Origin of the sequence: Nocardia sp. NPDC051030, assembly GCF_040683015.1 — a bacterium.
Taxonomy (GTDB): Bacteria; Actinomycetota; Actinomycetes; order Mycobacteriales; family Mycobacteriaceae; genus Nocardia.
This window is the reverse complement of record NZ_JBFBCD010000009.1, coordinates 285,415-341,590: the sequence shown is the minus strand read 5'-3', so window position 1 is coordinate 341,590 and position 56,176 is coordinate 285,415. Positions and strand designations below refer to the sequence as shown.

General features: G+C 66.5%; 57 protein-coding genes (2 of these 57 running past the window's edge). 26 read left to right on the top strand and 31 right to left on the bottom strand.

Going from position 1 to position 56,176, the window contains the following annotated elements; genetic code table 11:
• Positions 1-18, top strand: the 3' portion of a protein-coding gene (locus AB0N05_RS29550; protein WP_364699778.1) for a steroid 3-ketoacyl-CoA thiolase. The gene continues 1,149 nt to the left of window position 1, outside the view; the window shows 18 of its 1,167 coding nt (coding positions 1,150-1,167); its start codon lies off the left edge, out of view; it ends in the stop codon at positions 16-18.
• A gap of 360 nt (positions 19-378) precedes the next feature.
• A complete protein-coding gene (locus tag AB0N05_RS29545) occupies positions 379-795 on the top strand; it encodes a helix-turn-helix domain-containing protein (RefSeq protein ID WP_011207048.1) in 417 nt (138 codons plus the stop codon).
• 539 nt (positions 796-1,334) lie between these two features.
• Here AB0N05_RS29545 and AB0N05_RS29540 read toward each other — a convergent pair.
• The 5 genes from AB0N05_RS29540 to AB0N05_RS29520 form a co-directional block, all read right to left on the bottom strand.
• Positions 1,335-2,390, bottom strand: coding sequence for a hypothetical protein (locus AB0N05_RS29540; protein WP_364699776.1), 1,056 nt, complete (start codon positions 2,388-2,390; stop codon positions 1,335-1,337).
• A 73-nt stretch (positions 2,391-2,463) separates the two neighbouring features.
• On the bottom strand, positions 2,464-2,976 hold the full coding sequence (locus AB0N05_RS29535) for an ImmA/IrrE family metallo-endopeptidase (RefSeq protein WP_364699774.1): 513 nt from the start codon (positions 2,974-2,976) through the stop codon (positions 2,464-2,466).
• A 10-nt stretch (positions 2,977-2,986) separates the two neighbouring features.
• A complete protein-coding gene (locus AB0N05_RS29530; protein WP_364699772.1) occupies positions 2,987-4,210 on the bottom strand; it encodes a hypothetical protein in 1,224 nt (407 codons plus the stop codon).
• Between the two features lie 562 nt (positions 4,211-4,772).
• Complete coding sequence (locus AB0N05_RS29525) at positions 4,773-5,687, bottom strand: SDR family oxidoreductase (RefSeq protein WP_364699770.1); 915 nt, start codon at positions 5,685-5,687, stop codon at positions 4,773-4,775.
• A 27-nt stretch (positions 5,688-5,714) separates the two neighbouring features.
• Positions 5,715-6,503 (bottom strand): SDR family oxidoreductase, encoded by a 789-nt coding sequence (locus tag AB0N05_RS29520; RefSeq protein WP_364700117.1) that lies wholly within the window; start codon positions 6,501-6,503, stop codon positions 5,715-5,717.
• 73 nt (positions 6,504-6,576) lie between these two features.
• Between AB0N05_RS29520 and AB0N05_RS29515 the strand changes: the two genes are divergently transcribed.
• Genes AB0N05_RS29515 through AB0N05_RS29500 form a run of 4 tightly spaced genes read left to right on the top strand, consistent with a single transcriptional unit; the run spans position 6,577 to position 10,077 of the window.
• On the top strand, positions 6,577-7,341 hold the full coding sequence (locus tag AB0N05_RS29515; protein ID WP_364699767.1) for an enoyl-CoA hydratase family protein: 765 nt from the start codon (positions 6,577-6,579) through the stop codon (positions 7,339-7,341).
• Between the two features lie 5 nt (positions 7,342-7,346).
• A complete protein-coding gene (locus tag AB0N05_RS29510; RefSeq protein ID WP_364699765.1) occupies positions 7,347-8,225 on the top strand; it encodes a CoA-transferase in 879 nt (292 codons plus the stop codon).
• The gene (locus AB0N05_RS29505) at positions 8,225-8,998 is read left to right on the top strand and encodes a CoA-transferase (protein ID WP_364699763.1); all 774 of its coding nucleotides are present in this window, start codon (positions 8,225-8,227) and stop codon (positions 8,996-8,998) included. Before AB0N05_RS29510 ends, AB0N05_RS29505 begins: the two co-directional genes overlap by 1 nt.
• Entirely contained in the window at positions 8,995-10,077 is a 1,083-nt protein-coding gene (locus AB0N05_RS29500; protein ID WP_364699761.1) for a nitronate monooxygenase, read from the top strand. Before AB0N05_RS29505 ends, AB0N05_RS29500 begins: the two co-directional genes overlap by 4 nt.
• 191 nt (positions 10,078-10,268) lie before the next feature.
• Here AB0N05_RS29500 and AB0N05_RS29495 read toward each other — a convergent pair whose 3' ends face one another.
• Positions 10,269-11,102, bottom strand: a complete 834-nt coding sequence (locus tag AB0N05_RS29495) for an SDR family oxidoreductase (protein ID WP_364699758.1) — start codon at positions 11,100-11,102, stop codon at positions 10,269-10,271.
• 84 nt (positions 11,103-11,186) lie between these two features.
• On the opposite strand from AB0N05_RS29495, the gene AB0N05_RS29490 reads away from it, so the two are divergent.
• Entirely contained in the window at positions 11,187-12,053 is an 867-nt protein-coding gene (locus AB0N05_RS29490; RefSeq protein ID WP_364699756.1) for a metallophosphoesterase, read from the top strand.
• On the opposite strand, the gene AB0N05_RS29485 is transcribed toward AB0N05_RS29490, so the two are convergent.
• Positions 12,050-13,435: a solute carrier family 23 protein gene (locus AB0N05_RS29485; protein WP_364699753.1), complete on the bottom strand. Its 1,386-nt coding sequence runs from the start codon at positions 13,433-13,435 to the stop codon at positions 12,050-12,052. The genes AB0N05_RS29490 and AB0N05_RS29485 overlap by 4 nt on opposite strands.
• A gap of 146 nt (positions 13,436-13,581) precedes the next feature.
• On the opposite strand from AB0N05_RS29485, the gene AB0N05_RS29480 reads away from it, so the two are divergent.
• Positions 13,582-14,451 (top strand): putative PEP-binding protein, encoded by an 870-nt coding sequence (locus tag AB0N05_RS29480; RefSeq protein WP_364699750.1) that lies wholly within the window; start codon positions 13,582-13,584, stop codon positions 14,449-14,451.
• 6 nt (positions 14,452-14,457) lie between these two features.
• Here AB0N05_RS29480 and AB0N05_RS29475 read toward each other — a convergent pair whose 3' ends face one another.
• The 6 genes from AB0N05_RS29475 to AB0N05_RS29450 form a co-directional block, all read right to left on the bottom strand.
• Positions 14,458-16,290 (bottom strand): multicopper oxidase domain-containing protein, encoded by a 1,833-nt coding sequence (locus AB0N05_RS29475; RefSeq protein WP_364699747.1) that lies wholly within the window; start codon positions 16,288-16,290, stop codon positions 14,458-14,460.
• Positions 16,291-16,514: 224 nt separating this feature from the next.
• Entirely contained in the window at positions 16,515-17,666 is a 1,152-nt protein-coding gene (locus tag AB0N05_RS29470) for an acetyl-CoA C-acetyltransferase (RefSeq protein ID WP_364700115.1), read from the bottom strand.
• Positions 17,667-17,823: 157 nt separating this feature from the next.
• A complete protein-coding gene (locus tag AB0N05_RS29465) occupies positions 17,824-18,435 on the bottom strand; it encodes a TetR/AcrR family transcriptional regulator (RefSeq protein WP_364699745.1) in 612 nt (203 codons plus the stop codon).
• Between the two features lie 33 nt (positions 18,436-18,468).
• Positions 18,469-19,224: a hypothetical protein gene (locus tag AB0N05_RS29460; protein WP_364699743.1), complete on the bottom strand. Its 756-nt coding sequence runs from the start codon at positions 19,222-19,224 to the stop codon at positions 18,469-18,471.
• 284 nt (positions 19,225-19,508) lie between these two features.
• Positions 19,509-20,303, bottom strand: coding sequence for an SDR family oxidoreductase (locus AB0N05_RS29455; protein WP_364699740.1), 795 nt, complete (start codon positions 20,301-20,303; stop codon positions 19,509-19,511).
• Positions 20,300-21,568, bottom strand: coding sequence for an acyl-CoA dehydrogenase family protein (locus AB0N05_RS29450; protein WP_364700112.1), 1,269 nt, complete (start codon positions 21,566-21,568; stop codon positions 20,300-20,302). Before AB0N05_RS29450 ends, AB0N05_RS29455 begins: the two co-directional genes overlap by 4 nt.
• A gap of 71 nt (positions 21,569-21,639) precedes the next feature.
• Between AB0N05_RS29450 and AB0N05_RS29445 the strand changes: the two genes are divergently transcribed.
• The 5 genes from AB0N05_RS29445 to AB0N05_RS29425 are packed head-to-tail and all read left to right on the top strand — an operon-like array spanning position 21,640 to position 27,363.
• The gene (locus AB0N05_RS29445) at positions 21,640-23,187 is read left to right on the top strand and encodes a FadD3 family acyl-CoA ligase (protein WP_364699737.1); all 1,548 of its coding nucleotides are present in this window, start codon (positions 21,640-21,642) and stop codon (positions 23,185-23,187) included.
• Positions 23,184-24,134, top strand: coding sequence for an enoyl-CoA hydratase (locus AB0N05_RS29440; RefSeq protein WP_364699734.1), 951 nt, complete (start codon positions 23,184-23,186; stop codon positions 24,132-24,134). The genes AB0N05_RS29445 and AB0N05_RS29440 overlap by 4 nt, the downstream gene beginning before the upstream one ends.
• Positions 24,135-25,265, top strand: a complete 1,131-nt coding sequence (locus AB0N05_RS29435; protein WP_364699732.1) for an acyl-CoA dehydrogenase family protein — start codon at positions 24,135-24,137, stop codon at positions 25,263-25,265.
• Between the two features lie 17 nt (positions 25,266-25,282).
• Positions 25,283-26,326, top strand: a complete 1,044-nt coding sequence (locus AB0N05_RS29430; protein WP_364699730.1) for an acyl-CoA dehydrogenase family protein — start codon at positions 25,283-25,285, stop codon at positions 26,324-26,326.
• A complete protein-coding gene (locus AB0N05_RS29425; RefSeq protein ID WP_364699727.1) occupies positions 26,323-27,363 on the top strand; it encodes an acyl-CoA dehydrogenase family protein in 1,041 nt (346 codons plus the stop codon). The genes AB0N05_RS29430 and AB0N05_RS29425 overlap by 4 nt, the downstream gene beginning before the upstream one ends.
• A 351-nt stretch (positions 27,364-27,714) precedes the next feature.
• Here the strand turns inward: AB0N05_RS29425 and AB0N05_RS29420 are convergent, their stop codons facing one another.
• Positions 27,715-29,133, bottom strand: a complete 1,419-nt coding sequence (locus tag AB0N05_RS29420; protein WP_364699725.1) for an amino acid permease — start codon at positions 29,131-29,133, stop codon at positions 27,715-27,717.
• A gap of 161 nt (positions 29,134-29,294) precedes the next feature.
• On the opposite strand from AB0N05_RS29420, the gene AB0N05_RS29415 reads away from it, so the two are divergent.
• A complete protein-coding gene (locus AB0N05_RS29415) occupies positions 29,295-30,047 on the top strand; it encodes a DUF427 domain-containing protein (RefSeq protein WP_364699722.1) in 753 nt (250 codons plus the stop codon).
• Between the two features lie 5 nt (positions 30,048-30,052).
• Here the strand turns inward: AB0N05_RS29415 and AB0N05_RS29410 are convergent, their stop codons facing one another.
• Together AB0N05_RS29410 and AB0N05_RS29405 are read right to left on the bottom strand one after the other, a co-directional pair.
• Positions 30,053-30,790, bottom strand: a complete 738-nt coding sequence (locus AB0N05_RS29410; RefSeq protein ID WP_364699720.1) for a Sir2 family NAD-dependent protein deacetylase — start codon at positions 30,788-30,790, stop codon at positions 30,053-30,055.
• A 93-nt stretch (positions 30,791-30,883) separates the two neighbouring features.
• Positions 30,884-31,798 carry an AraC family transcriptional regulator gene (locus tag AB0N05_RS29405; RefSeq protein WP_364699718.1) on the bottom strand — a complete coding sequence of 305 codons (915 nt, stop codon included), beginning with the start codon at positions 31,796-31,798 and terminating at the stop codon, positions 30,884-30,886.
• Between the two features lie 122 nt (positions 31,799-31,920).
• On the opposite strand from AB0N05_RS29405, the gene AB0N05_RS29400 reads away from it, so the two are divergent.
• Entirely contained in the window at positions 31,921-32,331 is a 411-nt protein-coding gene (locus AB0N05_RS29400; RefSeq protein ID WP_364699716.1) for a cupin domain-containing protein, read from the top strand.
• A 7-nt stretch (positions 32,332-32,338) separates the two neighbouring features.
• Here AB0N05_RS29400 and AB0N05_RS29395 read toward each other — a convergent pair whose 3' ends face one another.
• The gene (locus tag AB0N05_RS29395; protein WP_364699714.1) at positions 32,339-32,668 is read right to left on the bottom strand and encodes a hypothetical protein; all 330 of its coding nucleotides are present in this window, start codon (positions 32,666-32,668) and stop codon (positions 32,339-32,341) included.
• The gene (locus AB0N05_RS29390; RefSeq protein ID WP_364699712.1) at positions 32,668-33,891 is read right to left on the bottom strand and encodes a Rieske 2Fe-2S domain-containing protein; all 1,224 of its coding nucleotides are present in this window, start codon (positions 33,889-33,891) and stop codon (positions 32,668-32,670) included. Before AB0N05_RS29390 ends, AB0N05_RS29395 begins: the two co-directional genes overlap by 1 nt.
• 210 nt (positions 33,892-34,101) lie before the next feature.
• On the opposite strand from AB0N05_RS29390, the gene hsaA reads away from it, so the two are divergent.
• The 4 genes from hsaA to hsaB are packed head-to-tail and all read left to right on the top strand — an operon-like array spanning position 34,102 to position 37,673.
• Positions 34,102-35,271, top strand: coding sequence for a 3-hydroxy-9,10-secoandrosta-1,3,5(10)-triene-9,17-dione monooxygenase oxygenase subunit (gene hsaA / locus AB0N05_RS29385; RefSeq protein ID WP_364699710.1), 1,170 nt, complete (start codon positions 34,102-34,104; stop codon positions 35,269-35,271).
• Between the two features lie 2 nt (positions 35,272-35,273).
• Positions 35,274-36,176 carry a 4,5:9,10-diseco-3-hydroxy-5,9,17-trioxoandrosta-1(10),2-diene-4-oate hydrolase gene (gene hsaD / locus AB0N05_RS29380; RefSeq protein WP_364699707.1) on the top strand — a complete coding sequence of 301 codons (903 nt, stop codon included), beginning with the start codon at positions 35,274-35,276 and terminating at the stop codon, positions 36,174-36,176.
• A gap of 2 nt (positions 36,177-36,178) precedes the next feature.
• Complete coding sequence (gene hsaC / locus AB0N05_RS29375; protein ID WP_364699704.1) at positions 36,179-37,078, top strand: iron-dependent extradiol dioxygenase HsaC; 900 nt, start codon at positions 36,179-36,181, stop codon at positions 37,076-37,078.
• A gap of 22 nt (positions 37,079-37,100) precedes the next feature.
• Positions 37,101-37,673: a 3-hydroxy-9,10-secoandrosta-1,3,5(10)-triene-9,17-dione monooxygenase reductase subunit gene (hsaB, locus tag AB0N05_RS29370; protein WP_364699701.1), complete on the top strand. Its 573-nt coding sequence runs from the start codon at positions 37,101-37,103 to the stop codon at positions 37,671-37,673.
• 58 nt (positions 37,674-37,731) lie between these two features.
• Here hsaB and AB0N05_RS29365 read toward each other — a convergent pair whose 3' ends face one another.
• Positions 37,732-38,565 carry a DUF559 domain-containing protein gene (locus AB0N05_RS29365; protein ID WP_364699698.1) on the bottom strand — a complete coding sequence of 278 codons (834 nt, stop codon included), beginning with the start codon at positions 38,563-38,565 and terminating at the stop codon, positions 37,732-37,734.
• Positions 38,566-38,763: 198 nt separating this feature from the next.
• Here AB0N05_RS29365 and AB0N05_RS29360 point away from each other — a divergent pair, with 198 nt between their 5' ends.
• Positions 38,764-39,309 (top strand): RNA 2'-phosphotransferase, encoded by a 546-nt coding sequence (locus tag AB0N05_RS29360; RefSeq protein WP_364699695.1) that lies wholly within the window; start codon positions 38,764-38,766, stop codon positions 39,307-39,309.
• A 42-nt stretch (positions 39,310-39,351) separates the two neighbouring features.
• On the opposite strand, the gene AB0N05_RS29355 is transcribed toward AB0N05_RS29360, so the two are convergent.
• Positions 39,352-39,699, bottom strand: a complete 348-nt coding sequence (locus AB0N05_RS29355) for a hypothetical protein (protein ID WP_364699692.1) — start codon at positions 39,697-39,699, stop codon at positions 39,352-39,354.
• A gap of 175 nt (positions 39,700-39,874) precedes the next feature.
• Here AB0N05_RS29355 and AB0N05_RS29350 point away from each other — a divergent pair, with 175 nt between their 5' ends.
• Positions 39,875-40,909 carry an AraC family transcriptional regulator ligand-binding domain-containing protein gene (locus tag AB0N05_RS29350; protein WP_364699689.1) on the top strand — a complete coding sequence of 345 codons (1,035 nt, stop codon included), beginning with the start codon at positions 39,875-39,877 and terminating at the stop codon, positions 40,907-40,909.
• Between the two features lie 71 nt (positions 40,910-40,980).
• On the opposite strand, the gene dmpG is transcribed toward AB0N05_RS29350, so the two are convergent.
• The 3 genes from dmpG to AB0N05_RS29335 are packed head-to-tail and all read right to left on the bottom strand — an operon-like array spanning position 40,981 to position 43,765.
• A complete protein-coding gene (gene dmpG / locus AB0N05_RS29345; RefSeq protein ID WP_364699686.1) occupies positions 40,981-42,033 on the bottom strand; it encodes a 4-hydroxy-2-oxovalerate aldolase in 1,053 nt (350 codons plus the stop codon).
• A gap of 12 nt (positions 42,034-42,045) precedes the next feature.
• On the bottom strand, positions 42,046-42,954 hold the full coding sequence (locus AB0N05_RS29340; protein ID WP_364699683.1) for an acetaldehyde dehydrogenase (acetylating): 909 nt from the start codon (positions 42,952-42,954) through the stop codon (positions 42,046-42,048).
• 25 nt (positions 42,955-42,979) lie between these two features.
• Positions 42,980-43,765 (bottom strand): 2-keto-4-pentenoate hydratase, encoded by a 786-nt coding sequence (locus tag AB0N05_RS29335; RefSeq protein ID WP_364699680.1) that lies wholly within the window; start codon positions 43,763-43,765, stop codon positions 42,980-42,982.
• A gap of 142 nt (positions 43,766-43,907) precedes the next feature.
• On the opposite strand from AB0N05_RS29335, the gene kstD reads away from it, so the two are divergent.
• The gene (kstD, locus tag AB0N05_RS29330; RefSeq protein ID WP_364699677.1) at positions 43,908-45,626 is read left to right on the top strand and encodes a 3-oxosteroid 1-dehydrogenase; all 1,719 of its coding nucleotides are present in this window, start codon (positions 43,908-43,910) and stop codon (positions 45,624-45,626) included.
• A gap of 385 nt (positions 45,627-46,011) precedes the next feature.
• Positions 46,012-46,872 (top strand): MaoC/PaaZ C-terminal domain-containing protein, encoded by an 861-nt coding sequence (locus AB0N05_RS29325; protein ID WP_364699674.1) that lies wholly within the window; start codon positions 46,012-46,014, stop codon positions 46,870-46,872.
• Positions 46,873-47,001: 129 nt separating this feature from the next.
• On the opposite strand, the gene AB0N05_RS29320 is transcribed toward AB0N05_RS29325, so the two are convergent.
• The gene (locus AB0N05_RS29320; RefSeq protein ID WP_364699672.1) at positions 47,002-47,232 is read right to left on the bottom strand and encodes a DUF433 domain-containing protein; all 231 of its coding nucleotides are present in this window, start codon (positions 47,230-47,232) and stop codon (positions 47,002-47,004) included.
• Between the two features lie 94 nt (positions 47,233-47,326).
• On the opposite strand from AB0N05_RS29320, the gene AB0N05_RS29315 reads away from it, so the two are divergent.
• The 3 genes from AB0N05_RS29315 (at position 47,327) to AB0N05_RS29305 (ending at position 49,599) form a co-directional block, all read left to right on the top strand.
• Positions 47,327-47,566, top strand: a complete 240-nt coding sequence (locus AB0N05_RS29315) for a glutaredoxin family protein (RefSeq protein ID WP_364699670.1) — start codon at positions 47,327-47,329, stop codon at positions 47,564-47,566.
• A gap of 154 nt (positions 47,567-47,720) precedes the next feature.
• Complete coding sequence (locus tag AB0N05_RS29310; RefSeq protein WP_364699667.1) at positions 47,721-48,656, top strand: NADP-dependent oxidoreductase; 936 nt, start codon at positions 47,721-47,723, stop codon at positions 48,654-48,656.
• Between the two features lie 10 nt (positions 48,657-48,666).
• Positions 48,667-49,599: an AraC family transcriptional regulator gene (locus AB0N05_RS29305; RefSeq protein WP_364699664.1), complete on the top strand. Its 933-nt coding sequence runs from the start codon at positions 48,667-48,669 to the stop codon at positions 49,597-49,599.
• A gap of 81 nt (positions 49,600-49,680) precedes the next feature.
• On the opposite strand, the gene AB0N05_RS29300 is transcribed toward AB0N05_RS29305, so the two are convergent.
• The 7 genes from AB0N05_RS29300 to AB0N05_RS29270 all read right to left on the bottom strand — a co-directional run.
• Complete coding sequence (locus AB0N05_RS29300; protein WP_364699661.1) at positions 49,681-50,112, bottom strand: hypothetical protein; 432 nt, start codon at positions 50,110-50,112, stop codon at positions 49,681-49,683.
• Complete coding sequence (locus tag AB0N05_RS29295; RefSeq protein ID WP_364699658.1) at positions 50,109-51,383, bottom strand: DUF58 domain-containing protein; 1,275 nt, start codon at positions 51,381-51,383, stop codon at positions 50,109-50,111. Before AB0N05_RS29295 ends, AB0N05_RS29300 begins: the two co-directional genes overlap by 4 nt.
• Before the next feature lie 7 nt (positions 51,384-51,390).
• Complete coding sequence (locus tag AB0N05_RS29290) at positions 51,391-52,353, bottom strand: MoxR family ATPase (protein ID WP_364699655.1); 963 nt, start codon at positions 52,351-52,353, stop codon at positions 51,391-51,393.
• Positions 52,354-52,374: 21 nt separating this feature from the next.
• Positions 52,375-52,878 carry a hypothetical protein gene (locus AB0N05_RS29285; protein ID WP_364699653.1) on the bottom strand — a complete coding sequence of 168 codons (504 nt, stop codon included), beginning with the start codon at positions 52,876-52,878 and terminating at the stop codon, positions 52,375-52,377.
• Positions 52,879-52,927: 49 nt separating this feature from the next.
• Entirely contained in the window at positions 52,928-53,869 is a 942-nt protein-coding gene (locus tag AB0N05_RS29280) for a DUF4129 domain-containing protein (protein ID WP_364699650.1), read from the bottom strand.
• 169 nt (positions 53,870-54,038) lie between these two features.
• Positions 54,039-55,511: a UDP-glucose/GDP-mannose dehydrogenase family protein gene (locus AB0N05_RS29275; RefSeq protein WP_364699648.1), complete on the bottom strand. Its 1,473-nt coding sequence runs from the start codon at positions 55,509-55,511 to the stop codon at positions 54,039-54,041.
• Positions 55,511-56,176, bottom strand: the 3' portion of a protein-coding gene (locus AB0N05_RS29270; protein WP_364699646.1) for a glycosyltransferase family 1 protein. Its footprint extends 543 nt past the window's final position; 666 of the gene's 1,209 nt are visible here — the last part of the coding sequence; its start codon lies off the right edge, out of view; it ends in the stop codon at positions 55,511-55,513. Before AB0N05_RS29270 ends, AB0N05_RS29275 begins: the two co-directional genes overlap by 1 nt.

The window sequence follows — 56,176 nt, the reverse complement described above, 5'->3', positions numbered from 1 at the left end:
ATCATCGAGAGGATCTAGTCCCCACAATGATTTTCGGCCTAGGTTGAACGTTCATCCGACTTGTCGCGAAACGTGGCGTACGCCACACAATCTGCGGTACAGACAAGAAGATGAGACGTCAGCTATCTTGGAGCTACCGGCGGCCCGTCAAGGAAGACCTTCGCGACGGGCCAGAACCGGGACTCTTAAGCCCTCGGCAAGAACCGTGGGGGTGGCCCGCAAACGCCCAAGCCACGGCCGGTTCACCGGATCACCGCCTAGAAGCTTCAAGGAAATCACGAATCAGGCGTAGGTTTTCAGTTACTGAGCCGCTAATATCAATGATACGTATCCGAGATAACGACTGTTAGTACAGCGAAGGGAATTGGGCGGCTCACAATGGCTGATTTCGCGGCGCGGCTGAACAAGCTGTTCGAAACCGTGCATCCCCCGGGGCGTAAGCCGCACACGAACGCAGAGGTGGCGGCTGCCTTGACGGCATCCGGACATCCGATCTCGAAACCGTATCTCTCGCAGTTGCGGTCGGGACAGCGCACCAACCCGTCCGATGAGACGGTGGCCGCACTGGCGAAGTTCTTCAAGGTCAAACCGGACTACTTCTTCAACGACATCTACGCAGCGAAGATCGATCATGATCTCGAGCTGTTGTCCCAGCTGCAGGGCTATGGACTTCGTCGCTTGTCGAGCAGGGCGTTCGACCTCTCCGAAGAATCACAGAACCTCCTCACCTCCATGGCGGAGAAATTGCGGGCCAGCGAAGGGCTGCCCGAGATTCCTCCCGACGGCACGGAATAAGCCCTGCCACAGAGCAATACAGTGCGACTGGCTCGGAGGCCGCACCGTGTTGGTTTGTTACAGAGCTTCTCCAGGCCGGACCACGGCTGACCGGACGGCGCTGCTTGCAGGGCAGCGCCATCCTCCGTTCGGCCATACGGTGCGCGTGAAGAGTGTTGCACCGGTCTCAGTCCGCTGAGGCCATGTGGCGCAGACCCCTGCGCTGGTGCATTATGCACAATCCTGGCATACGCCGCCTGGGTCACCCCGGCAGCGCAAGCCGGTTGTTTTGTGCACTATGTCGTTTTGTGCGCTGTGAGTGTTTCGCCCCCAATGCACCGAGTGCGACGATCAAAGTCCCGTGCTGTCCATTGCACGGGACTTTGCGCATTTGCGACAAGATCGCAATTACGCCAAACATGATCTTCAAAGGCATTCACAAACATCACAAAAGTGATAGATGAACGCATGGAAGATCGCGCGTGAACAGTGTCGGTAACGACTCTCGTTGCCAATTGGTGATCTGCGCAGAGCCCCTCCGGAGTTGATCCGGAGTTGATCTAGCGGGGTGCGGAACCCTGAATCGCGGCCGCCTTGGCGGCCGGCGCACCGGCATCGAAGGCGCGGGCAATCGCCTGTACCCAGCGGCGCGGACCGACACCCGGCGGCGGAGCGATCCACCTCGGGTCGATCACCACATCACCGAACGGATTCCGGGCCCACTCGGCCACCCGCGTCGCGCGTTCGGGCACCGAATCCGGTGGCGGGGCGATGGTGTCCAGGTCCACGCCCAATGCCGACAGGTCCGCGCCACCACCCGATTGCAGGTAGAGCGCGTCCATGATCTGGGCGACCTGATCCGAGGCCTTGAGTTGGGTGCCCGTTCCGGTCTGATCCTTGGCCACCACCTCGGGGAACCGGCCGATCAGCACCCGATGCAGCAGGCGAACCTGCCTCAGCAGCATGCGCGCCCGGCCCCAGAGTTCGATCACGATCCACACCGCGCCCACCGCGATGAGCAGGCTCGCCACCTGCCAGATCGGCCAGAACCAGTCCCCGGCCTCAGGTTTCGCCATCACCTCATGCTTCAACTCGCGCCGCACCGACAGCGCGGCCAGCACGCCGACGACCATGGTGCCCGTGGTGTAGAGCGCGATGCCGCGGCCGAGGGTGGTCCAATCCAGGTTCCGCAGACCGGTGATCGCGATGAAGACGCATTCCAGCGTCACGATGACCCAGCCGAAGGTGACCGACCACAACAGAGTCAGCAGCATGGCGATCAGGCCACCGGCGTAGATCATCCAGGCGATCTGGCGGAGGTTCCGGCGCGACACCACCGGCCAGGCGGCGGCCGCCACCACCGAAGTGGCCGTCGCGAACAGAATCCAGGCCGCCGTGGTGAGGCGATCGGAGAACCAGGAGCCGTGCACCCCATTGGGCAGCAGATGATCCACTGCCACACCGACTTCCGGGATCGAAATTGTCGCTGCGAAGGCGACCGACGCCACCGCGACAACAATCGCGACGCGGGCCGTCGTCGCGGGCTTCACCAGCACCCGGCCTACTCGAGCACCGGCTGCCATCCAGACCAGCATGGCCGTCAACCAGAAGGTCATGCGGCGTCCTTTCCCGGATGCCCGAGGGGCACTACGTGGTTACGCAAGCTGCCGCCTCCGTGCCCTGACTCGGTCATCCGAGTGCCTCATCGAATCGAAGGACCGAGACGCCTGCGCCCCGGCTTTTGAATACGCGCAGGCGAGTCATGAGCATGCTGGCGAAGGTTTCCGCCTCCCACTCCGCCTGCTCGTCCTCGCCGAGATCCACCACCTTCTGATGCGAGCGCTGGCTCAGCATGTACGCGATGAGATCGTCGCTGGCCTCGAGGGTGACCTCCGCGGCCGCCTCGCCCGGATGATCGAAGACGATGTGCCCCAACTCGTGTGCGAGGGTGTGCTCGCGGGTGGGCAGGGCGGACGCCAGCACGATCACGTCCTTGTCCGGGTAGCTGCGGCGCTGACCGCAGACGCCCGGACCCAATTGCGCGCTCGCGATCTCGATCGGCCGCCGCCGCTCCGCGGAGATCGCCAGCACCACCTCGTCGAGGGTGGTGGCGTCGAAATCCGCGGCCACGGCGCAGACCGCGTCCACCGCCGCGGCCACCCGCCGGTAGGACCCGATGCTATGAGCTTTGCTCTCGGTCATCGTGGTCCCCTTACACCCGTGGTCCGAAGAACGCGGCCCGCGCGGCGTCGATGCGCCCCTGTGCCGCCGAAGCGCTCTGGAAGCTCACCGCACCCGAGCCCGCACCCGCGAGCGTCATGGCGATCAGCCCGCCGATCACCGACAGCACCTTGATCGGCGGCAGCGGACTGTTGTCGGAGGTCGGCTTGAACTCCGGATTCGGTTGTGCGAGAACCGGAGCCGGGGCCGGTTTCGGCGGTGGCACCGGCGCGGGCTCCGCCTCGGGCGCGGGGATCGCGGGCGCGACCACCGGAGCGATCACGGCGGGCAGCGGCGGAATGACCGGCGACTGCGGAATTTCCAGCGGAATCGCGGGCGACTCGGGACTCGGCAGGGGAATCAGCAGAAGCAGCAGCGGGGACGCGCAAATCGCCGCCGACCCGACCGCCGCGGACCCGACCGCCGCCGAACCCACTGCGGCGGAACCGACTCCGGCCGAACCGACGCCCGCGGAACCCAGACCGGAGCCCGTTGCCGCAGAACCGCCGACCGAACCGGTACCCGCCGAACCCACGCCGGAGCCCGCACCGGCGGAACCGACTCCCGCCGAGCCGACTGCGGCGGAACCGGTGCACAACGCGCCGAGTCCCGCTGAACCGACTGCCGCCGAACCCACTGCGGCAGAACCGACTCCGGCCGAACCGGTGCCGAACAACAAACCCAACAGCGCCGAACCGGTGCCGACGCCCGCGGAACCCACTCCGGCCGAACCGAGGCCAAGGACGGATCCGGTACCCACACCAGCGGAACCGACTGCCGCGGAACCTGTTCCGAGCACTCCGGAACCGGTCGCGAGTCCGGCCGATCCGGTGCCGACGGCCGCCGAACCCACACCGGCTCCGGCGGAGCCGACGGCGGCGGAACCGAGGCCCAGCACGCCGGATCCGGTGCCGCCCAGCACCGTGCCCAGCCCTGCCGAACCGACTCCCGCGGAACCCACACCGGCCGAGCCGACGCCCGCGGAACCGACCGCCGCGGACCCGGTGCCTACACCCAGAATGGCCGCCAGCAGGTCACCAGGACCGGCAACGGGATTCACGGGTACGCCGACCACCTGCGCGGACTGACCGGGAAGTGCGGGGTCCTGCCCCGAGGGAACGGGCTCGAGGTCGATGCCGCTGGGCTGCGCCTCGGCAGTGCCGGGCCCGAGCAGCGCCGACCCGGCGACAGCCGCGATCACTGCCACCAAGCGCATTGCACGACCAAAGATCATGCGAAGGCCATCCCCTCATCGATACCGCGCAGTTCGGCTTCCTTCCCGCACCCCTGGGTGCGGGATTCCACTCGCACCATTCAGGTTGGAGCGGTATCAAGCGGCCCAGGCAACCCCGATTGCCAAGCCGTTGCGGAACGCGGTCATCGTAACGGCCACCGCGCCACCCCGCACAACTCCCGATCGCATTAGGGGTACCCGCAAACCGTACGCCTGCCCTACCCCCGATGTACTCAATATCAACTAGCGCTGCAGCACAATTGGCAAACCTCGCAAGCACACAATCCCCACATCAACCCCACCGGCAACCCCCTCCCACCCCAGATTCACCACCAAAACAGACAATCCCCACCAACCAGACAGCAACCTCCCTGCTCACCGCGCATCCGCTCACATACTCGAACCAAAGTGGGCTACATCACATTACAAACCATCCGGCTACCGCTCCCCGCAACCCAGCCGCGCCCCTTCGCAACCCGCGCAAACAAACGTCGCCGGTGCCCCATGGGGCACCGGCGACGAAAGTGACTGGTGTGACCGAAGATCAGGCTCCGTAGACAGGCTCCGGAGTGGTTGCCTTCGCGAGCAGATCGCGAACCACCGGTCCCAGCTCGGCAGGCTCCCAGCGCGCGCCACGGTCGATGGAGACGCCGTGCCGCCAGCCGTCGGCGACGGTCACCTTGCCTGCCTCGACCTCGAACATGCGGCCGGTGACACCGGCGGAATCGGTGCTGCCCAGCCAGACCACGATCGGCGAAACGTTCTCCGGAGCCATGGCGTCGAAGCCACCGTCCTCCGGGGCCGCCATGGTGTCGGCGAAGACGGTCTCGGTCATGCGGGTGCGGGCGGACGGGGCAATCGCGTTCACGGTGATGCCGTAGCGCGCGAATTCGGCGGCGGCAGTGATGGTCAGGCCAGCGATACCGGCCTTGGCGGCGGAGTAGTTGCCCTGACCGATCGAGCCGAGCAGACCCGCGCCCGAGCTGGTGTTGATGACACGAGCCTCGGGCTGGCGACCGGCCTTGGACTCAGTGCGCCAGTATTCGGCGGCATGACGCATCGGGGCGAAGTGGCCCTTGAGGTGCACCTTGATGACGGCGTCCCATTCGTCCTCGCCGAGGTTGACGAGCATGCGGTCACGAACGATACCGGCATTGTTGACCAGCACATCGAGCCGTCCGAAGGTCTCCACGGCGGTGGCGATCAGGCGGCGGGCGCCCTCCCAGTCGGAGACGTCGTCGCCATTCACGACGGCTTCGCCACCGGCGGCACGGATCTCCTCGACCACGCGTGCGGCACCGGAGTCGGGGCTGGGCGCACCGTCGAGCTCGGCACCCAGGTCGTTCACCACGACCTTGGCCCCGGCGGCCGCGAACGCCAGCGCGTGCGCGCGGCCGAGGCCCTGCCCCGCACCGGTCACGATGACCACGCGGCCGTCGCAGATCTTCTTGTCCGTCATATCGATTACCTCTTCGTGTCGAGTGAGCTAGTGCCCGGAGACCGCGGGAACGTCCGCGGTGGAGGCATTGAGGAAGGCGGGCTTCTCACCGCCGCCGTGCACCAGAAGCGCACTGCCGGTGACGTATCCGGCCAGGGGTGAGGCCAGGAAGGCGGCGGTGCGGCCGATGTCCTCGGGACTTGCCATGCGTTGCATGGGGACGGTGCCGCTCACCGCGGCGATGCCGTCCTCGTCGCCGTAGTGCAGGTGCGAGGACTCGGTATTGACCAGGCCGCAGATGACCGAATTCATGCGGACCTTCGGGGCCCATTCGACCGCGAGCGAGGAAACCAGGCTGTCCACACCGGCTTTCGCGGCACCGTAGGCGGCCGTGCCCGGCGACGGACGATGGCCGGAGACGCTGGAGATCATGACGATGGAGCCGCCGGTCTCCTGCTTCTGCATCACGCCATTGGCGACCTGCGAAACCAGCAGTGGCGCCAGCAAATTCAGCTGAATGATCTTGGAGTGGAAGTTCGGGCTGGCGTCGGCGGCCAGGGCGAACGGCGCACCGCCCGCATTGTTGACGACGGTATCGAGCCGCCCGTATTTCGCCACGATCGCGTCGACGAGTTCGCGGACCGAATCCGGATCGCGCACATCGCACGGCAGGAAGTCGATGCCCCGCCCATTGCTCTCGACGGGGGTGTCGGCGGGGCGGCGGGCGCAGGCGACGACGGTCGCGCCCGCGTCCAGGAATACGCGGCTGATACCGGCCCCGACTCCCCGGACGCCGCCGGTGACCAAGACGACCGAGCCGGAGAGGTTCACTTCGATTGACACCGTGCTAACCTACCAAGCACTTGCTTGTTTTGCCAACGATGGGCAGCTACACCTCTAAGGAGGCGCGATGGGGATCATCCGTCACACCGAAACCGAGGGCGTCGAAGTCGTCACTGTCGACTACCCGCCGGTCAACGCCCTACCTTCCGACGGCTGGTTCGCCCTTGCCGACGCCGTCACAGCCGCCGGCCGCAATCCGGAAACCCGGGTCGTCGTACTGCGCGCCGAGGGCCGCGGCTTCAATGCGGGCGTCGATATCAAGGAGATGAACGCGGACACCGGGCACACCGCCCTCATTCGCGCCAACCACGGCTGCTTCGCGGCCTTCGCCGCCGTCTACGACTGTGAAGTACCGGTCGTCACCGCGGTCAATGGATTCTGCCTCGGCGGCGGCATCGGCCTGGTCGGCAATTCCGATGTCATCGTCGCCTCCGACGACGCGACCTTCGGCCTCCCCGAGGTCGACCGCGGCGCGCTCGGTGCGGCCACCCACCTGTCGCGACTGGTCCCCCAGCACCTCATGCGGACCATGTTCTACACCGCGGGCACCCTCACCGCGCAGCAGCTGCACCACTACGGCTCGGTGTTCAAGGTGGTGCCGCGCGCCGAACTCGACGCCGCCGCAATGGAAGTCGCCAAGAACATCGCCAATAAGGACGGCCGCGTCATTCGCGCCGCCAAGAAGGCGCTCAACGGCATCGACGTGCAGGATGTGCACCGCTCGTACCGGTTCGAGCAGGGCTTCACCATGGAGCTCAACCTCGCCGGAGTGGCCGATGAGATCCGCGCGCGCTTCGACGATGACCTCGCGGCGCAGAAGAAGGAGAAGTAAATCCCATGCGCGACAAGAGGATGAGCCTCGACGAGGTCGTCGGCGAGCTCCGCAGCGGCATGACCATCGGCATCGGCGGCTGGGGTTCCCGGCGCAAGCCGCTGGCGTTCGTGCGCGCGATTCTGCGTTCGGACATCAAGGATCTGACGGTCGTCACCTACGGCGGGCCCGATCTGGGTCTGCTGTGCTCGGCGGGCAAGGTACGAAAGGCCTACTACGGCTTCGTATCCCTGGACTCCGCGCCGTTCTACGATCCGTGGTTCGCCAAGGCGCGCACCGGTGGCGAGATCACCGTGCGTGAAATGGACGAAGGCATGGTGAAGTGCGGGCTGCAGGCCGCGGCCGCACGACTGCCGTTCCTGCCGATTCGTGCCGGATTGGGTTCCGCCGTAGTCGATTTCTGGGAGGGCGAGCTGAAGACCGTTCAGTCCCCCTACACGGATGCCGACGGCCGCAGCGAGACCCTCATCGCCATGCCCGCCCTGAATCTGGATGCCTCCTTCGTGCATCTGGATCTGGGTGACAAGCACGGCAATGCCGCCTACACCGGAGTCGATCCCTACTTCGACGACCTGTACTCACTGGCCGCCGAGAAGCGCTACCTGTCGGTGGACAAGCTGGTCGAGACCGAGGAACTGGTGAAAGCCGTTCCGCACCAGTCGATCATCCTCAACCGCATGATGGTCGACGGCGTGGTCGAGGCCCCGGGCGGCGCGCACTTCACCTTCTCCGGCAGCTACGGCCGCGACGAGAAGTTCCAGCGCCACTATGTCGAGGCCGCCAAGACGCCCGAATCGTGGGCCGAGTTCAAGGCGCGTTACCTGGATGTGTCCGAGGACGAATACCAGGCCGCCGTCCGCGCTTTCGCCGAGGAGCAGAAGTAATGAGCGCTGAAACATTGAACGATGCCACCACCATCACTCGGGCCGAGATCTGCGTGGTCGCGGCTGCCGAAATCTTCCGTGGCGCGGGCGAGATCATGGCCAGCCCGATGTCGACCGTCACCACCATCGGCGCGCGACTGGCGCGGCTGACCTTCGAGCCGGACCTGCTGCTGTCCGACGGTGAGGCGCTGTTCTTCGCCGAGGTTCCGCCGATCGGCGGCAAGGCTCCCGTCGAGGGCTGGATTCCGTTCTCGAAGGTGTTCGATGTGGTTGCCTCCGGGCGTCGCCACGTGGTCATGGGCGCGAACCAGATCGACAAGTTCGGCAATCAGAATCTGTCGGCTTTCGGTCCGCTGCAACAGCCTTCGCGGCAGATGTTCGGTGTGCGCGGCGCGCCGGGCAACACCATCAACCACGCCACCAGCTACTTCGTGCCCAAGCACAATAAGCGGGTATTCGTGGATCAGGTCGATATCGTCTCCGGAATCGGTTACGACAAGATCGATCCCGAGAACCCGGCCTACCGGTTCCACCACCTGCACCGCGTGGTGTCGAACCTGGGCGTGTTCGACTTCAGCGGTCCGGACCACACCCTGCGCGCGCTGTCGCTGCACCCGGGCGTGACCGCTGACGAGGTCGCCGAGAACACCACATTCGAGATCGCGGGCTTGGCCGAGGCGGGCGAAACCCGGCTTCCCACCGAGGAAGAGCTGACGATCATCCGGACCGTGCTGGACCCCAAGGGCTTCCGTGAGAAGGAAGTAACGGCATGACCGCTCGGCTGAAGACGCCGCTGACCGAACTGGTCGGCATCGAGCATCCGATCGTGCAGACCGGCATGGGCTGGGTCGCCGGTCCGGGACTGGTCGCGGCCACCGCGAATGCGGGCGGCCTCGGCATCCTGGCCTCGGCCACCATGAATCTCGACGAGCTCGAGGTGGCCATCGCCAAAACGAAGGCCAAGACCGACAAGCCTTTCGGCGTGAATATTCGCGCCGACCTGTCGGACGCGCCGGATCGCGTCGAGCTGATGATCCGCGAGGGCGTGAAGGTCGCCTCCTTCGCGCTGGCTCCCAAGAAGGAGCTCATCGCGCGGCTGAAGGACAATGGCGTGGTGGTCATGCCGTCCATCGGCGCGGCCAAGCATGCGGTGAAGGTCGCCTCCTGGGGCGCGGACGCCGTGATCGTGCAGGGCGGTGAGGGCGGTGGCCACACCGGCTCCGTCGCCACCACGCTGCTGCTGCCGTCCGTCCTTGACGCCGTGGACATTCCGGTCGTGGCCGGCGGCGGTTTCTTCGACGGTCGCGGCCTGGCCGCCGCCCTCTCCTACGGTGCGGCCGGTGTCGCCATGGGCACCCGCTTCCTGCTCACCCAGGACAGCAGCGTCCCGGATTCCGTGAAGCAGGAGTACCTGTCCCGCGGCCTCCAGGACACCATCGTCTCCACCAAGGTCGACGGCATGCCGCATCGCGTGCTGAATACCGAATTGGTCGACAAGCTGGAGCATTCCGGCCGGTACCGCGGTCTCACCGCCGCCGTCGCCAATGCCTTCAAGTTCAAGGGCATGACCGGCATGAAGTGGTCGACCATGGTCAAGGACGGCATCGGCATGCGCAAGCAGAAGGACCTCACCTGGTCCCAGGTCGTCATGGCCGCCAACACCCCCATGCTTCTCAAAGCCGGTCTGGTGGAAGGCAATACCCACGCGGGCGTCCTCGCCTCGGGTCAGGTGGCAGGCATCATCGACGACCTCCCCACCGTCGAAGACCTGATCGACCGCATCATCATCGACGCCATCGCCCGCATCGACAGTCTCGCCGCCTACCGCGTGACCGACACCGCCACGGCGTAACCGTCCCTCCCCAACGCTGCGGACCCCGAACCCGCAGCCCCTCCCACGTGCGCGGCCCGACACAATCGTCCGCGCACTCCAACGGATCGGGCACCACCGATCCGTTGCGCGCGCCGCCTTCGCGGCCGCACACGAGCCGTCCCCGGAACCTCTCGCCCGGGGGCGGCTTCGTGCGTTTCGGCGTCGACTCGCTACTTGCGGCGGATGCCGGAGGAGAGGGCGAAGACGGTGTCGAGGATGAAGGTGGGGGTTAGTTGGGTGGCGAAGATTTGGATCTTGCCGGGGAGGCCGGGGACGTAGCGGGCCCTGGGGTGTTTGGCGGTGAGGGCTTTTTCGACTTCGGTGACGACCGTGGCGACGGGGGCGGCGATCTTGGGGACGAACTCGGACATTTTGCGGAGTCCGGCCAGGTGGGCGCTGTAGAGGTCGCGCTGGGCGTCGGTGAGGTGGGCGGTGGTGGTGTCGACCATGTCGGTCGCGCCGAACCAGAGGTCGGTGGCGATCGGGCCGGGCTCGATGAGGGCGGTGTGGATCTTCCAGGGGCGCAACTCCACTCGGAGGGCATCGACCAGGCCCTCGAGGGCGAACTTGGAGGAGTTGTACGCGCCGGTGCCGGGGGTCGAGATGCGGCCGCTGAGGGAGGAGATGAAGACGATGCGGCCCTGGGTGGTGCGCAGGCGCGGGAGGACGGCCTGGGTGACCGCCAGCGCACCGAAGACATTGACTTCGAACTGGTTTCGGAGGGTGTCGAGGTCGAGGAGTTCGACGGGGCCGTCGGCGACGATTCCGGCATTGTTGACCACCGCGGTCAGGTCGGCGGGCAGGACCTCGTCGAGGGCGGCGATGTGGTCAGGGTTGGCGACATCAAGGAGGACGGGGGTGATGTTCGAGGCCTCGGTGACCAGGGCGTCACCGTCGGACAGCTTGCGGACACCGGCGTAGACGTGCCAGCCCTGCTGCGCCAGCCGCAGGCTGATGGCCTTGCCGATCCCCCGCGCCGCGCCGGTAACCAGAACAGATCTCATGGCCGCCAGCATAATTACGGCTCTCGATTCGGGGCAGGTCGAATTGTGCGTGCCATCCGCGCGAGCGGGTGCCACCATGTGGCGATGGGGAATGTCTTGATTGTCGGGGATCTACACGGGAACACCGGCCACGCGCTGGCGTCGGTGCAGGTCGCGGCGCGTAATGACTGCGCGAAGATGTTCGTGGTGGGGGATTTCGGGGCCTGGGAGCACATGCTCTCGGGGCGGCGGTACTTCGATGTGGTGAGCAAGGCCGCCAAGCGGGCCGGGGTGATCGTGTACTTCCTCGACGGGAATCACGACAAGTCGTCGCTGCTGCACGAGATGTACGACGGCAAGCGGGACGACGAGGGGTTCCTGATCTGCCGCAAGTTCCTGCGGTACGCGCCGCGGGGGCACCGATGGACTTGGGAGGGAACCACTTTCGCGGCCTTCGGCGGGGCGCGCTCGACCGATAAGGGGTGGCGGCTGGCGCGGGAGTCACGCAAGGAGGAGCAGGCCGAGCGGCGTCGCCGGTACGGGTCCCTGCGGCAATCCGACGCCTCCGGCACGCTGTGGTTCCCGGAGGAGGAGATGACCGACGACGAACTGGACGCACTGCTCGAGGCGGACAGCTCACCCGTGGATGTGCTGCTCACGCACGACAAACCGCGCGCCTCGAGGCCGAAGTTCAATCGCAAGGACCGGCCCGAATGCTTCCCGAACCAGGACCGCATCCAACGGGTCGTGCAGACGCTGCGACCCGGGCTGCACGTGCACGGGCACCTGCACTTCCGGTACACCGAGAGCATTTCGTGCGGCGGCGACCGGTGGACCCGCGTCGAGGGACTCGGCGCGGATCCGGACGCCTCGCAGTATCCCGGCTATGACAATGAGGACTCCTGGATGGTGCTCCAGTTGCCCTATGCCACCGAACTACTCGCGGACGCCGCCTCCGGGAAAGCGGGCTAGCGTTCGCTCGGTTCGTCGTAGGACGAGGTGCCCTCGTCCAGCAGCGGCTCCTCCGCCTTGAAGTGGGCGGGCGCGAACAGGCGCAGCGCGTGATAGCCGGTAATGACCACCACCGTGCCCAGGGCGATACCGCTGAGCGTGAAGGTGTCGGTGAACTTCATGCTCACATTGCCGATGCCGATGATCAGGCCCGCGGCGGCGGGAACCAGGTTCAGTGGATTGCGCAGATCGACCTTGGCATTGGTCCAGATCTGCGCGCCGAGCAGCCCGATCATGCCGTAGAGGATGACGGTGATGCCGCCGAGCACGCCGCCGGGAATGGCCGCGACGACCGCACCGAATTTCGGGCACAGGCCGAACAGCAGCGCGAAACCGGCTGCGGCCCAATAGGCGGCGGTCGAGTAGACGCGGGTGGCCGCCATGACGCCGATATTCTCGGAGTAGGTGGTGTTGGGCGGGCCGCCGACCGCGGTGGAGAGCATGGAGGCCGCGCCGTCGGCCGCGATGGCCGTGCCGAGCTTGTCGTCGAGGGAGCGGCCGGTGATCTCGCCGACCGCCTTCACATGTCCGGCGTTCTCGGCGACCAGCGCGATCACCACGGGCAGCGCGACGAGCACCGCGGACCATTCGAACGAGGGCGCGTGCAGCGTGGGCAGGCCGATCCAATCCGCCTTGCCGACACCGGAGAGGTCCAGTCGCCAATGATCGGTGACCGCGCCGCTGCCGTCGGCCGAATGGATTTTGCCGAAGACCCGGTCCAGCACCCACGAGAAGGTGTAACCGAAGACCAGACCCAGGAAAATCGCGATGCGCGACCAGAATCCGCGCAGGCCGACCACCGCCAGACCGGTGAACAGCATGACCAGCAGTGCGGTCCACTGATCCTGCGGCCAGTACACCGAGGCCGTGACCGGAGCCAGATTGAAGCCGATCAGCATGACCACGGCACCGGTCACCACCGGCGGCATGGCGACGTGAATGATTCGCGCACCGAACTTCTGCACCGCCAGGCCGATCAGGAACAGCACCAAGCCGACCGCCAGGCAGGCCCCGGTAACCGTCGCGCTACTGCCGCCCTGCGCCCGGATCACCGCGGCCACACCGACGAAGGACAGTGAGCAGCCGAGGTAACTCGGCACCCTGCCACGCGTGGCGAGCAGGAAGATGATGGTCGCGACGCCCGACATCATGATCGCGAGATTGGGGTCCAGGCCCATCAGCACGGGTGCGACGAAACTGGCTCCGAACATGGCCACCACGTGCTGTGCGCCCAGCCCCATGGTCCTGGGCCACGTCAGCCGCTCATCGGGCGCAACCACCGCTCCGGGCGCGGGCGTGCGCCCATCGCCGCCGTGCAGTTTCCAGCGGACACCGAGATCCATGTGCAGCCCGCTTTCTCGTGAGGTCGGGACAATCCCGGCAATCGTAGTGGCAGCAAACCCGTGGAATCGCACACCCGAGGACGGTCGAAAGGATCCGGCGGCGTTTTATAGGCGGAGGTGAGGGCGGGCGGCCCTAGCATCAGGCGGTGCGGATCAGCGTGGCATTGAGCGGGGAGCAGCTGGAGTCGCGAGTGGCGGCCAAGTTTCCGGGGGTGGGGCTACTCCGAGGGGAGTACGTATTCCGGCGGGCGGGGCGGTATCCGACTACGGAATCGGTCGAGGAGTACCTGGTCCCCTATCTGCGGGACGTCGCCGAGCAGGCGGGCGGGCAGCCCGTGTGGTACCGATTCCTCGAAGTGACGACCGTAGAGGCGAATGTGCTTGCGGGAGTGGAGGAGTATATCGAGGGCGAGGCGCATCCCCTGCTCGGGATGCGCGGCATTCGGCGAGCCCGGCGATTTCCGGCCCACTTCCGAGCGGAGATCGCCGGGGTGGCCGCGGTGGCGAATGCGGTGCCGGGCAATGGAATCGGAGTGGTGCTGCCCTTCGTGACCGATCCGGAGGAGGTCGAATGGGCGGCGGCCGAGATTCAGCGGCACGCACCCGGGGTGGCGATCGGGTCGATGATCGAGACCCCTTCGGCGCTACTGCAATTGGATCGGTTGATCGACGCCGGGGTCGAGCGGGCATTGATCGGGGTCAATGACTTGTCGTCGCTGGTCGAGGCGCGGACGCGGGCCCGGGGCGTGCCACCGTCCGGTGGGCTCATGGCCGCGATCGCGCTCGCCCGGGAGGTGACCGCTCGGCGCGGCATCGAACTCGCGGTGGCCGGATATCTGTCCGCCGAGCTGATCGATGCCTGCCGCGCGGCCGGGGTGGATGAATGCGTGGTGCACTATCACGATCTCCCAAGGCTTTTCGGCAGTGAGTGGGACGACCTGCCCGAGCTGGGATTGCTCACGGAGATCAAGGAGAAGACGCTGCGCGATATCGCCGCGCGAACGGCTCGCGGGTAGCACCGCTCAGGGCATGACGCGAATGCGCTGCATCATGTCGTGATCGGCGTGGTCGAGATTGTGGCAGTGCCAGACGTAGCCGCGGATGTCTTCCTCGCCGGATGTCATGGCCATGCCGTGCATGGCGGCGGACGGCGAGATGGCTTCCGCACCAGCCGGAATGGGCACGGCCGCGTCGGGGTCGAAACCCAGTTCCTCGATGGACGGCCAGCGCACCAGGACCCGCGTAATGGTGTCGGTCGGGCATTCGACGGTGTCCTTCCACCCGAGTTCCCAGGGCGGAGGCGATTGCTGCCCGCCGAGAGCGAACGCGTCCGCCGAGGGTGCCCAGCGTGTCCCGAACTTGGGCGGATAGTTGGCCACCCAATACGCCGAGGTGAGGATGGGCTGGCGGGCGATCACCCGCATGCGTGCCAGATGAATGTGAATGGGATGGTCGAAAGGGGTGGTATTGACGATGTCCCACTGTTCGGTGACACCGGCGGTGGCCATATCGATGTCGTCGCTCAGGAAGGCGAGATTATTGAGCGACATCATGGTCGGGAAGACGGCGGCCGCACGGGAGTCGTCGTTCAGGCCGATCAGGGTCATGGTGCGCACCGACTCCGGCTGGTAGACCGGCTCGAGCAGGTCGGGTAGGCCGGGGCCGCCGCGCAGGCGCTCCGGTACCGCGGCCGCCGGGCCATCCCCCGCCACCGTGAACCGCATGATCTGCCGCAGCGCCGGGGCCATGAACACGGTATTGCCGAGATCGTTGTAGGCGGTATTGAACAGTTCCACCTGGTCGCCGTCGCGTAGCCCGCTGAAGTCGACCAGGAGGTCGACGCGTTCGCCGGGACTCACTCGAATGGACGGTGTCGGCACCGGGGCGTCGAGCAGTCCGAGATCCGTGCCGATCGCCCAGCACAGTCCGCCATTGGAGAACTCGAAAATGTATGGGCGCGAATTGGATCCGTTCAGTACCCGGAAGCGGTAGAGCGTGCGCTTCACCTGGAGCTGCGGCCAGGCCACGCCATTGACGCAGGCGACGTCGCCGAACTGCCCGGACTGGTTGTAGCCCTCCGGAATGTAGGTCGCCAGCATCGGTTGCAGGCTGCCGTCGGCATTGAAGGTGCGGTCCTGCACGATCAGCGGTATCTCGAACTCGCCGCTGGGCAATCCGAGCGGGTTGCCCTCGCGCCCGGTGTCGAATTCGTCTCGCACGTAATACAGTCCGGCCAGCCCCGCCTGAATATTGAGGCGGGTGATGCCCATGGCGTGATCGTGATACCAGAGGGTGGCCGCCTCCTGGCGATTGCCGTAGCGGAAGTTGGGCCCGCCGCCATTGCGCCAGCCGATCAGCGGATGCCCGTCCGCCGCAGGCTCATTCGCGCCGCCATGCAGGTGGACGGTGAAACGGGGATCGGTGCGGTCCAGCTCGGTCACGCCGTGCATGGTCAGATCGACGTGCGGTGCGAGCACGTGTGTGCCGAGGTCATTGCGGAAGGCTATGTGCGCCATGCGATCCCGCCGTGCCTCTAGCGTCGGCCCCAGTACCGGCTGCGAAAAGCCCCAGCTGCGCGTCTCCGGCAGATCCCGGTGATAGCGATGGAGTCCGGATGTCGCGGTCAATTCGCCTGCGGCCTGGCGTGTTTCGATCATCGGCAGCTCGTCCACATAGGGCTGCAGCGGCGGCGAATGATAGTTCAGCGGGGTGATCGTCGGCGGCGGAATGGGCGGCACGGGCAGCGGCGGTGGCGGCAGCGGCACGGGATCGGCCGCCGCGGTGGCGGCGAAACCCAGCGCTGTAATGCCGAGAGTCCCCAGGAGGAACCCCCTTCTCGGCAGATTCTCGCTCATATCCAACTCGATCCGGCCCGTCATGGGGCCTTGTCGCCGTTGATCTACTCCGATTCTGCGCCAGGATTCCGTATCCGTCCCAGACGCGCAGCGTTTTCGTTATACAACTGGTCCATCGAACCGGCCAGGCCCGGCATTACGGGCATCGGGCCGGGTGGCAGACGACGGGAGCCGCACACCGAAACGGTGCGCGGCTCCCGAAAAACCCACCAGCTCAGGCTATTTCAGCCCAAACGCTCGATGATCGTGACATTGGCGGTGCCGCCGCCCTCGCAGATGGTGAGCAGGCCGTAGCGGCCGTTCACCCGCTCCAGCTCATTGAGCAGCGAGGCGAACAGCTTCGCGCCGGTCGCGCCGAGCGGGTGGCCGAGCGCGATCGCGCCGCCATTGACGTTCACCTTCTCCGGATCCGCGCCGGTGTCCTTGATCCAGGCCAGGACCACCGAGGCGAAGGCCTCATTGATCTCGATGACGTCCATGTCCTCGATGGTGAGGCCGGTCTTCTCCAGGGCCCACTTGGTGGCCGGAATCGGCGCGGTGAGCATCATGATCGGGTCGGCACCGCGGGCGCTCACGTGATGGATGCGGGCGCGCGGGGTGAGGCCGTATTCCTGGACCGCCCAGTCGGAGGCGAGCAGGGTGGCGGCGGAGCCGTCGGAGATCTGGCTGGCGACCGCGGCGGTGATGCGGCTGCCCTCGGCCAGGGGCTTGAGACCGGCCATTTTCTCCATGCTGGTCTCGCGCGGGCATTCGTCGATGAAGAAGTCGCCGACACCGACGATCTCCCGGTCGAACTTGCCCTCGACGATCGCCTTGCGGGCGCGCTCATTGCTGCGCAGCGCCCACTGCTCCATATCGACCCGGCTGATGTCCCACTTCTCGGCGATCATGTTCGCCGAATTGAACTGCGACACTTCGCCGGTGCCGTAGCGGTGATCCCAGCCGTGCGCGCCGACGAAGGGGGCTTCGAAGCCGTACTGCTGCCCGGCCAGCATGGCCGCGGAGATCGGGATGGCGCTCATGTTCTGCACGCCGCCCGCCACGATCACCTCGGCGGTGCCGGACATGATGGCCTGCGCGCCGAAGCTGATGGCCTGCTGCGAGGAGCCGCACTGCCGGTCCACGGTCACGCCCGCCACCGACTCCGGGTACCCCGCGGCCAGCCACGAGGTGCGGGCGATATTGCCTGCCTGCGGGCCGATGGTGTCGCAGCAACCGAACACCACATCGTCCACGAAGCGCGGGTCGATCTGGTTGCGGCCCAGCAGGCCGTTCAGCGCCGCCGCGCCGAGGTCGGCCGGGTGCACGCCCGCGAGCGATCCCCCGCGCTTACCGACCGGGGTGCGGACGCTGTCGATGACGAACGCCTCCCGCATCGGCGAGTACTGGCGACGAGACGGTGCTGACATTGGAACTCCTACTGCTGACTGCGGGTTGAGCTGTCGCTATTCGGCTGTGGGGTTTCGGGGCCGAGCCCCGAATGTCCCGAGTGGGGTTTCAGGGGCAAAGCCCCTGAGAGTCCCGAGAGTTGGGTCAACCGCGCTTTTCGGGGTTGGTGAGCCCGTCGAGCACGATGGTGAGGTACTGCTTGGCGAGGCTGTCGACGGTGATCCGGCCGCCGGGCTGATACCACCGCACCGACACCCACACGGTGTCGCGCAGGAATCGGTAGGCGAGCTCGATATCCATTTCCGGCCGGAAGCTGCCGTCTTCGACACCGGTGGCGAGCACCCGATGCCACAGCTCGCGGAACTCTTTGTTGTATTCGTCGATATAGCCGAATCGCGGTGTGCCGCTGAGGCGTTTGGCTTCGGCCTGGTAGATGGCGACGGCCGCGTGGGATCGGTCGAAGGATTCGTAGGACGCGATCACCAGGGCTTCGAGCGTGTCGCGCGCGGGCAGGCCCGCGCCGACGATCTCCCGGTAGTGTCCGAAGAGGTCGTCGAGGAAGCCGCGCAGAATTTCGTCCACCATCGCTTCCTTGGAATCGAAGTGGTGGTAGAGACTCCCCGATAGAATTCCCGCGGCGTCGGCAATGTCGCGGACCGTGGTGGCGCGCAGCCCGCGGTCGGCGAACAGTCCGGCGGCGAGGCCGAGCAGTTCATTGCGACGGGCCGATTTGGACGGCTCTGTTGGTGGGGTCACCGCCCCAATATACAACCAAGCATTTGCTTGGTGTCAACGGACCGAGTATCTCAGCGGCGACGATACCGACAGATCCGCCAGCAGACGGTCGCAGATCACCACCGGGGAGATTCCGGCCCGGGCCATGCGGGCCACCAGGGCCAAACGCCGCTCCTGACTGTCCCATTCAACGGTCATCGGGCCGAGCCCCGGCCCGGCATCCACCGTGGCCATGACACGCGGCGGACCGCCGTCGGGGGTGGGTTCCTCGATTATTTTCAAAATCATTCCGCGCTGCCAGGCCTGATATGTCTCCATATCCGCGCCGACCACCAATTTGTCTGTGGCCGCGCATAATCCCTGCGCTATGACATCGGTGAAAGCCACATGGTCGAAGCGCAGTCGAGCGCAATCGCGCACCACTTCCAAGAGGTCCGAGCGCACCTCGCGCAGTAGCGCCGTCTGTCTTCGACGGCGCTGTTCCGGCTCGGAATCCCCGTGCCCGGCCTCGCGGGCGAGACCGATGCGATAGGCGCGCTGCCGATCGCGAACCATGTCCCGGCGCAGCGCGGCGCGGGGATCGCGAGCGACATCGCTCTCGTCCACGGCGTGCTGCTCCAGGATCTGCGCCGCCCGCATGGCGGTGGCGCGTTCGGAGTCGTGATCGAGTAATTCCGCGCCCAAAGTCAATGCGGCGAGAACAACGTTGTCGAGCCTGCGACGCGCCAGAACGACCTCGCGCACCAGCTCGAGTTCCAATTCCTCGGGGGGATGTTCGTGGGCTGCTTGTTGTCTGCGTTCCGGACCCATGGGTCGTGCCCTTCGACTATGCGGAACCGGCGTAATCAAGGATTGCACAAGGACACCAGTGGCGCGCCAGCCATTTTCCGCTGTTAATTATTTGGGCAGGTTCGCGACCCCCTCCGAGCAGGCAGACTGAGAAAAACTGCGACCAGTGGACACGGCTTTCCACATCTCGCGATCGCACGAATTCAACTGCGCCGCGAGGGAATCGGCAGCAGGGTGAAATACGTGTGGCCCCGTCCGGAACTCCGGACGAGGCCACACGACATTCCGGATGAACCGGACAAGAATCAGGCGCGCTGACTCGAGATCGAGACCACCTCACCGGTCAGGTAGGTGGTGTAATCGCTCGCCAGCATGGCAATCGTCGCGGCCACCTCCCACGGCTCGGCCGCGCGGCCGAACGCCTCACCGGCGGCCAGGCGGTCCAGCAGATCACCCGAGGTGACCTTGTCGAGGAACGCGTGCCGGGCGATGCTCGGCGCGACCGCATTGATGCGGACGCCGTACTCCGCCGCCTCGACGGCACTGCACCGGGTCAGGGCCATGACACCGGCCTTGGCAGCCGCGTAATGCGCCTGACCGTGCTGCGCGCGCCAGCCCAGCACGCTGGCATTGTTGACCACCACGCCGCCGTGACCGGCATCGCGGAAGTACTTGAGCACCGCGCGGGTGCAGCGGAAGGTGCCGTTCAGGGTGATGTCGAGGACCTTGTCCCACTGCTCGTCGGTCATGTCCACGACCGGCGTCTCACCGCCCAGGCCCGCATTGTTGACCATGATGTCGATCCGGCCCAGCGCCCGCACGGCCGCCGCGACCAGCTGATCGACCTGCTCGGTGCTGCTCACGTCGCACACCACGGAAGCGATTCGGCGATCCGGGAATTCGGCCTTCAGCGCCTCTTCGGTCTCCTTCAGGCGACGCTCGTGCCAGTCCGAGACGACGACATCGGCACCCTCGGAGAGCAACCGGCGCGCGGTGGCCGAACCGATGCCGGTGCCCGCGGCGGCGGTCACGACCGCGGTCTTGCCCGCGAGCAGGTTGTGCCCGGTGACGATTTCGGGGGCGATGGACAGATCACTCACGGACGAGCCTCTCGAGGAAGTCCGAGCACCCGCTCGGAGATGATATTGCGCTGCACTTCGTTCGACCCGCCGTAAATGGTGTCGGCCCGAGTGAAGAGGAACATGCGCTGCCAGGCATTGAGGTCATCGCCTTCGGCATCGGCGATCAGGCCCGGTGCGCCGAGCACATCCATGGCCAGTTCGCCGAGACCGCGATGCCAATTGGCCCACAGCAGTTTGGTGACCGACGCCTGCCCGGCGGCCGTGCGGGCATCCACCGACGCGCCGTCATGACCGGACTCGAGAGTGCGCAGGACATGGGCGCGCAGCACGCGCAGGCCCACCCACGCCTTGTCGAAACGATCCGCGATCACCGGGTTCTCGGCGGCACCGTTCTTGCGGGCCACCGCTTCCAGGTCGGCGAGTTCGCGCGCATAGCGGATCTGCTGGCCGACGGTGGAGATGCCGCGCTCGAAGGTGAGCGTGCCCATCGCCACCTTCCACCCGTCGCCGGGCTGGCCGACCACGAGATCGGCCGCGGTGCGGGCATTGTCGAAGTAGACCTCGTTGAATTCCGCGGTCCCGGTGAGCTGGATGATCGGGCGCACCTCGACACCGGGCTGCTTCATCGGCACCAGGAGATAGGAGAGCCCGTGGTGACGGCTCGAACCTTTCTCGGTGCGCGCGACCACGAAGCACCAGTCGGACAGGTGCGCGAGCGAGGTCCAGACCTTCTGGCCGGTGATCGACCACTCGTCGCCGTCCAGGTACGCGGACGTGCTGACGGCGGCCAGATCCGAGCCCGCGCCGGGTTCGGAATAGCCCTGGCACCAGAGTTCGGTGACATTGCGAATGCCGGGGAGGAACCGCTTCTTCTGTTCCTCGGTGCCGAAGGCCAGCACGGTCGGGCCGAGCAGTTCCTCACCGAGGTGCGAGACGCGGCTGGGCGCATCGGCCTTCGCGTATTCCTCGTGGAAGATGACCTGCTGGCGCAGCGTGGCGTCGCGGCCGCCCCATTCCTTGGGCCAGCCGAGGCAGGTCAAGCCCGCCGCCGCGAGGGCGCGGTCCCATTCGAGACGCTCCTCGAAGGCTTCGTGCTCGCGGCCGGGACCACCGAGTCCGCGCAGTTCGCGGAACTGTCCATTCAGGGCCTCGGCCAGCCATTCCCGCACCTCGGAGCGGAAGGCCGAGTCCTCCGCAGCGAGCTGCGAATTTGGCCCGGCAGCGAGCTGCGAATTTGGCCCAGCGGCCGTAATCCCGCTGGCCGGTTCGGGGGTCTGGATCATGCTCACCTCCGTAGAGTAACCTACCAAGCACTTGCTTTGTTAGACCGATTCCCAGACGCCGGAGGACCCCTGTGACAGCCCCGCCACAGACCACACCGCTCGCCCTGCACGAGGCGGCGAGCGCATTCGGCTCAGCACCTGCCATCTCCGACGGTGCCGTGCGACTGAGCTGGACACAACTGCTCGACTCGGTCCGTGAGACTGCCCGCGCGCTCATCGCGCGCGGCGTGCAGCGCGGCGACCGGATCGGCATCTGGGCTCCCAATACCCATCACTGGGTCACCGCGGTGCTCGCCACCCACTATGTGGGCGCGGCCATCGTTCCTTTGAATACGCGGTATGTCGCCGACGAGGCCGCCGATGTCCTGGATCGGGTGAATGCCAAGGCGCTGTTCATCGCGGGCACCTTCCTCGGGCGGGACCGGCTGGCCGAACTGCGGGCCGCCGCACCGGAATTGGCGCTCGACACCGTCATCGTGATTCCGTCCGAGCGGGAAGAGCCGGTCGCCGACGCCATCATCTGGTCGGAGCTGGCCAAACTGGCCGAGGCGGTCAGCCTGGAAGACGTGATCGCGCGGGCCGAATCCGTGTCACCGGACGACCTTTCCGACATTCTCTTCACCTCCGGCACTACCGGGCGCAGCAAGGGCACGCTCATCGCGCATCGGCAGGCGCTGGCGGGCGCGCGGGCGTGGACCGACTGCGCGACGCTGAACAGCTCGGACCGGTACCTGGTGGTGCCGCCGTTCTTTCACAACTTCGGTTACAAGGCGGGCATTCTCGCCTGCCTGGTCACCGGTGCGGTCATCGTGCCGCAGGCCGTCTTCGACGTGCCCGAGACCATGCGGCTCATTCACGACGAGCGCATCACCGTACTCACCGGGCCGCCGACCATCTACCAGACCATTCTCGAGCATCCGGCCCGGCATGAAGCCGATCTGTCGACGCTGCGGGTCGCGGTCACCGGTGCGGCGACCGTGCCGGTCGTGCTCATCGAAAGAATGCGCGGCGAACTGCAATTCGATGTGGTGCTGACCGCCTACGGGCTTTCCGAATCCGGCGGGTTCGGGACCATGTGCCGCGCCGAGGATTCGGCGGAGACCATTGCCAATACCTGCGGCGGCCCCATCGGCGATTTCGAGATCAAGCTGGCCGACAATGGCGAGCTGCTGATCCGCGGCTCGCAGGTGATGCTCGGATACCTCGACGATCCGCAGGCCACCGCCGACACCATCGACCGGGACGGCTGGCTGCACACCGGTGACGTCGCCGTCATCGATGAGCGCGGGTACCTGAAGATCACCGACCGGCTCAAGGACATGTACATCTCCGGCGGGTTCAATGTGTACCCGGCCGAGGTGGAGCAGGCCCTGGCACGGCTCGACGGTGTCGCCGAGACCGCGGTCATCGGAGTCCTGGACGAACGCATGGGCGAGGTCGGCAAGGCCTTCGTGGTGCGCAAGCCGGGATCGGAACTGTCCGTCGAAGACGTTGTGGCGCATGCCAAGACGCTGCTCGCCAACTTCAAGGTGCCGCGATTCGTGGAGTTCCGCGATCAGCTGCCCTACAGCGCCGCCGGGAAGGTTCTCAAGCGGCAACTACGTGAGGAGAAGGCGTGACCGCGCACGATAGCGAGAATTCGGCACCGGGAGCCATCCCCGATGAGGGCGAGGTCGTTCTCTATGAGAAGCGCGGGCCGATCGCCCTTGTCACGCTGAACCGACCGGACTACCGCAATGCGCAGAACTCGGTCATGACCTACGCGCTCGATGCCGCCTTCGTGAAGGCCGTCGAGGACGCCGAGGTCAAGGTGATCGTCCTGGCCGGTGCGGGAAGGCATTTCAGTGCCGGGCACGATATCGGCACGCCGGGCCGCGACCATCACATCAGCTATGAGAACCAGGCCGCACTGTGGTGGGACCACGTCGACCGGCCGGGCGGCGATCAGCGCTTCGCGCGCGAGTCCGAGGTGTACCTGGGGATGTGCCGGCGCTGGCGGGAAATCCCCAAGCCGACCATTGCGATGGTGCAGGGGGCGTGCATCGCGGGCGCACTCATGCTGGCCTGGTCGTGCGACATGATCGTGGCTTCCGAGGATGCGTTCTTCTCCGATCCCGTGGTGCGCATGGGCATCCCGGGCGTCGAATACTTCGCGCACCCGTGGGTGCTCGGGCCGCGGCGCGCCAAGGAGATCCTGTTCACCGGTGAACGGTTCACCGCCGCACAGGCTTACGAGTGGGGCATGCTCAATCGAGTTGTGCCGCGCGAGAACCTGGAGTCCGAGACCTTCGCGCTGGCCGAGAAGATTTCGGAGATGCCGCAATTCGGGTTGGCGCTGACCAAGAAGGCCGTCAATCAGTGCGAGGACCTCATGGGTATGCGCGCGGGCATGGATTCGGTGTTCGGGCTGCATCACTTCGCACACGCACACAATGCCGAGGTCGGCGCGGACTCACTGGGCGGCATGAACGCCAAGTCGATGAAGGCAGCCGCGGCGAGCCGCGACATGGGTACTGCGGCGAGCCGCGAAATGGGCGCCGCGACCGATAAGAACGGGGTGAAATAGGTGGATCTCGAATTCGACGCCAAGACCGAGGAATTCCGGCGGGAGGTCCGGGAATTCCTGGCCGCCAATGTGCCCGCCACTCCCCTGCCGTCCATGGACACCGAGGAAGGGTTCGAGGCGCATCGGGCGTGGGAGGCGAAGCTCGCCGAGGCCCGCTTGTCTTGTGTCGCTTGGCCTGCCGAGTACGGCGGGCGGGACGCCTCACTGACCGAATGGGTCATCTTCGAGGAGGAGTACTACGCCTCCGGCGCGCCCGGGCGCGTCTCGCAGAACGGCATCTTCCTGCTCGCGCCGACGCTCTTCGAGCACGGCTCGCCCGAGCAGCTGGCCCGGATTCTGCCGAGAATGGCTCGCGCCGACGATATTTGGGCGCAGGCCTGGTCGGAACCGGAGGCGGGCAGCGATCTGGCCGGTATCCGCTCCACGGCCAAACGCGGCGAGGGCGGCTGGATTCTGAACGGTCAGAAGACCTGGAGTTCCCGTGCCTCGTACGCGGATTGGGGTTTCGGCCTGTTCCGTAGCGATCCGGAGGCCGAGCGGCATCGCGGGCTCACCTATCTGATGTTCCCGCTCACCGCGGAGGGCGTCACCGTGCGTCCCATTCCGCAACTGGATGGTGAGCCCGGGTTCGCGGAGATCTTCCTGGACAACGTGTTCGTGCCCGATGCGGACGTGATCGGCGAGGCCAATAATGGCTGGAAGGTCGCCATGGCGACCTCCAGCAATGAGCGTGGTCTCTCGCTGCGCAGTCCGGGCCGGTTCAATGCGACCGCCCTGAAGCTGATCGACCTGTGGCGCGCGAACGCCGCCGACACCGATACCGCCGCGCGCGATCGCGTCGTGCAGGCGTGGGTCGGGGCCGAGGCGTACCGGCTCAATACCTGGGCCACCGTCACCCGGCTGGCCGAGGGCGGATCGCTGGGCGCGGAATCCTCCGTGAACAAGGTGTTCTGGTCCGAACTGGACATTGCCATGCACGAGACCGCGCTCGACCTGCACGGCGCCGACGCCGAGCAGGAATCGGCCTGGACCGATGGCTATCTCTTCTCACTGGCGGGCCCGATCTACGCGGGCACCAATGAGATTCAACGCAATATCATCGCCGAACGCCTGCTCGGCCTGCCGCGCTGATAGACCCGGAGGACGACATGCGATTCGCTCTGACCGCAGAACAAATTGATTTCGCCGCCAGCCTGCGCAAGATGGGCGAGGCGGCCAAGACGCCCGGCGTCGTACGCGCCTGGGGTGCGGGCGATGCCGCCGCCGGACGGGCGCTGCTGGGCCAGCTCGCCGAGGCGGGCGCACTGGGCCTGACCATTACCGAGGAGAACGGTGGCTTCGGCGCGGGGCCGGTGGAACTGATCGTGGCCTTCACCGAGATCGGCCGGGCCGCCGTACCCGGACCTCTCGTGGAGACCGCCGCCGCGATTCCCGCACTGCTCCAGGCGCTTCCGGACTCGGCGCTCGCCGCGCGGTGGCTGCCGGAACTCGCCGAGGGCGCGAAGCTGGGCACCATCGCCCTCGCCACGTCGGCCGGATCCAGCGCGGGCGAGGCGGCCGGTGTGCCGCTCGCCCTCGATGCCGATGTGGCCGATCTGGTGCTGGTCGCCGACGGGGACCGGGTCTCGGTCGCCACGGCCGGTGCACAGGTGAAGTCGGTCGATGCCGCTCGCCGCCTGTTCCCCGTGCACGCCGGTGACGTGCTCGCCGAAGGTGAAGGCGTCCGCGAGGCCATCGAAAAGGCCTTCGACACAGCCGCTCTCGCCGCCGCCGCGCAGCTGCTCGGCGCGGGCCGCGCGCTGCTGGACACCAGCGTCGACTATGTGAAGCAGCGCCAGCAGTTCGGCAAGCCGATCGGGCAGTACCAGTCCATCAAACATCACCTGGCGAATGTGTCGATCGGCCTGGAGATGGCACAGCCCCTGCTCTACCGCGCCGCACTCACCCTCCAGGACGACGCGGACCCGGTCACCCGCGCGCGCGATATCTCCGCCGCCAAACTAGCCTGCGGCGGAGCGGCCTACACCGCCGCCCGCATCGCCCTCCAGGTGCACGGGGCCATCGGTTACACCGCCGAATTCGACCTGTCCCTCTGGCTCACCAAGGTCACCGCGCTGCGCTCGGCCTGGGGCACCCCGGATGTGCACCGCACCCGCATCGCCGCGGCCCTGCGCGAAGGAGTCACCGCATGAGCATCACCGCAGAACAGCAGGAACTCGCGACCACCGTGCGCGCCGTGCTGACCAAGCACGGCGACAGCGCCGCCATGCGCCGGGGCCTCGACGCCGAGCTCGGCTACGACGAGTCCCTCTGGAAACTTCTGTGCGAGCAGGTCGGTGTTGCCGCCCTTGCCATTCCGGAGGAATTCGGCGGCATCGGCGTCGGCCTGGTCGAATCCCTGCTGGTGGTGGAGGAACTCGGGCGCACCCTGTCCGCCCCACCCATGCTCGGCTCGGCCGTCCTGAGCGTGCAGGCCCTGCTGCTCGCGGGAAATGCCGAAGCCAATGAGCGCCTGCTGCCGGAGGTGGCCGAGGGCGTGCGCACCCTGGCCCTGTGCTGGGCGGGCCCGACCGGCTGGGACAGCTTCGGCGTCCGCGCCGAGGGCGAAACCGTCTCCGGCACCGCCCATTACGTTCTGGATGGCAGCGCCGACACCCTCCTGGTCCTCACCACCGAAGGCCTCTACGAAGTGGACGGCACCGCCGCGGGCATCACCCGCACGACGGTCCCGACCATGGACCCCACCCGCCGCCTGACAACGATCGAGTTCGCCTCGACCCCCGCCCGCCCGCTGGGCCCGGTCAACCTGCCCGGCCTACGCGAAATCGCCTGGGCCGCAGTAGCCGCCGAACAACTCGGCGCAGCAGAGCAGTGCCTGGACATGACCGTCGAATACAGCAAATCCCGCGTCCAATTCGGCCGCCCCATCGGCAGCTTCCAAGCCCTCAAGCACCGCATGGCCGACATGTACGTCCTGGTCGAATCCACCCGATCCCTTGTCTACCTGGCTATTTCAGGCCTCGCGGACGGCACCGCCGAACCGATCGACGTAGCAGCAGCCCGCCTGCAAGCCACCGAGGCCCTCAACGCGGTCGTCTCGGAAACGGTCCAAATGCACGGCGGCATAGCCATCACCTGGGAACACGACGCCCACTTCTTCTTCAAACGCGCCCACGGCACCGCCCAACTCTTCGGAGCCCCTACCCATCCCCTGGCCCGCCCGGCCTAGCAGGTCGGCCTAACCCTTTGACGGCTCGGCCTTCGGCCATCGCTTTCATTAACCGCTCCGGTCAGAAACACGACTCGGATAGCTCGTGCCCAAAGCGCACGGCAGTACGGATATCGCGTGGTTGCGTCGCCGGACGTACCCGACGTTGGCTCCCCTGTCGAGAGCCGTTTCTCTCGTCCCGGCCTGGCTGGATGGCTGTGGTCCCGTTCCGGGACCAACAACCAAAGACAAGAGAAACAGACCGGAAGGGGCACGTCGAGGGGGACATGAGGCTGGGGTAAACGGACAAAACCCCGGCTCATGTCCCCCTCGGTGAAGGGGGGCTGTTTTGGTGTGCCGGAGTTGGATTCGTCAGTGGCGGAGGACTTCTACCTCGTGGACGGGGGGCTTGCGGCCGAGTTTTGCTCGGAGGGGGTAGAGGGCGGCTACTACTAGGAGGGAGACGGTTGAGGCTGCTAGTTGGGGGCGTTGGTCTTCGTTTAGGGCCATGGCGGTGAAGACTGCGAAGATGGCGATGATTACCAGCCAGCTGAGGTAGGGGTAGGCCCACATTCGGTAGGTGAGGGCTGAGGGGTCTTCTCGGCGTAGGCGGGCTCGGAGTTTCAACTGGGAGATCATGATTGCGACGTAGACGAAGGCTAGGACTACGCCTATGGAGTTGACCAGGAAGGTGAAGACCTTGTCGGGGGAGATGTAGGAGGCGATTACTGCGCCCCAGGCGGCGACTGTTCCCAGGAGGACTGCTCGGGCGGGGACGCCTCGTTTGTTGACCTTGACCAGGGAGGCGGGGGCGTCGCCGTCTCGGGTGAGGACGTAGAGCATGCGGGAGGAGACGTAGATGGCGGAGTTCAGGACCGAGAGGACCGCGGTCAGGATTACCACCTGCATGATGGTGCCTGCGGCGGGGACGCCCATGTGGTCGAGGGCGCTGACGAAGGGGCTCTTCAGGACCTGGGCGTCGTTCCAGGGGAGGATCGTGACCACGAGGAAGATCGAGGCCACGTAGAAGAGGCCTACTCGCCATAGGACGTTATTGGTGGCTCGGGCTACCGCCTGGCCGGGCTCGCGGGATTCGGCGGCTGCCACGGTGACGATTTCGGTGCCGCCGAAGGCGAACATGACCACGACGATTGCGGAGAAGATGCCGGTAATGCCATTGGGGGCGAAGCCGCCGTAGTCGGTGAGATTGTGGAAGCCGCTCTCGGAGCCGGGCCAGAGGCCGAAGACCCAAGCCGCGCCCATGGCGAGGAAGACCACGATGGCCACGACCTTGATGGACGCGAACCAGAATTCGAACTCGCCGAAGGACTTCACCGAGATCAGGTTGACCGACGTCATCACGGTCAGCAGGGCGGCGGACAGCACCCAGTGCGGCAGGTCGATCCAGCTGGACAGGATCGCCGCGCCCGCGACGGCCTCCGCGCCGACGAGGATGACGTAGAGGTACCAGTACAGCCAGCCGATGGTGAAGCCGCCGAACGGTCCGAGTGCCATGCGCGCGTACTCGGCGAGCGATCCGGCGACCGGCCGGGCCACCACCATTTCGCCGAGCGCCCGCATGACGCACAGCACCAGCAGTCCCGCCGCGGCGTAGGAGATGATGGCGGCCGGTCCGGCGGTGCCGATGACCGAGCCGCTGCCGACGAAGAGGCCCGCGCCGATCGCGCCGCCGATGGCCAGCATGGTCATGTGGCGGCGGCGCAGGCCGGTCCGCAGTCCCTGCTGCTGTCCTTCTTCGACCAGCGAGCCGGTGCTGCTCGGTTCCGACATCTTCCGCCACCTTCAAGTTGCTCGAGTGTTGCTCGAACACCATATCGGGGCAGGTCAGGGTATAAAAATCGTCGGTGTGGCGAGAATCGGGACAAAACACCTCGAGCAGGCGAATTCCGTTCCCCGCCAGCACCATCCGCCCCGGCGTACCGTCGAGAGGTATGACCGAACCGAACCACGGCCGGGTACGCGTCGAACCGTGCGCCAAGCGGGTGCGCGTCTATCTGGGCGGGCAGCTCACCGCCGACTCCGCCACCCCTCGCCTGGTGTGGGAGCACCCGTACTACCCCACCTATTACCTGCCCGCCGCCGACCTGCGCGCCAAGCTGGAACCCTCGGGCGCGACCCGGCACTCCCGCGAGCGCGGCGACGGCACCGAATTCGATGTGGTGGCCGACGGCGTGGTCGCACCGGGCGCGGCCGTGCGCTACCTCGACTCCCCCATCGAGGAACTGCGCGACCTGGTACGCCTGGACTTCGACGCCATGGACGAATGGTTCGAGGAGGACGAGCCGATCTACGTCCACCCCCGCGACCCCTACAGCCGCGTCGACATCCTGGCCAGCTCCCGCCACATTCGGGTGGAGATCAATGGGGAGACCGTCGCGGATTCGCACTCCCCGCGCATCCTGTTCGAAACGGGTCTCCCGGCGCGCTACTACCTGCCGCTCACCGATGTCCGCATGGATCTGCTGATCCCCTCGGAGACCGAGTCGCAGTGCCCTTACAAGGGCGTGGCCAAATACTGGAGTGTCCGGGCCGGTGGGCAAGAGCATCGGGATCTGGTGTGGATCTACCGCACTCCCCTGCCGGAGAGCCAGAAGATCGCCGGTCTGGCCTGCTTCTACAACGAGAAGGTCGATATCTGGATCGACGGCGAACTGCAGGCCCGCCCACAGTCCCCGTTCAGCTGAATCGTTCAGTCCCCCAGCAGTTCCGACACCAGTCGCGGTAGCGCCCTGCCGATCGGCTCGCGCACGATCTCGGCGGCGTACACGTCGTACGGGGTCGGCTCGGCATTCACGATGACCAGCTCGGCCCCCGAGTCGACGGCCACCGCGCACATGGACGCGGCGGGCTCCACCTGCAACGAGGTGCCGACCGCGAGGAACAACTCGCTCGTCTCGGCGATATCCACCGCGGCCCGGATCGCCTCCGGATTCAGGTGCTGGCCGAACATGACGATGGCCGCCTTCAGAATGCCGTCGCAGTCGGGGCAAGCCGGGTCGGGATCACCGGCGGCGACGCGTTCGAGGGTGGCGGCCATGGTGGTGGTGTATTCGCAGTCGATACAGACCACGTCGAACATGTTGCCGTGAATCTCGACCACCGGATCCGAGCCCGCGCGTTGATGCAGCCGGTCGATGTTCTGGGTGATGATCCGGACCTGACGCCCGCCCGCGGCGAGCCGGGCCAGCGCCCGATGCGCCGCATTCGGTTGCGCCCGCCAGGCCGGATTGTCACGCCGCGCCAGCCAGGACTTCACCCGTAGCTCCGGGTCGGTCACGTAATGCTGGTAGGTCGATAGCAATTCGGCGATCGGGTCGGTGGTCCACACCCCGCGCGGCCCACGGAAATCCGGGATACCCGAATCGGTGGAGATGCCCGCCCCGGTGAGCACCCCGATCGGACCTTTGCGCGTACGCCAATCCGTCATTCGCTTCAGCGTAGTGCGCCGGGCGAATGCGGGGCCAGGCATTTCACTTTGAGCAACACCGCACTTCGAATAACACCGCACTCTGAGCAACACCTAGACGGCGATGACCGCGGGCCTGTCCTCCGAGCGCCGGTAGTGTCCCGGGGCCTGCCCATATTCCCGCTTGAACGCCTTGGCGAAGGCGAATTCGCTTTGATACCCGACCTTTCGGGCAACACTCGCCAAAGGGGTGTTGGTCTCGCGCAGCAGCCGCGCGGCGGACAGCATGCGCCAGCGCGTGACATACGACAGCGGCGGCTCCCCCACGGTCGCGGTGAACCGCCGGGCCAGCGTCGCGCGCGAGACTCCCGCCACCGCACCCAATTCCGGTACGGTCCAAGCCCGTTCGGGTTCACCGTGAATCGCACGCAGGGCGGCGGCCACGGCGGGATCGGTGAACGCACCCGCCCACCCGGAGGACTCCTCGGCCTGCTCGTCGAACCAAGCACGCAACATGAACAGCAAGAGCGTGTCCAGCAGTGCCGGAATGGCGGCATCGGTGCCCGGCCGAGGTTCGGCGATCTCGGTGGCGAGCAGATCCACCGCCGCCCGCAAGGCCGGATGCCGCCCGGGGCGCGCGGGAAGATGAATGAATTCGGGCAGCTCATCGAGCAATGGATGACTGCGATTGCGCCCGAGTTCATATGCCCCGCACACCAATGCGGCCCGCACCCCCGGCCCGACGATCTCGCGCGGCTCCCCCGGCCTGGCGGTTTCGGTGACCGGACTGTCCAGACTGTCGACGAGCACGTGATTCGCGCCGCGCGGCATGAACAACACATCGCCGGGCCCCAGCGCGATCGGCTCGCCGTCCGGTGTCACCACCCAGCACGAACCCTGCAGCATCACATGGAATCCCGCGCCCGGAACAACCGGATACCGCCGCCCCCACGGCGCATGCCGCACGAACATGCCAGAGGCCGGATTGCCGGTACGAATGGCCGCGATGGTCTCGCTGAGGATGTCCACATATCCACCCTACAGCTCGGTCGATGCGAGCTTCAGACATCTATTCAAGCGCACCCGTTGCCCATGCACTCACGGATGCGCGTCACGCGGCATCGATCGGCGCATCGAAATACAGTGGCCTGATGAGCGACGACCGTCCGAAACTGGCCGCAGAATTGGATCTTCAGCCGCATCCCGAGGGTGGCTGGTTCCGGGAAACCTGGCGCAGTGGAGTGGAATTCGAGCCCGAGGGCTACAGCGGCCCCCGCGCGAGCGCGACCGCGATCTACTTCCTCCTGCTGCCGGGAGAGAAATCCGCACCGCACACCGTGCTCTCGGACGAGATCTGGCTGTGGCATCGAGGCGGCCCCCTGCTGCTGAACATCGGGGGTGAGGAAATCGTCCTCGGACCCGATGCCGAGCAGGGGCACCGCCCCCAGGCGGTGGTCCCCGGTGGGGTGAGCCAGGCCGCCCGCCCGGCGGGCGACGACTACGCCTTGGTGAGCTGCATCGTCGCCCCGGGCTTCGACTTCGCCGATTTCCGGATGGATTGATCCGGCGCTAGGCGTCGATTTCGAGCAGACCCTCCGCGACCGCGTGGTCGATGGTCTTCTCGAGGTTGGGGCAGGAGTCGGGCTTGCCGAAAATCGGTCCGGCTTCGGCCATTTTGCGGAAGACCGGGCAGTGGTCGGCCGGATTGACCGTCCACTGCACGGTTTTCTGATTGTGGCTGTGCTTGCGCACCAGCACTTCCGTTCCGCAGGACTGGCACGCGATCGGTGTCAGCCCGGACTCCATGTAGTGCTCTTTGTCGAGGACCGTCTGGGCGCGCACCTGTGCTCGTCGCTCCGGAAGGTCCGCGAAGTCGGGTGCTTTCGCCCAGGTGGTCATCAGACGTTCGCCTCCTCCGAAGCCGTGTCGGCGGCGGCTGCCGCTTCCTTGGCTTCACGCTTCTTGCGCAGATTCTCCTGCACCTCGAGCTCCCAGGCCTCATTGGCCTTGGTGGTATCGACCTCGAACTCGAAGCGCTGCGTGGACTTCGGGTCGATATCGGCGACGTCCACATAGAACTGGTCGTACCAACGGCGCAGCTGGTAGACCGGGCCGTCCTCCTCGGTGAGGAGCGGATTGTCGATCTTGGACTTGTGCTTCCAGATCTCCACGTCCTGCAGGAAGCCCTCGCTCACGCCCTCGGTCATCTTGCGCGCGAAGCCCGCGGCCTGATCGTCCGGCAGCCCCTTGGGCTTCTCCAGCGTCACGCCCCACATCAGCACGAACGAGTCCTGCGTGACCGGGTAGTGGCAGTTGATCAGAACGGTCTTGACCTCGTACCCGCTGTAGATATTGAGCAGCGGATTGACCATGTACGAGGGGCCGAAATAGGCCGCCTCGGACTTGAGCAGCACATCGATCCCCGCCTCGGCCGCCTGGCCGATATCGGGACGCCCCTTGGTCTCGAGGTACTGGGTCGCGACATGGCCCTCGAGCACGTTCTTGAAGAACGTCGGGAACGCGTAGTGGATATAGAAGAAGTGCGCCATATCCACGACGTTGTCGATGATCTCGCGGCAGTTGGCGCCCTCGATCAGCATCGAGTGCCAGGTCCACGGGGTCCAGTTGTCGGACAGCGTCCCGAGGTCATTGCCCTCGGCGTCCTTGAACGGGCCATCGATATAGGGAATGGTGACTTCGTCCGTGGGCGCGCTGCCCTCGTGGTCGTGCCAGACGAACAGCTGACCATTGCGTTCCAGCACATGCCACGCGCGGGTGCGGGCCAGCGGGGGCACGCGCCGGGCATAGGGAATGCCCGTGCACTTGCCGTCGCCGCCCCAGCGCCAGTCGTGGAACGGGCAGGCGATCGAATCGCCCTTGACCTCGCCCATCGACAGGTCGCCGCCGAGGTGCCGGCAGTAGCCGTCGAGCACCTTCAGAACACCCTTACTGTCCGCGAAAACGACCAGCTTGGTGCCGAATGCCATGACCGAGTGTGGCTTGCCGTCACGGAAGGTCTCGGCGAGACCCAGGCAGTGCCAGCCCCGGGCGTAGCGGGTGGGGGTGCTGCCCACGTCGATCTCGCGGACCTTCCCGCGGGGCCCTTGGGGGGTTGTCGCCATCGTTGCTCCTCCTTGGAAGTACTAGAACACGTTACAAAATTGCGGCGCGCGGCGCCAGCGATACGGCCGACTACCAGGATGGGCGTGCCCTGAACTGGACTTGGACGCCGTTCTCGACAGGAATAAGAACCTGTTCTACTCTCAGGGGCAAACGAGAACCGCTTCCCGATCATTCGTGGATAACCACACCAGGCAGGAGCAACTGGCGAGATGAGCCAAGAAGTAGTCGAGCGGGTCGAGGCACTGCTTCCCACGCTGCGTGAGCGCGCCCAAGAAGCAGAGGACCTGCGCAAACTCCCCGAGGAGTCGGTGAAGGACCTTCAGGAGACGGGCTTCTTCAAGCTGCTGCAGCCGCGTCAGTGGGGCGGCCACGCCGCCGATCCGGTGGTCTTCTACGACACCGTTCGCAAGATCGCCAGCGCCTGCGGATCCACCGGCTGGGTGTCCGGCATCATCGGCGTGCACAACTGGCACCTGGCGCTGTTCGATCAGCGTGCGCAGGAAGAGGTCTGGGGCGAGGACACCGACGTGCGCATCAGCTCGTCGTACGCCCCGATGGGCGCCGGCGTGGTGACCGAGGACGGCGACGGCTACACCGTGAACGGCAAGTGGGCCTGGTCCTCCGGCTCCGATCACGCCACCTGGGTGGTCGTGGGCGGACCGGTGATCAAGAACGGCAAGCCGGTCGACTTCGGCTCGTTCCTCATCCCGCGCAGCGAATACCGCATCGATGACGTGTGGAATGTGGTCGGCCTGCGGGGCACCGGGTCCAACACGGTCGTCGTCGAGAACGTGTTCGTACCCCGGCACCGCTTCCTCAGCTTCCGCACCATGGGCGAGCTCAAGTCGCCTGGCCTGGAGCAGAATACCGATCCGGTGTACAAGATGCCGTGGGGCACAATACATCCCACCACCATCTCGACCCCGATCGTCGGAATGGCTTACGGCGCATACCAGGCGCATGTCGAGCATCAGGGCAAGCGCGTGCGCGCCGCCTACGCGGGCGAGAACGCCAAGGACGATCCGTTCGGCAAGGTGCGCATCGCCGAGGCCGCCAGTGACATCGACGCCGCCTGGCGCCAGCTGTCCGGCAATGTCGCGGACGAATACGCCTACCTGGTTGCGGGCAAGGACGTTCCGTTCGATCTGCGCGCCAATGCTCGCCGTGACCAGGTGCGCGCCACCGGTCGCGCGATCGCCTCGATCGACCGGCTCTTCGAGGCATCCGGTGCGACCGCCCTCGCCAATGGCACTCCACTGCAGCGCTTCTGGCGTGACGCGCACGCGGGCCGGGTGCACGCGGCCAATGACGCCGAGCGCGCCTACGTCATGTACGGCACGCACGCGTTCGGTCTGCCGATCACCGACACGATGGTGTAGCCATGACCACTGTGACTGAAGGCACTTCGCGGCCCGCCGCGGCAATAACTTTCGAATCCACCTCGCGCTTCGCGCAGGTGCGGCCGGATCTGAAGCTGCACTACCACGAGGCTGGGGTCGGCAACGGCCCCACCATCGTGCTGCTGCATGGTGGCGGACCGGGCGCTTCGTCGTGGTCGAACTTCGCGAAGAACATTCCGGTGCTGGCGCGCGAATTCCATGTGCTGGCAGTGGATCAGCCCGGCTTCGGGCTGTCCGACAAGCCGACCGAGCACCCGCAGTACTTCGTGCACTCGGCCTCGGCGCTGAAGGATCTGCTCGACACCCTCGGCATTACCGAACGCGTTCACCTGCTGGGCAATTCGCTCGGCGGCGGCGCGGCCACCCGATTCGCGCTGGACTACCCGGATCGCGCGGGCAAGCTCGTACTCATGGGCCCGGGCGGGTTGAGCACCAACCTGTTCGCGCCGGATCCGACCGAGGGCGTCAAGCTGCTCTCGAAGTTCAACTACGAGCCGACTCGCGAGAACCTCGAGGCGTTCCTGCGGATCATGGTCTTCGACCAGAAGATGATCACGCCGGAACTCGTCGAGGAGCGTTTCGCCTCCGCCAGCCAGCCGGAGTCGCTCGAGGCCACCCGCGCCATGGGACGGTCCTTCGCCGGAGCCGATTTCGCCAAGGGCATGATCTGGCGCGACGCGTTCACACTGCGGCAGCCGGTGCTGCTCATCTGGGGACGCGAAGACCGGGTGAACCCGATCGACGGCGCACTCGTTGCACTGAAGATGGTGCCGCGCGTACAACTGCATGTGTTCGGCGGCTGCGGCCACTGGGCGCAATTGGAGAAGTTCGACGAATTCAACCGCCTGGCAACCGACTTCCTGCTCGGCGTCAAGGAGAAGTGAGCATGAGTATCAAGGCGCTCGGCTACATGCGCATCGAGGCCACCGATATGGCGGCCTGGCGCGAATACGGGCTCAAGGTGCTCGGCATGATGGAGGGCTCCGGCAATAACCCGGACGCGCTCTACCTGCGCATGGATGATTTCGCGGCGCGCCTGGTGATCGTGCCCGGCGACAAGGACCGGCTGCTGGTCTCCGGCTGGGAGGTCACCGACGCCAAAGGGCTGCAACAGCTTCGGGAAACCCTCGGCAAGGCCGGAGTCGCCTACACCGAGGGTGAGAAGGACGAGCTCGCCGAACGTCGCGTCGAGGGCATGATCCGGTTCGAGGATCCCTCCGGCAATACCCTCGAGGCCTTCTACGGTGCGCAGTACCTGGGCCGCCGCTTCGTCAGCCCGTACGGCCACAAGTTCGTGACCGCCGAGCAGGGTCTGGGCCACGTGGTGCTGACCTGCAACGATGATGCCGCCGCACAGGCGTTCTATCAGGACGTGCTGGGCTTCCGGCTGCGTGACTCCATGCGGTTGCCCCCGCAGATCGTCGGCCGTCCCGCCGACGGTGACCCGGCCTGGCTGCGGTTCTACGGCTGCAACCCGCGTCACCACGCGCTGGCGTTCCTGCCGCTGCCCAACCCGACCGGCATCGTGCATCTCATGGTCGAGGTGGAGAACTCCGACGATGTCGGCCTCTGCCTGGATCGCGCGAACCGCAAGAAGGTCAAGATGTCGGCCACCCTCGGGCGGCACATCAACGACAAGATGCTGTCCTTCTACATGAAGACGCCGGGCGGATTCGATATCGAATTCGGCTGCGAGGGTTTGGAAGTCGAGGACGAGTCCTGGATCGCCCGCGAATCCACCGCGGTCAGCCTGTGGGGCCACGACTTCACCGTCGGATTCAAGTAGCGAGAACGAAGGCGACGAACTCATGACCACGACGGATCCCGTGATCGACCCCCGCGCATTCCGTAATGTGCTGGGCTCCTTCTGCACCGGCATCACCGTCATCACCACCCTCGACGGTGACGGCAACCCGGTGGGCTTCGCCTGCCAGTCCTTCGCCGCCCTCTCCCTCGATCCCCCGCTGATCCTGTTCTGCCCCACCAAGGAATCCCGTTCCTGGGCGGCGATCGAGCAGAACGGCAAGTTCTGCGTCAATATGCTCGCCGAAGAACAACAACCGGTATGCGCCCGCTTCGGCTCCCGCGAACCCGACAAGTTCGCCGGAGTCCCCTGGCGCACAGCCGAACTCAACGTCCCACTCCTCGACGACGCCCTGGCCACGATCCAGTGCACTGTGGACAGGGTCGTCGACGGCGGCGATCACTACATAGTGATCGGCCGAGTACAGGCCCTGTCGGAATCCCCGGATTCCGGCAGGCCCCTACTCTTCTACCGAGGCCAATACACCGCCATAGAACCGGAAAAGTCCACCCCAGCCCCCTGGCGAGCCGACCTCGAACACTTCCTCACCACCACAACCCTGGACACGTGGTTGTAAACCCGTGAGGGAGCTGTGGTGGTGGGAAATTCGGACAAATCCCACCACCAGAGTTCCCTCACCCTTTTCCGAAGCCGTGCTCGCGGAGTGCGTCCCGGACTCGGTGCACGACTACCTCGGGATTCGCACTGAGGTGCTTGCCGCTTACTCGGATCACCTTCCACCCCAGGCATTCCAGGGCAGCGATTCGGTCAATGTCCTTCTCGTACTGCAATGGGTCGGTCCAATGCTGAGCGCCGTCGTATTCGACCGCGACCCGCCACTGTTCCCAACCCATATCGACCCGCGCGATGAACTTCCCGCGCTCATTTCGGATGACTATCTGTGTCGCGGGTTTCGGTAATCCACTGTCGATCAAGAGCAGCCGCGTCCGTGATTCTTGCGGTGACTCCGCGCGTGCATCGACCAGCTCCAGTGCGGCCCGCAGTCTGGCGGTTCCTCGGCTGCCGAAATGCCCGCCCGCGAAGTCGACCACCTGTTCGGGATCGATACCTGTTGCGGCGCACAGCGTATCGAGTAGCGGAATCGCCAGTTCGCGGTCATACCTGCGAGCGATATCGAATCCGGTGCGCACCGGTGTGGTCACCGGAAACCCCTCGACCTCGCAGCACTCGTGCCGGGCTATCCGATCCCGAAAGGTCCGGATCCCAGCAGGTGGCCGCCGAGAACTGGGCAATGCGATCTCCACCGGCAGCCGCTCATCCACCCACCGACAGCCCAACATCGCCAACGCGGAATGCCCGACCAGCACCCCCGCCCCTTTCGTCCAGTGCACGGCGGCCTTGGCCCGCTCCACCGCACCCATCGGATATCCGCGCGGCGCATACACATCCGGAAACACCCGAACGAAGTCCCGCCGCAACTCCCACTGACTCACTACTCCCGCCGCCACCGCCCAAGACCCTACGAATGGCTCATTAATTTCCCCCATGCCCGCCGATGCTCCCCCTCCCCACCGACAAGATCCGGTGAGGGAGCTGTGGTGGTGGGAAATTCGGACAAATCCCACCACCACAGCTCCCTGATCTTGGTCCGGGCCCGGCGCGATATTTGCTTTCGGGGTTTGGGGTGGGGCTGGTTCACTTTTTGGATGGATAACGTGTTGATGGTTAAGACTTCCAAGCGGCTGAGTCGTCATTTAAGGCATGCGCCGGAGGAGATCGGGCTGGTGTTGGATGCTGCCGGGTGGGTGGGGGTTGAGGAGTTGCTGGCCGGGCTGAAGCGGCGGGGGCGGGCCGTGAGCCGGGCTGAGTTGGATGAGGTGGTTGCTCGGAATGACAAGCGGCGGTTCGAGTTCGATGCGAGTGGGACTCGGATTCGGGCCAGTCAGGGGCATAGCGTCGAGGTGGAACTCGACTATGCGGTGAGTGTTCCGCCGGAGGTGCTTTTTCATGGGACGGTCGCGGCCGCGTTGCCGGGGATTCGCGTCGAGGGGTTGAAACCGATGCGGCGGCATGCGGTGCATTTGTCGGCGGTGATGGAGACCGCGGTCCGGGTGGGATCTCGGCGGGGCAAGCCGGTGGTGCTGACCGTGGATGCGGCCGCTATGGTTCGCGACGGTCACGAGTTTCGGGTCAGCACCAACGGGGTGTGGCTGGTTGCCGCTGTCCCGCCGGGTTACCTCGCGGGGCTTTGAGCCGGGACGGGGCGAGGACTGGGGGCGGGACGGTAGCCGGGGCTAGTGGAGAGCCGGCGGCATGCGAGTGGGTTTGATTCGCCCGGCGTCTATGAGGGCTCGGAAGGCGGCGGCTTTGCGGTCACATTCGGCTACCACGCAGCGACGGTGCTGTTGCATTGTCCGGTGGGCTTCCTGCACGTCCAGTGGATGCTCCGGCGGCATATGGGACCATACCGACGGGGTGGACACCAGTTCGTGGGAGTGGCTGTGCTCGTTGGTGATTCGCTCTCTGATGCGATCGACCGAGAGTCTGTCCGGATCTTGATGGGGGTGGTGCAGGCTGACGACCGTAATCGTCATGATCGCCAGCATTGCAAGGGTGGCCGTGAACACCTGCCAGGCGGCCATTGGTTCACCTTCTCCATGTCTATCGGTTGTAGTTCGCTAGATATTCACTGTATGGCTCCGGACGCTACTTCTTCCAGGCCGCCATGGGTCAGAAACAGGCGAATTTCGGCCTATTTCAGCAACTTACCCGGCCGTTCCGGGCATGGGTAAGCCGAAAGTTTGCGACCATTCAAGGGTGACCGACGGTCAAGCAAACCTGCGCTCCATCACCAGCGCGGCGCTGCTGGTCGAGTTCGCCACCAGCCGCGGCCTGGAACTGCCTACGCTGCTGCGAGACACGGGCATTCGGGACATCAATCTGGTCGATTCCACCGCGGAGATCACTCTCGGACAGGAATTGGCCCTGATGCGCAATGTTGTGGCCGGAGTAGGTGATGAGCCCGGGATGGGATTGATGGCCGGGCTACTGTGCCACCCACCCAGTCTCGGCGTCCTCGGCTTCGCCTTGATGAGCTGTCCGACCGTGCGTGATGCCGTGGATCTGGCGCTGCGCTACGCCGACCTGTCCTTCACCGTCGCCCGCCATCAGGTGGTGATGAACGGTGAGGAGGTCTCCATAGTCCGCGACGACTCCGGGGTACCGCCCGAAGTGCGCAGATTCGCGGTGGAGCGGGATGTGGCCGCCATCTGGACCATTCAGCAGGACGTTCTCCCCATGCGCCCGCCCATTATTCGGGTCGCGGTGGCGTTCCCGCCGCATCCGGTCTACGAGATGTTCGGGGCCATGCTCGGTGTCGAGGAGGTCGTGTTCAATGCCGCGCGGTCGGTGGTCACCGGTCCGGCCGGACTACAGAATCTCGTGCTCCCGCAGGCGAATGCGGCCACCGCGCGATTCTATGAGCAGCAGTGCGCCGATCTCATGCAGCGTCGTAAGCGGCGGCAGGGCATCAGCGGGCAGGTGCGGCAGATGCTCATCTCACGGGGCGGCATATCCGACCAATCCGGCATAGCGGCCGAACTCGACATCAGCGTCCGCACCCTGCGCCGTCGACTTGCCGACGAGGGCACCACCTTCCGCGAACTCACCACCGAAACCATCGGCCTGCTCGCCGAGGAACTGCTGCTGGCCGGAATGACGGTGGAACAGGCCGCAATCCGCCTGGGCTACAGCAGCGTCTCCGCCTTCACCTCCGCCTTCCGCGCCTGGAAAGGCCAAGCTCCCGGCCAATTCGCTCGCGAGAACCGGGGCCGGGTCTCGGCCCAACTATGAGAAAAGCCGCGACCGGCTGTCGCTTTTCAACGAACCGGTCGCGGCCCTCTCGGGTTTGCTGATGCCTCGAATCAGGCGGAGACAGCAGCCTTCTCGCGCTGGAGTTCCAGGGCGATATCGATCAGCTGATCCTCCTGGCCGCCGACCAGCTTGCGCTTGCCCGCGCGAACCAGCATCTCGGCGGCGGAGACGCCGTAGCGCTCGGCCTGCCGCTCCGCATGCCGGAGGAAGGACGAGTAGACGCCCGCATAACCCATCATCAGGGCCTGGCGGTCGAGCAGGCATTCGCTCGGCATGGCCGGGCGCACAACATCTTCCGCGGCGTCGGTAATGGCGAAGAAGTCCACGCCGGTCTTGATGCCGAGCTTGTCGCACACGCCGATGAAGGCCTCGACCGGCAGGTTGCCCGCGCCCGCGCCGAAACGCCGCGCCGAACCGTCGATCTGGGTCGCGCCCGCGCGCACCGCGTACACCGAGTTGGCCACGGCCAGGCCGAGGTTCTCGTGGCCGTGGAAGCCGACCTGCGCGTCATTGCCGAGCTCGGCGACGAGCGCGGACACCCGGTCCGAAACCTGCTCCAGCACAAGCGCACCGGCCGAGTCCACGACGTACACGCACTGGCAGCCCGCGTCGGCCATGATGCGGGCCTGCTTGGCCAGCAACTCCGGCGTGGTGCTGTGCGCCATCATCAGGAAGCCGACGGTCTCCAGCCCCAGATCGCGGGCGAAGCCGAAGTGCTGGATCGAGACATCCGCCTCGGTGCAGTGCGTGGCGATGCGGCAGATCGACGCACCGTTGTCCTGCGATATCCGGATGTCTTCCTTGACGCCCACGCCCGGCAGCATCAGAAAGGCAATCTTGGCCTGCTTGGCGGTCTCCGCGGCAGCCTTGATCAGTTCCTGCTCAGGGGTTTTGGAGAAACCGTAGTTGAAGGAGGAACCGGCCAGGCCGTCGCCGTGAGTCACCTCGATGACCGGCACGCCGGAGGCATCGAGCGCGCCGACGATATCGCGCACCTCGGTGACGGTGAACTGGTGACGCTTGTGATGTGAGCCGTCCCGCAGTGAGGTGTCGGTGACGCGCACATCGAGTTCGCCCGAGAAGGGCTTCAGCACATTGCTCATGGTCGAATCTCCTTACACCCGAGCCGAGATGATTTGATCGGCCATCACATTGCCGACCTGGGTGGCGGCGGCCGTCATGATGTCCAGGTTGCCGGCGTACGGCGGCAGGAAGTCGCCCGCGCCCTCCACCTCGACGAAGATCGAAACCTTCGCCATGCCACCGGAAACCAGCGACGGGTCGTCGAACTGCGGCTCGTTGAGCAGACGGTAGCCCGGCACATACTGCTGGATGGACTTCTCCATCTCATGGATCGAGGCGGTGATCGCGTCGCGGTCGGCATCCTCGGGGATGGCGCAGAAGATGGTGTCCCGCATGATCATCGGCGGCTCGGCCGGATTCAGAATGATGATGGCCTTGCCGCGCTGCGCTCCACCAATGGTTTCCACGCCTTTGGAGGTGGTCTTGGTGAATTCGTCGATATTGGCGCGGGTTCCGGGTCCGGCCGAGACCGAGGACACCGAGGCGACGATCTCGGCGTACGCCACCGGGACGACGCGCGAAACTGCGGCTACCATCGGAATGGTCGCCTGACCACCACAGGTGATCATGTTGACGTTCGGTGCATCCCGCAGCGAATCGAGATTCACCGGCGGAATCACAGCCGGGCCGACGGCAGCGGGGGTGAGGTCAACGGCGCGGATACCGGCCGCCTCGTACTTCGGCGCGTACGCGCGGTGCACGTATGCCGAGGTGGCCTCGAACAGCAGATCCGGCTTCTCATCCAGTGCCAGCAGCCAATCCGCCCCCTCCGCAGAGGTTTCCAGGCCCAGTCCGCGGGCCCGCTTGAGCCCCTCGGAATCCGGGTCGATGCCGATCATCCAGCGCGGCTCGATCTTGTCCGAGCGCAGCAGCTTGTACAGCAGATCGGTGCTGATATTGCCGGACCCGACGATCGCGGCGGTGACTTTGCTTGCAGTCACGGCTATCTCCCTATTCGGTGCAGTGTCAGCTGAAACGCAGACGAACGGAACCGAGTCCGGCGAACTCGGCGGTGAAGTCGTCGCCCGGGCGGGCGTCGATGGCGCGGGTGCAGGAACCGGGCAGCACGATGTCGCCCTTCTTCAGGCGCACGCCGAACTGGGCGACCTTGCGGGCCAGCCAGGCGACGCCGATGGTCGGGTCGCCGAGCACGGCGTCGCTGCGACCCTCGGCGACGATCTCCCCATTGCGGGTGAGGACGGCGTCGATCTTCTTGATATCCAGCTCATTCGGGGCGACCCGCTCGGGACCGAGCACCCAGCCCGCCGAGGACGCATTGTCGGCGATGGTGTCGCACAGACCGATCTTCCAGTCCTTGATGCGGGTGTCGATCAGCTCGATGGCGGGCGCGTACGCGACGGTCGCGGCCAGCACGTCTTCCTCGGTGCAATCCTCGCCGGGCAGGTCCGCGCCGAGCACGAAGCCGACCTCGACCTCGACCCGCGGGTAGAGGAACTTGGACGTGTCCACCGGAACGTCTTCGAAGACTTCCATTTCGGCGAGCAGGTGGCCGTAGTCGGGTTCGTCGACGCCCATCATCTGCTGCATGGCCTTCGACGACAGGCCTACCTTATGGCCGATGATGCGGGATCCGGCCGCGGTCCGCCGCCGGATATTGATCAGCTGGATCTCGTAGGCATCGACCACGTCGATGCCCGGATACCGTGCGACCAGCGGGTCGAGCGGAACCCGGTCCCGCTCTGCGAGGGCGAGCTCTTCCGCCAGTTCAGTCCGAAGCGCGTCGGTCAGCACGCTGATTCCTTCCATTGCGGGGGACGGCCGGTGGCCAGTCGGTTACGAGCCTAGAAACTGAAACGAGTTTTTGTGAAGAAGATCGCTTCAGCAGTCCCATCTGCCAGACCAACATAGACCAAACCAGGATTGATTCTATAACGTGTTCTACATGACTGATCGGGATTACGACGTGGTGGTGGTCGGCAGCGGTGCCGCCGGTATGACCGCCGCTCTCACCGCCGCCCACAACGGACTCCGTGTGGTGCTCATCGAGAAGGCCGCGCATTACGGCGGCTCGACCGCACGCTCCGGTGGTGGCGTCTGGATTCCCGGCAACAAGGCGCTCCTCGCGTCCGGGCGGCCCGACGACCGCGAAGAAGCTCGCACCTACCTGCACAGCATCATCGGCGATGTGGGCGTGCCCAAGGAGAAGATCGACACCTACGTCGACCGCGGCGCGGAGGCCTTCGACTTCGTGCTCGACAACTCCCCACTGAAGATGAAGTGGGTGCCCGGCTACAGCGACTACTACCCCGAAGCACCGGGCGGCAAGGCGGACGGCCGCAGCTGCGAGCCCAAGCCGTTCAACACCAAGAAGCTCGGCGCGGAACGATTCAACCTGGAACCGCCCTACAGCAAGGCCCCGCTGAACGTGGTCGTGCTGCAAGCCGATTACAAGAAGCTCAACCTGCTGCGCCGGCATCCGATCGGCTTCGCCACCGTGCTGCGGGTCGGCACCCGCTGGGCGTGGGGCAAGGTCACCGGCAAGGCGCTGGTCGGCATGGGCCAGGCCATTATCGCGGGCATGCGCAAGGGCCTGCTCGACGCGAATGTGCCGGTGCTGCTGAACACTCCGCTGAGCGGACTGGTGATCGAGAACGGCGTGGTCACCGGCGTCGAGGCCGAACTGAACGGCGAGACCGTCGTGTTCAACGCCAAATACGGTGTGGTGCTGGCGGCCGGCGGGTTCGAGCACAACGCCGAAATGCGGCACAAGTACCAGCGTGAACCCATCACCACCGAATGGACCACGGGCGCGGCCGCCAATACCGGCGACGCGATCCGCGCGGGCATCGACGCGGGCGCGGCCATCGACTTCATGGAAGATTCCTGGTGGGGTCCGACCACGCTCAAGGGCGAAGGCAAGCCGTGGTTCGCGCTCGCGGAGCGCAACCTGCCCGGCTGCATCATCGTCAACAACGACGGCAAGCGATTCGGTAATGAGTCCGCTCCTTACGTCGAAGCTGTGCACACCATGTACGGCGGCGAATACGGGCAGGGTGAAGGCCCCGGCGAGAACGTGCCGTCCTGGCTCGTGTTCGACCAGCGCTACCGGAGTCGCTACATCTTCGCTGGGCTACAGCCGGGTCAGCGTTTTCCGTCCCGGTGGATGGAAAACGACAACATCGTCGTGGCCCCGACCCTGGCCGAGCTCGCCGAGAAGATGGGCGTGCCCGCCGAAAGCCTCGCCTCGACCGTCACCCGGTTCAACGGCTTCGCCGAAACCGGTAAGGACGAGGACTTCAAGCGTGGCGACAGCGCCTACGACCGCTACTACGGTGACCCGACCATCAAGCCCAACCCGTGCCTGAACAAGCTGGAGGTCGGCCCGTTCTACGCGGTCCGCATGGTCCCCGGCGACCTCGGCACCAAGGGCGGCCTGGTCACCGATAACGAGGGCCGCGTGCTGCGCGAGGACGGCACCGTCATCGAGGGCCTCTACGCCGCGGGCAATACCTCCTCCCCGGTGATGGGCCACACCTACGCGGGCCCCGGCGCCACCATCGGACCCGCCATCACCTTCGGCTACCTGGCCGCCCTCGACCTCGCCGCTAAGGCGAAAAAGGGACAGCCGGTCGTGGCCGACCAAGCGTCCTGAATCGCCCCAACCCGATTCAGGACCGGGTTGGGCGCGAGTAAGGGTCACGTCGTGCCCGCGCCCAACCCACCCGCCGACAATGGAACCCCCTGCCCGGCGTCGGCGGTACCACCGAAGAACTGCAAGCCGCCCAAGGCAATTCGCGCCCGGGAGCCCGCTCCACGGGGCGGCGGCCACGCAGCGCACAACCGAATACCCCGAGGCCGCGCCCGCGCGTGGCATGCGACCCCACAATCGGGCGCGGCCTCGGCGGGCGGATGCCCCGCGACACGCGTCCCGGCGAGCGGGCTCGCGCTTGCCGAGACACCGGACGCGAGCGCAGGATCGGACCCGAGTGGGGTCTCGCTGCGGGTGAGCGCCCACCGAACTCAACGAGGAGAACTTCATGCCCATCGACCCGAATATCGCGCTCGGCGCGGAGCTGCCCGCCCGGGAGTTCGCCTGGGCCCCAAGCGATGTGCAGCACTACAACCTGGCGCTCGGCGCGGGTGGGCGCTGGACCGATGCGCGTGAACTGCGCTACCTCGACGACCGCACCCCGCAGGTGCTGCCGACCTTCGCCACCGTCGCGCCGTCCTTCCACGAGACCGAGCCGCCGAAGGTGCAGTTCCCCGGCATCGATATCGACCTCGCCAAGGTGGTGCACGGCAGCCAGGAAATCGTGGTGCACCGCCCGATTCCGGCCTCCGGCAAGGCCACCATGACCGGTCGCATCAGCGAGCTCTGGGACAAGGGCGCGGCCGCCGTCGTCTGGCAGGAACACACCGCCGTCGGCTCGGACGGCGAACCCCTCTGGACCGCCCGCTCCTCCATCTTCGCCAAGGGCGAGGGCGGCTTCGGCGGCGACCGCGGCCCCTCCACCAAAACCGAACTCCCCGACCGCGCACCGGATTACGACGTCCTCACCCCGACGCTGACCCAGCAGGCCCTGCTCTACCGCATGTGCGGCGACCGCAACCCGCTGCACTCGGATCCGGAATTCGCCCGCAACGCAGGCTTCCCCAACCCGATCCTGCACGGCCTGTGCACCTACGGCCTGGTCTGCAAGACCGCCACCGACACCGTCCTGGATTCGGATGCCGCGCGCGTCAAGGGTTTCCGCGCCCGCTTCGCCGGAGTCCTCTACCCGGGTGAAACCATCCGCAGCCGAATCTGGCAGCAGGACGGCGAACTCATCATCGCCGCCACCGTCGTGGAACGCGAAGACGCCCCCGTCCTCGCCGACGTAGTCCTCACCTACGCCTGACGCGAATGCCCCCATGGGCCGCGCCCCCTCGGGGTCGCGGCCCATTCCCGTTCTCCCACAAGATCAAGGAGCTCTGGTGGCGGATTTCACCCCCGAAATCCGCCACCACAGCTCCCTCGGCGTTTGTGGTTACGCCCTGGCTGGGATGGGGCTTGGGGTTGGCGTGGGGAGGGTGGCGTATTCGAGGACTGCGACCAGGTCTTCGCGGTCGAGGCCCCGGAAGTCGGCGAGGAGCTCTTCGGGGGTTACGCCCGCGACCATGAGGTCCAGGAGTAGGGCTACCGGGTAGCGATGACCCCGGATCACCGGGATCCCTCCGCAGACGGCAAGGTCGGAGGTGATGCGGTCGAGATTGGGCATGCCCCGAATAGTAGGGCTGGACTGTAATCCTTCTCTGTGGTTCGGGTGACCGGGGTCTGTGGTCTTCATGATCGGGTGGCCTAGGGTCGGACATATGGACGAAATCGTGCTGTACGGGGCGGATTGGTGCGGGGACTGCCGACGCGCGAAGAGCTGGCTACGGGAGAACGGCGTCGCGTTCACCGAGGTGGATGTGGAGCATGACGACGCGGCGCGGGATCGGGCGATCGAGCTGGCCGGTGGGCGGAAGGACATTCCGGTCGTGGTGCTGCCGGGCGGCGCGGTGCTCATCGAACCGACCAATCCCGAGCTGGCGGCGGCCCTCGGATACTGAGGCTCGGATCTATCCACTGGTCTCCAAATGAAGACTTATGGATAAAATTTGGAGACTCCAAGGCATTCATTGTCTTCCAGATGCTGGATAACGTTGTCGATGTTGGTTCGACGGAGCAACCGGCGGACAAGCAATCGAGCAATGGGAGAAGACGATGCGTGCAGCGATCCAGAAGTCCTTCGGCGGTCCCGAGGTGCTCGAGGTGACCGAGGTCGCCAAGCCGGAACTGCTGTCGGGTGAGGTGCTGGTGCGGGTACACGCCAGTTCCGTGAACCCGGTCGATGTGGCCGTGCGGTCGGGGGCCTTCCCGCTGCTGGGGCAGCCGCCGTTCGGGGTCGGCTGGGATATCTCCGGCGTGGTCGAGGAGGCCGGGCCGGGCGCACGCTACGAGGTCGGCGAGGAAGTGTTCGGGATGCCGTTCTTCCCGCGCGCCGCCACGGGGTACGCGGAGTATGTGGCCACGCCGTCGCGTCAGGTCGCTCGCAAGCCCGCGGCATTGAGTCACGTCGAGGCGGCGGCCCTGCCGCTGGCCGCGCTGACCGCCTGGCAGGGGCTGGTGGACCGGGCCGGTGTGAAGGCGGGCGACCGGGTGCTGATCCACCGGGCTGCGGGTGGCGTCGGACATCTGGCCGTGCAGATCGCCAAGGCACGCGGCGCGTACGTGATCGCACTGGCCAGCGCGGGCAAGCACGACTACCTGCGCGAGCTCGGCGCGGACGAGGTGATCGACTACCGCACAACCGATTTCACCGAGGCCGTGCAAGACATCGATATCGTCTTCGATTCGGTCGCCGATGGTGAGCGGTCGCTGTCGGTGCTGAAGCCGGGCGGAGTGCTGGTGAGCATTCTCGAACACATGAAGCCCGAACTGGCCGCCGCCGTACAGGCCGCGGGACGGCGTTTCGCGGGCGTCTCCGTGGAGCCGGATTACGCTGCGCTGGAAGCGATCGCGGAACTGGCCGACGCGGGCCTGCTGCGCCCGACCATCGCCGAGTCGCTCCCTCTGGAGGACGCGGGCAAGGCGCACGAACTCGTCGCCTCCGGACAGCTGGTCGGCAAGGTCGTGCTGACCGTCGACGCCACCGAATAGGGAGAACACCATGGACGTCCTCAGTGAGGCGCTGGCCTCGATGCGAACCGGCGCGCCCAATTCGGTCCGCACCGAAGGCCACGCCCCCTGGGGAATGCGACTCCCGGAAACCGCGGGCGCGGGCTTCCACGTCGTCCTGCACGGCACCTGCTGGATCTACCCGACCGAACACACCACCGCACCGATCGCCTTGGGCCCCGGCGACCTGATCTTCGTCCGCGACGGTTCCGGCCACATCCTCGCCGACCACCCGGACACCCCCGCCGAAGTCCCCCGCCCCGACCAGTACTCCCGCAAGCCACCGGTCGGCATGGTCCGCCTGGGCGGGGACGGCCCGGTCACCAGCCTCCTCTGCGGCAACTACCACCTCGACGGCCAGCGACCACACCCCCTCCTACGGCAACTCCCCGAGGTCATCCACCTTCCCGCCCGCCACGGCCGCCATCCCGAATTGACCTCCGCTATAACCCTTTTGGGCGCGGAACTCGACAACCCTCGAATCGGCTCCCACGGCATAGTGCCCGCCCTCATCGACGCTCTCCTGCTCTACATCCTGCGGGCTTGGGTGGAAGATCAGCCTCAAACAGAATCCGTGGGATGGGCTGCGGCACTCCGTGATCCGGCCGTAGCCCCCGCCCTGTCCGCCATGCACGAGGACCCCTCCGCAAGCTGGACCGTCCAAACCCTGGCCGACCACTCAGGCCTATCCCGAGCCGCCTTCGCCCGAAAATTCGCCACCATGGTCGGCGAACCCCCACTGGCCTACCTAACCCGCTGGCGTCTGACCACCGCCGCCCGCCTACTCCGAGAAGACGACCTCCCCATGGACGCGGTAGCAGCCCGCGCCGGCTACAGCTCCGAATTCGCCTTCGGCAAAGCCTTCAAACGCGAATATGGCCTGGCCCCCGGCCAATACCGCCGCCAATCCCGCACCGCCGCCTAGCCCGCGAGGATTGAACAAGATCAGGGAGCTCTGGCGGTGGGATTTGTCCGAATTTCCCACCACCACAGCTCCCTCACCTGTTCAAGAGGTTGGGGGGTTGGGAGTTAGGCCTCGGATTATCAAGGCGTAGAGGATTATTACGGCTATGGGGGCGGCTATGGGGAGCCAGGCTATGCCGGTGGGGAGGAGGGTTGCTGCGCCTGCGGCGGCTGTGAAGAGGAGGGCTCCGGCTACTGAGGGGATTGTTGTGGGGACTACGCCTATCGGGGCGGAGACTGTGGCGGTGTTCAGGAGGTAGGTGGTGGCTACCAGGCCTATTGCGCCTGCTATCAAGGCTCCGGTGCTGGTGAAGGTTAGGACGGCTACGGCTGTTAGGACGGCGCAGACTGCGCTTGTTCGCCAGCGCCAACCCGCAATGGCGAAGATCAGGACGGGGATGGCGGCCAGGGGCTGTACGAGGCCTACCGCTAGGGCTAGGAGGAGGCCGGAGAGGACGGCGAGGAATTTGGTCATCGGCGGACTCGGACTGTGCGGCGGTGGTCGGGGAGGAGGCGCATGACCTGGTCGAGGCGGGTGCCTTCGGGCCAGGAGACGATGTCTACGCCTACGGTGCCCATGTCGCGGTACATGGAGGTGCGTTCCAGTTGCCACATGCGGGCGAGGGTGGAGTCGAGGTCACCGTGGAAGGGCGGGCCGCGTAGGACGTCCACGACCACGACGACATGGCCGCGTTTGCGGAGATCTATGAGGGACAAGGCGAATTGGGTGTCGAGCAGGGTCGAGAAGGCGACGATCACCGCGCCGATGGGGACGGCCGCGTGGGGGGCGAGGGTGCCCTGGGTGGCTATGTGCTCGTCGCCGACATCCAGGACGGTGTCGACGATTCGATAGAACTGGCGGCGGCCGATATCGGGGCGCAGCCAGCGCGGGGAGCGGCCGAGGGCGACCACGGCGGTGCGGTCACCGGCTTGCAGCGCGGACTGCGCCACCTGGGCCGCGCCGCGCACGGACAGTTCCAGGGAATCCGAGGCGGGACCGGGAGCCTGGAGCGAAGTATCCACCAGGACAACGACATCCGCGGCGCGGTTGGTGAAGCGTTCGGTCACGAACAGCTGACCGCGGCGGGCGCTCACCGGCCAGTTCACGGTGCGGAGTTGATCGCCGGGCGTGTACGCGCGGATATCGGCGTACTCGACGCCGGGACCGTGCCGCCGGGTCAGGTGACTGCCCATGCGTTCGGGAAGTTCGGTGCGGGGCAGGCGCATTCGCTGCGGGTCGGCGATGGGGTACACGTACACCTCACCGGCGGGCAGCTGCACCGAGGCCACCGCCAGACCGGCGGGACTCAATGCGGTGACGCGCATGGGAATCGGGTAGCGACCCCAGCGCGGTGAGGACAGGGCCAGGCGCAGACCGGCGGGCGCGGGCCCGGAGTCGAGCACCTCCTCCACGCGCGATTCCATGCCGTGGATCGATTCCGGATGCAGCCGCAGCAGCGCGTGCCCGCTCTCCACGAAGGCCGCGGCGGTCAGCACCACTTCCTCGGTTTCGAAGCAGCGCAACACACCTGCGCCATCCACCTGGATCCGGGTGCGCGTCTGCTGCAGCGGCGCGCTGGCGAGCACGCCCAGCATCGGCGCGGCGAAGACCGTCAGCTGCCACTTTCCGAACACGATGGCCAGCACCAGCGCGGGCGCGGACACCACGGCCAGCATGAACACCAAAGGCGCGGGCCGCCAACGCAGTTCGGCCTCGGTGGAGGTGCTGGTGTCGCGATGCCTCATGCGCGCCTCACGCGGGGGTGGCGCGCGGCACCGGGAGCCGGCGCAGCAGTTCGGCGATCACGTCTTCCCCGCGAATGCGGCGCACCCACATTTCCGGGCGCAGTGTGATGCGATGCGCCATGGCCGGAATGGCCAGAGCCTTCACGTCTTCCGGCACCACGTAGTCCCGGCCATTGAGCAGGGCGCGGGCCCGCGCCATCTGCACCAGGTCGAGTTCGGCGCGCGGGCTGGCACCGACCTCCACCTGCGGATGGCCGCGGGTGGCGGAGGCGAGCGAGACCACATAGCCGACCACATCCGGGTGCACGGTCACGAATTCCACGCTCTGCCGCATTTCCATCAGCCCGGCGGCGTCCACGACCTGGCCGGTCTGCGCCGGTTGCGAACCACGTTCGAGGCGACGGCGGATCATGCTCATCTCATCGGATTCGGACAGGTAGCCGAGCCGCAGTTGCATGGCGAAGCGGTCGAGCTGGGCCTCCGGCAGCGGGTAGGTGCCCTCGTATTCGATGGGGTTGTCGGTGGCCATCACGATGAAAGGGTCCGGCAGCGGGAAGGTTTCGCCGTCGATGGAGACCTGTCCCTCGCCCATGGCCTCCAGCAGGGCGGCCTGGGTCTTGGGCGGGGTGCGGTTGATTTCGTCGGCGAGCAGCATATTGGTGAACACGGGGCCGCGGCGGAAACTGAAACGGCCGGAATGCATATCGTAGATGGTGGAGCCGATCAGGTCGGCGGGCAGCAGATCCGGGGTGAATTGCACGCGGGTGAAGTTCAGGCCCATGGTCGCCGCGAACGACCGGGCGATCAGGGTCTTGCCCAGGCCGGGCAGGTCCTCGATCAGGATGTGGCCGCCGGCGAGCACCGCGATCATGATCAGCTGCATTTCATCCCGCTTGCCGACCACGACGCGGGACATTTCGCGCAGTACCGCGTCGGTGCGCTTGATGGTCACGTCCATCGGTGAAGTCATGTCTCGTCTCGCATCTCGGTCTCACATGTTCTGTAGGCGGCGCAGGATCTCGTCCAGCGCGGCGCGGCCCGGCGCGCGATTGACTTGATCGCGCAGGGCCGCATTGGCCGGATCCACCCAGCGCCACAATTCCGGGCCGAAGAGCAGTTGCCCCGCGATCTCGGTGGCACGCCGGTTCTTGGCCATGCGGTGCCCGCTGGTCAGTTCGAATTCCTTGGCCAGCAGGGGTCGTAGATGGCGGTCCCAGTCGGCGCGGGAGCCTTCCGCGCGGTCGGCGAGCATGGTGGCGCGGGCCTGCCAGCGTTGCAGCATTTCGGCGGGGCCATTGTCGATCTCGTGGTCGTCCGGTCCGGTCGGGCCGAGCTTGCGGGCGCGTTGCTGCAAGGTCCAGATGAGCAGCCACAGCGCCCCGGCCACCGGGATGGCGGCGAGGGGCATCAGGGTTTCCCGCTGATTGCCGATGGCGAGCAATTCGAACAGGCCGACCAGCGCCACCGCGCCGACCACGATCGCGACCCGGTTCATGACGGGGCCCCCGTTCGTTCCTGCGGGGCAGACTCTGCGACAACGTGTTTCATGCCGCCTGCCGCTGCAGATCAGCCAACACGATACGCAGCAACTGCTCGGCGCGCATCCGCTGCCACTCCAGCATGGAATGCGGGCTGAAGCGGGCCTCCTCGAACAGGGCCACCAGTTCGCGCGCCGACGCATCGTGCAGGAAGCCGCGATCGAAGGCGCGCGCCAGCACCTCCGACGGCGTATCCGAGGCCAGCGGGGCCACCTCGCGCGCGGTCGCCAGACCGCGTTCCATGGCGACATAGCAGGCGATGATGGCGGTGCGCGGATCCTGGCCGGGCGCGATCATGGCCGCCAGGCCCATCTCGGCGACCTTGGCCAGCGAGACCGCCTCGGTCGGGGTGGCCGGTGCGAGCAGACCGGATTGCGCGGCCGGTCGGCGCCCCGAGCCCATGGCGACCACCACCAGACCGGTCATGGCCACCAGCACCAGTGCACCCGCGCAGATGCCGACGATCACCAGGGCGGTACCGCCCAGCGGTTCCTGGGGCAACGAATTCGATGGCGGCGCAACGGTTTCCACCGGCGTGCCATTCGAGCCCGGTTCGAGGGTCGACACCGTCTGCCCCGACTTGTCCTCCCGCCCCGGCCCGACCAGATACACGGACACGATGGAGGTGATCAGCAGTGCGAGCGCCGACAGGCCGATCAGAACCAGCAGGCCGATCCCGCCTAAGCGCAGGGTCCGGCGATCGAGGCCGCGATCGGGTTCCGGCATGGCCAGCGGCAGCCGATGCTGACTATTGATGACTCCGGCCGCCAGGATCACCACCGAAACCAGCAGCAGCACCGGCATCAGGGCGAGGGCCACGGCCGACGACGGGCGCGGCGCGGCGGGTCCGCCCGCGCCGGGGATGTACCCGCGCAGGGCGACAACGGCCAGCGCCAGCAGCGCGATCAGCCCGATCGCGCGCGTTGCCACCGTCCCCACCCCAGTCACGAAGTACTCCTAACCAGAGTCCTGCAAATCAGGCACATAGTTACATGCCGAGCAGTTTCTCTGGTCGAAAACGGCGAACACGGGTTACATATAGTTCCGGCATGAACCGTCTGTGCGGACGGCATGGACTGTCAGACTCGACCTTCCATGCCGCCCGATCCCCGGATGCTCAGGCGATGCGGCGGACCCGGGCGCGCAGGCGGGTGAACGCGGAATCGACCAGGGTGGCAGAGGATTCCGCCGCGATGGCGCGGGGCTGATGCCGGGTAGCCGCACCGTGATTCGAGGCGGGCAGCGGCTCCACGCGAACCGGTCGCGGCTCGACCAGGCGGCCCAGCGAACGGAAATCCCATCCGGCCGCCAGCCACGGCTCCGGATCGAGGGAATTGCGCGCGTCGATGATCGTGCGGCCGCGCGCCACCGAGCGCAGGAAGGCCGGATCCAGCTCGGCGAACTCCCGCCATTCGGTGAGATGCAGGACGATATCCGCCTCGCGCAGGGCGGCCGACGCGGTGGCGGAATAGACCAGCTGCGGGGCCACCGCGCGGGCGGGAACCGTTGCGGCGGGGTCGAATACGGTGACCTCCAGGCCCGCGGCATGCAGGCTGGTGGCCACGTCCAGAGCCGGAGAGTCGCGCACGTCATCGGAGAGCGGCTTGAAGGCCGCGCCCAGGATCGCGACCCGGCCGACCGGATGCCCGTCATCCCCGCGCAGCAGGTCCAGGGTCTGCTGGACCACGCGCTCGCGGCGGCGCACATTGATCGCATCGATATCGCGGAGGAAGTCGACGGATTCGCCCGCACCCAATTCGGTGGCCCGGGCGATCAGCGCACGCACATCCTTCGGCAGGCAGCCGCCGCCGTAACCCAGTCCCGCGCCCAGGAATTTGCGGCCGATGCGGTCGTCGTGGCCGAGCGCGTCGGCCAGCAGGGTCACATCCGCGCCGGTGAGCTCGCACAGTTCGGCCATGGCATTGATGAACGAGATCTTGGTGGCCAGAAAGGCATTGGCGGACACCTTGATCAGTTCGGCCGTCGGCAGATTGGTGATCACGACCGGGGAGCCCGCGGCGATCGGGGTGGCATACACCTGGCGCAGCGCCCATTCGGCGTCCGGCGTGGTGACACCGAAGACCAGGCGGTTCGGGTGCAGGGTGTCGTACACGGCGTGGCCCTCGCGCAGGAACTCCGGATTCCACGCCAGGTCAACGGAAATGCCCGGCGGCGTGAGTGCGGCGATGCGCGCCGTCAGCGCCTCGGCGGTGCCGACGGGGACCGTGGACTTGCCGACGATCAAACAGTTGCGGGTCAGATTCGGCACCAGCCCGTCCAGGGCGGAGTACAGCTGCGAGAGATCGGCCGCGCCATTCGGGCCGGGCGGCGTTCCCACACACAGGAAATGGACGTCCGCGAAGCGCGCGGCCGCCACCAGCGAGGTGCCGAAACGCAGTCGCCCCTGCGCGACATGCCCGGCCAGCAGTTCGGGCAGGCCCGGCTCGTGGAAGGGCACCCGGCCCGCGGACAGCGCGTCCGCCTTGGCCGGATTATTGTCCACGCCAAGCACTTCGAAGCCGAGTTCGGCCATGCCCGCGGCATGCGTGGCACCCAGGTATCCGGTGCCGATAACGGAGATGCGGAGCATCAGGAGGCCTCCTTGGAGAGCGGGACGCCGCGGTCGCCTACGGGCATCAGGCGCTCCGCGATCACTTCGCGGTAATGGCGGATGAGGAGATCGTTGACGGCCGACCAGGAGCGATCGCGGACACTGCGCTGCGCGGTGGTCGCGGTCTGCGCGTGCAGTTCCCGGTCCTCGATCAGTCGGCGGACCAGGTCGAGCATGGCGTCGGCATCGCCGGGCGGGTACAGGAATCCGGCGCCCGGCTCGACCACGTCGATCGGACCGCCGGAGCGGGGCGCGACCACCGGGACACCGGAGGCGAGGGCCTCCTGTGCTGCCTGGCAATAGGTTTCGTGCCTGCCGGTGTGCACGAAGACATCGAGGGAGGCATAGGCGGCGGCCAGATCCTCACCGTGCAGCACGCCCAGGAAGGCCGCGCCCGGCAGCAGTTTGCGCAGCCGCTTCTCCTCCGGACCGCCGCCGACGATGACCAGCCGCACGCCGGGCAGCGGGCGGAGGTGCGCGAGCAGCTCGAGTTCCTTCTCCGGTGCGAGGCGGCCGATATAGCCGATGAGGGTTTCGCCATTGGGGGCCAGGCGTTTGCGCAGTTCCTCGGAGCGCCGGAACGGTCCGAACTGCTCGAGGTCCACGCCGCGCGGCCAGCGGGCCAGGCCCGGAATGCCCATCAG

Coding starts and splice junctions, on each gene's coding strand:
- AB0N05_RS29290 (WP_364699655.1), bottom strand. CDS start 52,353: ATGACTTCACCGATGGACGTGACCATCAAGCGCACCGACGCGGTACTG.
- AB0N05_RS29320 (WP_364699672.1), bottom strand. CDS start 47,232: ATGCCCAATCTCGACCGCATCACCTCCGACCTTGCCGTCTGCGGAGGG.
- AB0N05_RS29475 (WP_364699747.1), bottom strand. CDS start 16,290: ATGAGCGAGAATCTGCCGAGAAGGGGGTTCCTCCTGGGGACTCTCGGC.
- AB0N05_RS29305 (WP_364699664.1), top strand. CDS start 48,667: ATGGACGTCCTCAGTGAGGCGCTGGCCTCGATGCGAACCGGCGCGCCC.
- AB0N05_RS29540 (WP_364699776.1), bottom strand. CDS start 2,390: ATGACCTTCTGGTTGACGGCCATGCTGGTCTGGATGGCAGCCGGTGCT.
- AB0N05_RS29515 (WP_364699767.1), top strand. CDS start 6,577: ATGGGGATCATCCGTCACACCGAAACCGAGGGCGTCGAAGTCGTCACT.
- AB0N05_RS29495 (WP_364699758.1), bottom strand. CDS start 11,102: ATGAGATCTGTTCTGGTTACCGGCGCGGCGCGGGGGATCGGCAAGGCC.
- AB0N05_RS29310 (WP_364699667.1), top strand. CDS start 47,721: ATGCGTGCAGCGATCCAGAAGTCCTTCGGCGGTCCCGAGGTGCTCGAG.
- AB0N05_RS29275 (WP_364699648.1), bottom strand. CDS start 55,511: ATGCTCCGCATCTCCGTTATCGGCACCGGATACCTGGGTGCCACGCAT.
- AB0N05_RS29505 (WP_364699763.1), top strand. CDS start 8,225: ATGAGCGCTGAAACATTGAACGATGCCACCACCATCACTCGGGCCGAG.
- AB0N05_RS29400 (WP_364699716.1), top strand. CDS start 31,921: ATGAGCGACGACCGTCCGAAACTGGCCGCAGAATTGGATCTTCAGCCG.
- AB0N05_RS29285 (WP_364699653.1), bottom strand. CDS start 52,878: ATGAACCGGGTCGCGATCGTGGTCGGCGCGGTGGCGCTGGTCGGCCTG.
- AB0N05_RS29510 (WP_364699765.1), top strand. CDS start 7,347: ATGCGCGACAAGAGGATGAGCCTCGACGAGGTCGTCGGCGAGCTCCGC.
- AB0N05_RS29360 (WP_364699695.1), top strand. CDS start 38,764: ATGGATAACGTGTTGATGGTTAAGACTTCCAAGCGGCTGAGTCGTCAT.
- AB0N05_RS29325 (WP_364699674.1), top strand. CDS start 46,012: ATGCCCATCGACCCGAATATCGCGCTCGGCGCGGAGCTGCCCGCCCGG.
- AB0N05_RS29410 (WP_364699720.1), bottom strand. CDS start 30,790: ATGACGGATTGGCGTACGCGCAAAGGTCCGATCGGGGTGCTCACCGGG.
- AB0N05_RS29315 (WP_364699670.1), top strand. CDS start 47,327: ATGGACGAAATCGTGCTGTACGGGGCGGATTGGTGCGGGGACTGCCGA.
- AB0N05_RS29525 (WP_364699770.1), bottom strand. CDS start 5,687: ATGACGGACAAGAAGATCTGCGACGGCCGCGTGGTCATCGTGACCGGT.
- hsaD (WP_364699707.1), top strand. CDS start 35,274: ATGACCACTGTGACTGAAGGCACTTCGCGGCCCGCCGCGGCAATAACT.
- AB0N05_RS29545 (WP_011207048.1), top strand. CDS start 379: ATGGCTGATTTCGCGGCGCGGCTGAACAAGCTGTTCGAAACCGTGCAT.
- AB0N05_RS29470 (WP_364700115.1), bottom strand. CDS start 17,666: ATGCGGGAGGCGTTCGTCATCGACAGCGTCCGCACCCCGGTCGGTAAG.
- AB0N05_RS29300 (WP_364699661.1), bottom strand. CDS start 50,112: ATGACCAAATTCCTCGCCGTCCTCTCCGGCCTCCTCCTAGCCCTAGCG.
- AB0N05_RS29490 (WP_364699756.1), top strand. CDS start 11,187: ATGGGGAATGTCTTGATTGTCGGGGATCTACACGGGAACACCGGCCAC.
- AB0N05_RS29425 (WP_364699727.1), top strand. CDS start 26,323: ATGAGCATCACCGCAGAACAGCAGGAACTCGCGACCACCGTGCGCGCC.
- AB0N05_RS29500 (WP_364699761.1), top strand. CDS start 8,995: ATGACCGCTCGGCTGAAGACGCCGCTGACCGAACTGGTCGGCATCGAG.
- AB0N05_RS29420 (WP_364699725.1), bottom strand. CDS start 29,133: ATGTCGGAACCGAGCAGCACCGGCTCGCTGGTCGAAGAAGGACAGCAG.
- AB0N05_RS29430 (WP_364699730.1), top strand. CDS start 25,283: ATGCGATTCGCTCTGACCGCAGAACAAATTGATTTCGCCGCCAGCCTG.
- AB0N05_RS29395 (WP_364699714.1), bottom strand. CDS start 32,668: ATGACCACCTGGGCGAAAGCACCCGACTTCGCGGACCTTCCGGAGCGA.
- dmpG (WP_364699686.1), bottom strand. CDS start 42,033: ATGAGCAATGTGCTGAAGCCCTTCTCGGGCGAACTCGATGTGCGCGTC.
- AB0N05_RS29450 (WP_364700112.1), bottom strand. CDS start 21,568: ATGATCCAGACCCCCGAACCGGCCAGCGGGATTACGGCCGCTGGGCCA.
- hsaB (WP_364699701.1), top strand. CDS start 37,101: ATGACCACGACGGATCCCGTGATCGACCCCCGCGCATTCCGTAATGTG.
- hsaA (WP_364699710.1), top strand. CDS start 34,102: ATGAGCCAAGAAGTAGTCGAGCGGGTCGAGGCACTGCTTCCCACGCTG.
- AB0N05_RS29355 (WP_364699692.1), bottom strand. CDS start 39,699: ATGGCCGCCTGGCAGGTGTTCACGGCCACCCTTGCAATGCTGGCGATC.
- AB0N05_RS29415 (WP_364699722.1), top strand. CDS start 29,295: ATGACCGAACCGAACCACGGCCGGGTACGCGTCGAACCGTGCGCCAAG.
- hsaC (WP_364699704.1), top strand. CDS start 36,179: ATGAGTATCAAGGCGCTCGGCTACATGCGCATCGAGGCCACCGATATG.
- AB0N05_RS29460 (WP_364699743.1), bottom strand. CDS start 19,224: ATGGGTCCGGAACGCAGACAACAAGCAGCCCACGAACATCCCCCCGAG.
- AB0N05_RS29295 (WP_364699658.1), bottom strand. CDS start 51,383: ATGAGGCATCGCGACACCAGCACCTCCACCGAGGCCGAACTGCGTTGG.
- AB0N05_RS29535 (WP_364699774.1), bottom strand. CDS start 2,976: ATGACCGAGAGCAAAGCTCATAGCATCGGGTCCTACCGGCGGGTGGCC.
- AB0N05_RS29485 (WP_364699753.1), bottom strand. CDS start 13,435: ATGGATCTCGGTGTCCGCTGGAAACTGCACGGCGGCGATGGGCGCACG.
- AB0N05_RS29530 (WP_364699772.1), bottom strand. CDS start 4,210: ATGCGCTTGGTGGCAGTGATCGCGGCTGTCGCCGGGTCGGCGCTGCTC.
- AB0N05_RS29390 (WP_364699712.1), bottom strand. CDS start 33,891: ATGGCGACAACCCCCCAAGGGCCCCGCGGGAAGGTCCGCGAGATCGAC.